At 63.0% G+C, this 55,337-nt stretch carries 61 protein-coding genes, 1 tRNA gene, 1 pseudogene and 1 riboswitch (2 of these 64 only partly in view); of the genes and pseudogenes, 32 read left to right on the forward strand and 31 right to left on the reverse strand.

Translation table 11 applies throughout. The annotated features are described in order from the left end of the window. From tpiA to DEM27_RS33920, 4 genes are all read right to left on the reverse strand, one after another. Positions 1-94 carry the 5' end (the start) of a triose-phosphate isomerase gene (gene tpiA, locus DEM27_RS08725; RefSeq protein WP_109458191.1) on the reverse strand. 677 nt of this gene lie to the left of the window's left edge, so 94 of the gene's 771 nt are visible here — the first part of the coding sequence; it begins with the start codon at positions 92-94; the stop codon falls past the left edge of the window. Positions 95-300: 206 nt separating this feature from the next. Next, positions 301-1,524 (reverse strand): FAD-binding oxidoreductase, encoded by a 1,224-nt coding sequence (locus DEM27_RS08730; RefSeq protein WP_109457840.1) that lies wholly within the window; start codon positions 1,522-1,524, stop codon positions 301-303. Between the two features lie 5 nt (positions 1,525-1,529). Further along, the gene (locus tag DEM27_RS08735; RefSeq protein ID WP_109457841.1) at positions 1,530-2,420 is read right to left on the reverse strand and encodes a phospholipase; all 891 of its coding nucleotides are present in this window, start codon (positions 2,418-2,420) and stop codon (positions 1,530-1,532) included. Continuing rightward, positions 2,375-2,671, reverse strand: a complete 297-nt coding sequence (locus DEM27_RS33920) for a hypothetical protein (protein ID WP_165823370.1) — start codon at positions 2,669-2,671, stop codon at positions 2,375-2,377. Before DEM27_RS33920 ends, DEM27_RS08735 begins: the two co-directional genes overlap by 46 nt. Between DEM27_RS33920 and parE the strand changes: the two genes are divergently transcribed. The 3 genes from parE to DEM27_RS08750 all read left to right on the forward strand — a co-directional run bounded on the left by parE (position 2,661) and on the right by DEM27_RS08750 (position 6,983). After that, entirely contained in the window at positions 2,661-4,703 is a 2,043-nt protein-coding gene (gene parE / locus DEM27_RS08740; protein WP_109457842.1) for a DNA topoisomerase IV subunit B, read from the forward strand. The genes DEM27_RS33920 and parE overlap by 11 nt on opposite strands. 193 nt (positions 4,704-4,896) lie before the next feature. After that, entirely contained in the window at positions 4,897-6,114 is a 1,218-nt protein-coding gene (locus DEM27_RS08745) for an AI-2E family transporter (RefSeq protein WP_109457843.1), read from the forward strand. A gap of 101 nt (positions 6,115-6,215) precedes the next feature. Then, entirely contained in the window at positions 6,216-6,983 is a 768-nt protein-coding gene (locus DEM27_RS08750) for a carbonic anhydrase (RefSeq protein ID WP_205908885.1), read from the forward strand. 29 nt (positions 6,984-7,012) lie between these two features. On the opposite strand, the gene DEM27_RS08755 is transcribed toward DEM27_RS08750, so the two are convergent. Then, complete coding sequence (locus DEM27_RS08755) at positions 7,013-8,140, reverse strand: DUF2336 domain-containing protein (RefSeq protein WP_245445743.1); 1,128 nt, start codon at positions 8,138-8,140, stop codon at positions 7,013-7,015. A 219-nt stretch (positions 8,141-8,359) separates the two neighbouring features. Here DEM27_RS08755 and DEM27_RS08760 point away from each other — a divergent pair, with 219 nt between their 5' ends. Next, positions 8,360-9,241 carry an HpcH/HpaI aldolase/citrate lyase family protein gene (locus DEM27_RS08760; RefSeq protein WP_109457845.1) on the forward strand — a complete coding sequence of 294 codons (882 nt, stop codon included), beginning with the start codon at positions 8,360-8,362 and terminating at the stop codon, positions 9,239-9,241. Here DEM27_RS08760 and DEM27_RS08765 read toward each other — a convergent pair whose 3' ends face one another. Continuing rightward, positions 9,242-9,847, reverse strand: coding sequence for a flavin reductase family protein (locus tag DEM27_RS08765; RefSeq protein WP_109457846.1), 606 nt, complete (start codon positions 9,845-9,847; stop codon positions 9,242-9,244). It lies immediately after the preceding gene. After that, positions 9,847-10,434: a nitroreductase family protein gene (locus DEM27_RS08770; RefSeq protein WP_109457847.1), complete on the reverse strand. Its 588-nt coding sequence runs from the start codon at positions 10,432-10,434 to the stop codon at positions 9,847-9,849. Before DEM27_RS08770 ends, DEM27_RS08765 begins: the two co-directional genes overlap by 1 nt. 106 nt (positions 10,435-10,540) lie before the next feature. Here DEM27_RS08770 and DEM27_RS08775 point away from each other — a divergent pair, with 106 nt between their 5' ends. Then, positions 10,541-11,515 (forward strand): hypothetical protein, encoded by a 975-nt coding sequence (locus tag DEM27_RS08775; protein WP_245445745.1) that lies wholly within the window; start codon positions 10,541-10,543, stop codon positions 11,513-11,515. A gap of 10 nt (positions 11,516-11,525) precedes the next feature. Here the strand turns inward: DEM27_RS08775 and DEM27_RS08780 are convergent. The 4 genes and pseudogenes from DEM27_RS08780 to DEM27_RS08795 form a co-directional block, all read right to left on the reverse strand. Next, positions 11,526-12,256, reverse strand: a pseudogene (locus tag DEM27_RS08780) (lysophospholipid acyltransferase family protein). 205 nt (positions 12,257-12,461) lie between these two features. After that, positions 12,462-14,462, reverse strand: a complete 2,001-nt coding sequence (gene thrS, locus DEM27_RS08785) for a threonine--tRNA ligase (RefSeq protein ID WP_109457848.1) — start codon at positions 14,460-14,462, stop codon at positions 12,462-12,464. Between the two features lie 234 nt (positions 14,463-14,696). Continuing rightward, positions 14,697-15,110: a membrane protein insertion efficiency factor YidD gene (yidD, locus tag DEM27_RS08790; RefSeq protein ID WP_109457849.1), complete on the reverse strand. Its 414-nt coding sequence runs from the start codon at positions 15,108-15,110 to the stop codon at positions 14,697-14,699. A 10-nt stretch (positions 15,111-15,120) separates the two neighbouring features. Then, positions 15,121-15,567, reverse strand: a complete 447-nt coding sequence (locus tag DEM27_RS08795; RefSeq protein ID WP_109457850.1) for an iron-sulfur cluster assembly scaffold protein — start codon at positions 15,565-15,567, stop codon at positions 15,121-15,123. Positions 15,568-15,886: 319 nt separating this feature from the next. On the opposite strand from DEM27_RS08795, the gene folE reads away from it, so the two are divergent. The 3 genes from folE (at position 15,887) to DEM27_RS08810 (ending at position 18,156) form a co-directional block, all read left to right on the forward strand. After that, positions 15,887-16,501, forward strand: a complete 615-nt coding sequence (gene folE / locus DEM27_RS08800) for a GTP cyclohydrolase I FolE (protein WP_109457851.1) — start codon at positions 15,887-15,889, stop codon at positions 16,499-16,501. 29 nt (positions 16,502-16,530) lie between these two features. Then, entirely contained in the window at positions 16,531-16,992 is a 462-nt protein-coding gene (gene hisI, locus DEM27_RS08805; protein WP_109457852.1) for a phosphoribosyl-AMP cyclohydrolase, read from the forward strand. Positions 16,993-17,202: 210 nt separating this feature from the next. Beyond that, on the forward strand, positions 17,203-18,156 hold the full coding sequence (locus tag DEM27_RS08810) for a patatin-like phospholipase family protein (RefSeq protein WP_109457853.1): 954 nt from the start codon (positions 17,203-17,205) through the stop codon (positions 18,154-18,156). 45 nt (positions 18,157-18,201) lie between these two features. Here the strand turns inward: DEM27_RS08810 and DEM27_RS08815 are convergent, their stop codons facing one another. After that, entirely contained in the window at positions 18,202-18,636 is a 435-nt protein-coding gene (locus DEM27_RS08815; RefSeq protein WP_109457854.1) for a CBS domain-containing protein, read from the reverse strand. A gap of 133 nt (positions 18,637-18,769) precedes the next feature. Then, entirely contained in the window at positions 18,770-19,492 is a 723-nt protein-coding gene (locus DEM27_RS08820; RefSeq protein ID WP_109457855.1) for a rhomboid family intramembrane serine protease, read from the reverse strand. Between the two features lie 255 nt (positions 19,493-19,747). Between DEM27_RS08820 and DEM27_RS08825 the strand changes: the two genes are divergently transcribed. The 7 genes from DEM27_RS08825 (at position 19,748) to DEM27_RS08855 (ending at position 25,691) form a co-directional block, all read left to right on the forward strand. Then, positions 19,748-20,371, forward strand: a complete 624-nt coding sequence (locus DEM27_RS08825; protein ID WP_109457856.1) for a PAS domain-containing protein — start codon at positions 19,748-19,750, stop codon at positions 20,369-20,371. A gap of 102 nt (positions 20,372-20,473) precedes the next feature. Next, on the forward strand, positions 20,474-21,088 hold the full coding sequence (locus DEM27_RS08830; RefSeq protein ID WP_109457857.1) for a PilZ domain-containing protein: 615 nt from the start codon (positions 20,474-20,476) through the stop codon (positions 21,086-21,088). Positions 21,089-21,601: 513 nt separating this feature from the next. Next, positions 21,602-22,210 (forward strand): transglutaminase-like cysteine peptidase, encoded by a 609-nt coding sequence (locus DEM27_RS08835; protein WP_109457858.1) that lies wholly within the window; start codon positions 21,602-21,604, stop codon positions 22,208-22,210. Between the two features lie 224 nt (positions 22,211-22,434). After that, positions 22,435-23,178: a hypothetical protein gene (locus tag DEM27_RS08840; RefSeq protein WP_109457859.1), complete on the forward strand. Its 744-nt coding sequence runs from the start codon at positions 22,435-22,437 to the stop codon at positions 23,176-23,178. A gap of 210 nt (positions 23,179-23,388) precedes the next feature. Beyond that, complete coding sequence (locus tag DEM27_RS08845; protein ID WP_109458193.1) at positions 23,389-24,807, forward strand: D-alanyl-D-alanine carboxypeptidase; 1,419 nt, start codon at positions 23,389-23,391, stop codon at positions 24,805-24,807. A gap of 86 nt (positions 24,808-24,893) precedes the next feature. Beyond that, the gene (locus DEM27_RS08850; RefSeq protein ID WP_109457860.1) at positions 24,894-25,163 is read left to right on the forward strand and encodes a hypothetical protein; all 270 of its coding nucleotides are present in this window, start codon (positions 24,894-24,896) and stop codon (positions 25,161-25,163) included. A gap of 111 nt (positions 25,164-25,274) precedes the next feature. Next, positions 25,275-25,691 carry a hypothetical protein gene (locus tag DEM27_RS08855; protein WP_109457861.1) on the forward strand — a complete coding sequence of 139 codons (417 nt, stop codon included), beginning with the start codon at positions 25,275-25,277 and terminating at the stop codon, positions 25,689-25,691. A 40-nt stretch (positions 25,692-25,731) separates the two neighbouring features. Here DEM27_RS08855 and DEM27_RS08860 read toward each other — a convergent pair whose 3' ends face one another. Both DEM27_RS08860 and DEM27_RS08865 read right to left on the reverse strand, forming a co-directional pair. Next, entirely contained in the window at positions 25,732-26,166 is a 435-nt protein-coding gene (locus tag DEM27_RS08860; RefSeq protein WP_109457862.1) for a DUF1489 family protein, read from the reverse strand. A gap of 58 nt (positions 26,167-26,224) precedes the next feature. Then, positions 26,225-27,625, reverse strand: coding sequence for an L-serine ammonia-lyase (locus DEM27_RS08865; protein ID WP_109457863.1), 1,401 nt, complete (start codon positions 27,623-27,625; stop codon positions 26,225-26,227). Between the two features lie 224 nt (positions 27,626-27,849). Here DEM27_RS08865 and DEM27_RS08870 point away from each other — a divergent pair, with 224 nt between their 5' ends. The 3 genes from DEM27_RS08870 (at position 27,850) to DEM27_RS08880 (ending at position 30,042) form a co-directional block, all read left to right on the forward strand. After that, positions 27,850-28,539 (forward strand): DUF599 domain-containing protein, encoded by a 690-nt coding sequence (locus DEM27_RS08870; RefSeq protein ID WP_109457864.1) that lies wholly within the window; start codon positions 27,850-27,852, stop codon positions 28,537-28,539. A gap of 62 nt (positions 28,540-28,601) precedes the next feature. After that, positions 28,602-29,564 (forward strand): heparan-alpha-glucosaminide N-acetyltransferase, encoded by a 963-nt coding sequence (locus tag DEM27_RS08875; RefSeq protein ID WP_109457865.1) that lies wholly within the window; start codon positions 28,602-28,604, stop codon positions 29,562-29,564. A gap of 13 nt (positions 29,565-29,577) precedes the next feature. Next, a complete protein-coding gene (locus DEM27_RS08880) occupies positions 29,578-30,042 on the forward strand; it encodes a methyltransferase family protein (RefSeq protein WP_109457866.1) in 465 nt (154 codons plus the stop codon). 68 nt (positions 30,043-30,110) lie between these two features. Here DEM27_RS08880 and DEM27_RS08885 read toward each other — a convergent pair whose 3' ends face one another. The 4 genes from DEM27_RS08885 to mgtE all read right to left on the reverse strand — a co-directional run bounded on the left by DEM27_RS08885 (position 30,111) and on the right by mgtE (position 33,498). Next, positions 30,111-31,010: an SRPBCC family protein gene (locus tag DEM27_RS08885; protein WP_109457867.1), complete on the reverse strand. Its 900-nt coding sequence runs from the start codon at positions 31,008-31,010 to the stop codon at positions 30,111-30,113. Then, complete coding sequence (locus tag DEM27_RS08890; protein WP_109457868.1) at positions 31,007-31,348, reverse strand: ArsR/SmtB family transcription factor; 342 nt, start codon at positions 31,346-31,348, stop codon at positions 31,007-31,009. Before DEM27_RS08890 ends, DEM27_RS08885 begins: the two co-directional genes overlap by 4 nt. Positions 31,349-31,617: 269 nt before the next feature. Further along, positions 31,618-32,004 carry a MerR family transcriptional regulator gene (locus DEM27_RS08895; RefSeq protein ID WP_109457869.1) on the reverse strand — a complete coding sequence of 129 codons (387 nt, stop codon included), beginning with the start codon at positions 32,002-32,004 and terminating at the stop codon, positions 31,618-31,620. A 75-nt stretch (positions 32,005-32,079) separates the two neighbouring features. After that, a complete protein-coding gene (gene mgtE, locus DEM27_RS08900; protein ID WP_109457870.1) occupies positions 32,080-33,498 on the reverse strand; it encodes a magnesium transporter in 1,419 nt (472 codons plus the stop codon). Between the two features lie 340 nt (positions 33,499-33,838). Between mgtE and DEM27_RS08905 the strand changes: the two genes are divergently transcribed. Then, positions 33,839-34,333, forward strand: coding sequence for a peptide deformylase (locus tag DEM27_RS08905; RefSeq protein ID WP_109457871.1), 495 nt, complete (start codon positions 33,839-33,841; stop codon positions 34,331-34,333). Between the two features lie 86 nt (positions 34,334-34,419). Further along, a complete protein-coding gene (locus DEM27_RS08910) occupies positions 34,420-34,923 on the forward strand; it encodes a BON domain-containing protein (protein ID WP_109457872.1) in 504 nt (167 codons plus the stop codon). A 35-nt stretch (positions 34,924-34,958) separates the two neighbouring features. Here the strand turns inward: DEM27_RS08910 and DEM27_RS08915 are convergent, their stop codons facing one another. Further along, a complete protein-coding gene (locus DEM27_RS08915) occupies positions 34,959-35,381 on the reverse strand; it encodes an OsmC family protein (RefSeq protein ID WP_109457873.1) in 423 nt (140 codons plus the stop codon). Then, complete coding sequence (lipB, locus tag DEM27_RS08920) at positions 35,378-36,118, reverse strand: lipoyl(octanoyl) transferase LipB (protein ID WP_109457874.1); 741 nt, start codon at positions 36,116-36,118, stop codon at positions 35,378-35,380. The genes DEM27_RS08915 and lipB overlap by 4 nt, the downstream gene beginning before the upstream one ends. Positions 36,119-36,306: 188 nt before the next feature. Between lipB and DEM27_RS08925 the strand changes: the two genes are divergently transcribed. Beyond that, positions 36,307-36,391: transfer RNA gene (locus DEM27_RS08925), tRNA-Leu, on the forward strand. 246 nt (positions 36,392-36,637) lie between these two features. On the opposite strand, the gene DEM27_RS08930 is transcribed toward DEM27_RS08925, so the two are convergent. Then, positions 36,638-37,144 carry a helix-turn-helix domain-containing protein gene (locus DEM27_RS08930; protein WP_109457875.1) on the reverse strand — a complete coding sequence of 169 codons (507 nt, stop codon included), beginning with the start codon at positions 37,142-37,144 and terminating at the stop codon, positions 36,638-36,640. Between the two features lie 72 nt (positions 37,145-37,216). Here DEM27_RS08930 and DEM27_RS08935 point away from each other — a divergent pair, with 72 nt between their 5' ends. The 7 genes from DEM27_RS08935 to DEM27_RS08965 all read left to right on the forward strand — a co-directional run bounded on the left by DEM27_RS08935 (position 37,217) and on the right by DEM27_RS08965 (position 43,455). Next, the gene (locus DEM27_RS08935; protein ID WP_245445777.1) at positions 37,217-38,116 is read left to right on the forward strand and encodes a DMT family transporter; all 900 of its coding nucleotides are present in this window, start codon (positions 37,217-37,219) and stop codon (positions 38,114-38,116) included. 80 nt (positions 38,117-38,196) lie between these two features. After that, positions 38,197-39,459, forward strand: a complete 1,263-nt coding sequence (locus tag DEM27_RS08940; protein WP_109457877.1) for a hypothetical protein — start codon at positions 38,197-38,199, stop codon at positions 39,457-39,459. Between the two features lie 64 nt (positions 39,460-39,523). Continuing rightward, positions 39,524-40,150: a GNAT family N-acetyltransferase gene (locus tag DEM27_RS08945; protein WP_109457878.1), complete on the forward strand. Its 627-nt coding sequence runs from the start codon at positions 39,524-39,526 to the stop codon at positions 40,148-40,150. A gap of 153 nt (positions 40,151-40,303) precedes the next feature. Further along, positions 40,304-41,431, forward strand: coding sequence for an S-(hydroxymethyl)glutathione dehydrogenase/class III alcohol dehydrogenase (locus DEM27_RS08950; RefSeq protein WP_109457879.1), 1,128 nt, complete (start codon positions 40,304-40,306; stop codon positions 41,429-41,431). A gap of 202 nt (positions 41,432-41,633) precedes the next feature. Next, positions 41,634-42,080, forward strand: a complete 447-nt coding sequence (locus tag DEM27_RS08955; RefSeq protein ID WP_109457880.1) for a YaiI/YqxD family protein — start codon at positions 41,634-41,636, stop codon at positions 42,078-42,080. Between the two features lie 44 nt (positions 42,081-42,124). Continuing rightward, positions 42,125-42,958 (forward strand): S-formylglutathione hydrolase, encoded by an 834-nt coding sequence (fghA, locus tag DEM27_RS08960; RefSeq protein WP_109457881.1) that lies wholly within the window; start codon positions 42,125-42,127, stop codon positions 42,956-42,958. A 182-nt stretch (positions 42,959-43,140) separates the two neighbouring features. Next, positions 43,141-43,455 (forward strand): DMT family transporter, encoded by a 315-nt coding sequence (locus DEM27_RS08965; RefSeq protein ID WP_109457882.1) that lies wholly within the window; start codon positions 43,141-43,143, stop codon positions 43,453-43,455. Between the two features lie 171 nt (positions 43,456-43,626). Here DEM27_RS08965 and DEM27_RS08970 read toward each other — a convergent pair whose 3' ends face one another. The 4 genes from DEM27_RS08970 to DEM27_RS08985 all read right to left on the reverse strand — a co-directional run bounded on the left by DEM27_RS08970 (position 43,627) and on the right by DEM27_RS08985 (position 46,916). Beyond that, on the reverse strand, positions 43,627-44,403 hold the full coding sequence (locus tag DEM27_RS08970) for a hypothetical protein (protein WP_109457883.1): 777 nt from the start codon (positions 44,401-44,403) through the stop codon (positions 43,627-43,629). Between the two features lie 69 nt (positions 44,404-44,472). Further along, complete coding sequence (locus DEM27_RS08975; RefSeq protein ID WP_109457884.1) at positions 44,473-45,258, reverse strand: ATP12 family chaperone protein; 786 nt, start codon at positions 45,256-45,258, stop codon at positions 44,473-44,475. A 9-nt stretch (positions 45,259-45,267) separates the two neighbouring features. Then, a complete protein-coding gene (locus DEM27_RS08980; RefSeq protein ID WP_109457885.1) occupies positions 45,268-45,921 on the reverse strand; it encodes an HAD-IA family hydrolase in 654 nt (217 codons plus the stop codon). Further along, a complete protein-coding gene (locus DEM27_RS08985) occupies positions 45,921-46,916 on the reverse strand; it encodes an RluA family pseudouridine synthase (RefSeq protein WP_109457886.1) in 996 nt (331 codons plus the stop codon). Before DEM27_RS08985 ends, DEM27_RS08980 begins: the two co-directional genes overlap by 1 nt. A gap of 384 nt (positions 46,917-47,300) precedes the next feature. Here DEM27_RS08985 and DEM27_RS08990 point away from each other — a divergent pair, with 384 nt between their 5' ends. The 4 genes from DEM27_RS08990 to gcvP all read left to right on the forward strand — a co-directional run bounded on the left by DEM27_RS08990 (position 47,301) and on the right by gcvP (position 52,428). Beyond that, complete coding sequence (locus DEM27_RS08990; RefSeq protein ID WP_109457887.1) at positions 47,301-47,570, forward strand: hypothetical protein; 270 nt, start codon at positions 47,301-47,303, stop codon at positions 47,568-47,570. 192 nt (positions 47,571-47,762) lie between these two features. Next, positions 47,763-47,850: riboswitch (glycine riboswitch) on the forward strand. A 157-nt stretch (positions 47,851-48,007) separates the two neighbouring features. Beyond that, positions 48,008-49,147, forward strand: a complete 1,140-nt coding sequence (gene gcvT, locus DEM27_RS08995; RefSeq protein ID WP_109457888.1) for a glycine cleavage system aminomethyltransferase GcvT — start codon at positions 48,008-48,010, stop codon at positions 49,145-49,147. A 42-nt stretch (positions 49,148-49,189) separates the two neighbouring features. After that, on the forward strand, positions 49,190-49,552 hold the full coding sequence (gcvH, locus tag DEM27_RS09000) for a glycine cleavage system protein GcvH (protein ID WP_109457889.1): 363 nt from the start codon (positions 49,190-49,192) through the stop codon (positions 49,550-49,552). After that, positions 49,552-52,428, forward strand: a complete 2,877-nt coding sequence (gcvP, locus tag DEM27_RS09005) for an aminomethyl-transferring glycine dehydrogenase (protein WP_109457890.1) — start codon at positions 49,552-49,554, stop codon at positions 52,426-52,428. The genes gcvH and gcvP overlap by 1 nt, the downstream gene beginning before the upstream one ends. Before the next feature lie 55 nt (positions 52,429-52,483). Here gcvP and DEM27_RS09010 read toward each other — a convergent pair whose 3' ends face one another. The 5 genes from DEM27_RS09010 to DEM27_RS09035 form a co-directional block, all read right to left on the reverse strand. Next, entirely contained in the window at positions 52,484-52,948 is a 465-nt protein-coding gene (locus DEM27_RS09010) for a GNAT family N-acetyltransferase (protein WP_109457891.1), read from the reverse strand. A gap of 42 nt (positions 52,949-52,990) precedes the next feature. Further along, positions 52,991-54,043, reverse strand: coding sequence for a glycoside hydrolase family 25 protein (locus tag DEM27_RS09015; RefSeq protein WP_109457892.1), 1,053 nt, complete (start codon positions 54,041-54,043; stop codon positions 52,991-52,993). Between the two features lie 364 nt (positions 54,044-54,407). Next, positions 54,408-54,800 (reverse strand): Fe-S cluster assembly scaffold SufA, encoded by a 393-nt coding sequence (gene sufA, locus DEM27_RS09025; RefSeq protein WP_109457894.1) that lies wholly within the window; start codon positions 54,798-54,800, stop codon positions 54,408-54,410. Beyond that, the gene (locus DEM27_RS35190; protein WP_420028811.1) at positions 54,785-55,105 is read right to left on the reverse strand and encodes a type II toxin-antitoxin system RelE/ParE family toxin; all 321 of its coding nucleotides are present in this window, start codon (positions 55,103-55,105) and stop codon (positions 54,785-54,787) included. The genes sufA and DEM27_RS35190 overlap by 16 nt, the downstream gene beginning before the upstream one ends. A 152-nt stretch (positions 55,106-55,257) precedes the next feature. Beyond that, a protein-coding gene (locus DEM27_RS09035) for an SUF system Fe-S cluster assembly protein (RefSeq protein WP_109457896.1) crosses the window boundary here: on the reverse strand, positions 55,258-55,337 show its 3' portion. Its footprint extends 301 nt past the window's final position; the window shows 80 of its 381 coding nt (coding positions 302-381); the start codon falls outside the window, past its right edge — the gene reads right to left on this strand; the stop codon is at positions 55,258-55,260.

Raw genomic sequence — 55,337 nt, forward strand, 5'->3', positions numbered from 1 at the left:
CGCCCTCGGCCATCGCCTTGATCTGGTCGAGCGAGGCACGCGTGCCGTTCATTTTCCAGTTTCCCGCGACAAGCGGGCGAACATCCGGGGTCATCAGACGATCCATTCTTGGTTGGCGAGAATTGAATGCCGGAGAAAGGCTGACGTAACGAAAGCTCCCCTTGGGACAGCCCTTGAACGAAAGCCCCGCGCCGTCACCGTTTCCCCTGCGACTGATCCCCTTCATAGTCACAATGGGCGGGGAATCAACGAAATCCGGCAAAATTTTACCGGAAAGCGAAAGTTTTCGGGCAGGCACAGTTAATTTTCGCCGGCCGCCCAGAGATCGGCGGCAAAGCGCGGGTCCCGCCAGTCTTCCAGCGATGCCGGCGGGGGCCATGCCTCCTCCCCGGCAAGATCGATATCGACCGGCAGGCGCCGGCCGTCATACGTCCGGGCGATCGCCGCAAGCTGGCCGATGAGCGCCGTCGTCGCCCGCCCGTCCTCGGGGAAAACGAAGAGGAAACCGTCGCGATCGCTGCCCGGCCGGAACTCCGTCAGCACAGGCGTCCTGCCGGCTCTCCGCAGCGCCGCCCGGCACGCCTCCAAAAATCCCGCCGAGCCCGCCGGCGGCACGTCCACGGCAAAACGGCGGAAGGCCGCCAGCAGCCGCGCTCCGCCGGTCCACGGCCATGCCTCCAACGGCCAGAAGAAATCCCACCACGCCACCGTCTTCGCCGCGTCCCCGCCCCCGGTCGCGTGCCAGGCAATCCTGCCCGCGACCTGGACGATGCGCGGTTGAAAAAACCATGGCTGCAGCGGCACGGTCAAAGGCAGGCGGCGGCGTTTCGGCATGTCGGGCAGTTCCGAGCCGGCATCGGCGTGATCGGCGGCGATGACCACACCCCGTCCGGCCCTATCCAGCCAGGCCCAGGCATATTCATGGATTTCCGCCCGCTCCCGGGCAAGCGCCAGCCCGTCCTCCGGCGTTGAAAACCGCAAGGTGTGGCGCTGCACATGCGCCGATGGTACCTTCATCAACTGCAATTCGACGGAGAGGATCAGCCCGGTCAGGCCATATCCGCCCAGCGTCGCGGCAAACAATTCGGCATTGTCCCGGCGCGAACAGGTCAGCACCTCGCCCGAACTTCTCATCAGCCGCAACGACCGCACATGTTCCGAAAAACACCCGCGTTGCATCCGGTTTCGCCCGGCAGGATCGGTCGCGGTCATGCCGCCAATGCTCGCCGCAGCGCTGCCTGCCGTAACGGGAAGAAAGAACCGTTGCGCCACCGCCCTGCCGACGACGGCCCGCAACGTCACCCCGGCTTCGCAGTCGATGACGCCGGTGCCGGGATCGAAGGACAGGATGCGGTTGCGCGGCCGCATGTCAATCAGCCTGCCGCCGTTGCGGACGAGCGCGCCGCCCGACAGCCGCCCGCCGACGCCAAGAAACGGCCCGTTAAGATCGGCCGCCTCGTTTTCAAAACGATCGGCGGAAAGGGTTTGCCTGTCCGGCAGGTTTTGATCGTCCGGTGCCGCCATGCCCGTCAACGGCCCGCAAGCAGCCAGTTCAACACCGCGCGCCAATCGACCATGCGGATCGGCGTGCCGTGCGAGCCCGTCTCGAACAGGGTGAAGCGGGCGGGATAACCGGCCTTGTGCAGCCGGTCGTAGAAGGCGATCTGGTCCGTTGCGGCATAAACGCTGTCCTCGCTTCCGTGAAAGAATGCGATCGGCAGCTTCGCCTTGTGGAAAACGCTCTGCGTAAAATCGGGATCGGTCGTACCGCCGAGGATCACCATGCTAGACAGCAGGCTTGCCTCCGTCTCGCGTGTCACGCCCCAGCAGATGAAGCTGCCCATCGAGGCGCAGGTCAAAATCACCGGCCGTCCCGGCGATTGCGTCACGGCATAACGGATCAGCCCGGCAACGTCGGAAACGCCGGCGGCGTCGAAGCTGCGCACGCTCGGCGCATAATAGACGCCGCCATTTTTGACGGCCAGGTTCTTCAGCCGGTTGAAATTGCCGCCGAACCGGTAGTCGTTGGCGCCCAGCCGCCGGTCGCCGCCGCGTCCGTGGATGAAGATCACCGTAAAGGCAGCGTTTCGGGCCGCTCCGGCGCGAAAGAGATCGAGCTTCCGCCCGCCAAGCCCCAGCGTTTCGTTCGCCTGGTATTTCTTGATGCCGAGATCGACAAAACGCCGCTTCACCCGCTGTTCGGGGATCTGGTCGCGCTCGTAGATGTCGCGCATCTTCTGATAGTCGATGCGCTGGAAATCGCCGTCGTCGCGGCTTTCCAGCACCGTCTGGCCGGAAAACAGGTCGTCCTTGAAAGGCTGCAGCGTCTCCGCGCCCGCCACGGCCGGCGACAGAAACCCGGCGAAAAGTGCCGTCAAAGCAAGAATTCGAGCCAGAATCCGAAAATGAGTTGTGGACATGTGCCGCACCGTTCCTTTGCACTGCGGTTCTGCCTTGCCATCCCCGGCTTCGCAAAGCAATCCTGATGCCAAAGTTTGCCGCTGATTTGCCGGGCATCGCGCTTTTGCAGGGATTCCGTCATAATTCCGGCGATTCGCGACCTGACGAACAAAGCAGGTACAAATACGGTGGCCGTGCGAGCGCCGCGTTCTCCCAGCGCCGGCCCGATCGGCCTTGAAGGATAAGATCTGAAGAATTCGATGGATAACAACGATCTCTTTTCCGCAGTCCCGGCGCAGCCGCAGCCGGAACCGCAGGCCATGGCGCCCGCCGCCAAGCCTGCAACACGCAGCCCGGCGCCCCCGCCGACGTCGAGCGACACCTACGACGCTTCGGCCATTCGTGTCCTTGAAGGGCTGGAGCCGGTGCGCATGCGTCCCGGCATGTATATCGGCGGCACCGACGAGAAAGCGCTGCACCACCTTTTTGCCGAAGTCATCGACAACTCGATGGACGAGGCGGTCGCCGGCCATGCCAACTTCATCGAAGTGCACATGGACACGCAAGGCTTCCTGACCGTCACCGACAACGGTCGCGGCATTCCGGTGGAAAACCACCCGCAGGTGCCCGGCAAGTCGACGCTCGAAGTGATCATGACCAAGCTGCATGCCGGCGGCAAGTTCGACGGCAAGGCCTACGAGACCTCGGGCGGCCTGCACGGCGTCGGCGTGTCCGTCGTCAACGCGCTCTCCGATCTGCTCGAAGTCGAAGTGGCGCGGAACCGCAAGCTCTATCGCCAGCGTTTTTCCCGCGGCCTGCCGCAGGGCGGGCTGGAGGAACTGGGCGACGTCCACAATCGCCGCGGCACCCGCGTGCGCTTCCACCCCGATCCGCAGATTTTTGGCGATCACGTCCGCTTCGATCCGGGCCGCATCTTCCGCATGGCGCGGTCGAAGGCCTATCTGTTCGGCGGCGTCGAAATCCGCTGGAGCTGCGATCCCGGCGTGCTGCCGGAAGGTTCTGAGTTTCCGGAAAAGGCCGTCTTCCATTTCCCCGGCGGCCTCAAGGATTACCTGCAGGCGACGCTCGGCAAGGAATTCACCGTCACCCGCGAGATCTTTTCCGGCCGCACGGAAAAGACCGGCGGCCATGGCGCGATGGAATGGGCAGTCACCTGGTATGGCGGCGATCAGCAGATCCATTCCTACTGCAACACCATCCCGACGCCCGAAGGCGGCACCCACGAGGCCGGCCTGCGCATCGCGCTGACAAAGGGCCTGAAGAACTACGCGGAACTGACGCAGAACAAGCGCGCCGCCATCGTCACCACCGACGACGTGATGATTTCGGCCGTCGGCATGCTCTCCGTATTCATTCGCGAACCGGAATTCGTCGGCCAGACCAAGGACAAGCTCGCCACCGTGGAGGCCCAGCGGATCGTCGAAAACGCCCTGCGCGACCCCTTCGACCACTACCTCGCCGACAATCCGGCCGAAGCGGCAAAACTGCTCGAATGGGTGATCGAGCGTGCCGACGAGCGGGTGCGCCGCCGCAAGGAAAAGGAAGTCAACCGCAAGACGGCCGTTCGCAAGCTGCGCCTGCCCGGCAAGCTTGCCGATTGCTCGCAAAACACCGCCGAAGGCGCCGAACTGTTCATTGTCGAGGGCGATTCGGCCGGCGGCTCCGCCAAGCAGGCGCGCAACCGCGCCAACCAGGCGATCCTGCCGCTGCGCGGCAAGATCCTCAACGTCGCCAGCGCCGGCCGTGACAAATTGTCCGCCAACCAGCAGATCGCCGATCTCATCCAGGCGCTCGGCTGCGGCACGCGCACGAAATATCGCGAAGAAGACCTGCGCTACGAACGCATCATCATTATGACCGATGCCGATGTCGACGGCGCCCACATCGCCTCGCTGCTGATCACCCTGTTCTACCAGGAAATGCCGGAGCTCGTGCGCGGCGGCCACCTGTTCCTCGCCGTGCCGCCGCTCTACCGCATGACCCAGGGCGGCAAGACGCTGTATGCCCGCGACGACGCGCATCGGCAGGAACTGATGGAAACTACCTTCAAGGGCAAGAAGGTGGAAATCGGCCGCTTCAAGGGCCTTGGCGAGATGATGCCGGCACAGCTCAAGGAAACCACCATGGACCCGTCGAAACGCACGCTGCTGCGCGTCGCCATCGACGAGGTGGATTTCGAAGGCACCCGCGACGCGGTCGACGCGCTGATGGGAACCAAGCCGGACGCCCGCTTCCGTTTCATCCAGGAGCGCGCGGCTTTCGCGGAAAACCTCGACATCTGACCGGACAAGCGGATATGGCCGCATCCCGGTGCAGCAATCGATAAACCCTGCCCTGCCATAATGTTTTAGAGATTGGCTGCTAGTATCCTCGCGGGGTGGAGGAAACGGCAGCCGCACTTGCGGACGGAAGCTTGAAACGCCGGCTTCGATCACCCATAGTCTGTGGCAAACGCGAACCTGTAAAGAAGTTGTCTTGACCGTCCCTGATCCCACACGAAGCCGCGGCGAACCGCGATGGCTCGGTCCCTCGACCCCGCTGCGCGCCGCCCTGATCCCGCCGCTCTCGGCCGCCCGCTGGCTTCTGGTGCTGGTTTTTTTCGCCGGTATCTACTTCTTCCACGGTTTCCTGGTGCCGGTTCTGGCCGCCCTGGTCATCGGTTTTGCCAGCTGGCCGATCTATTCGAAGCTGCAGCGCAATGTCGGCGGCAACAGCACCATCGCCGCGACGATCGCCATCACGCTGATCCTCGCCTTCCTCGTGGTGCCGATCACCATCGCGGTGTTCTACACCATCGATGAAGTGCGGCAGTGGTTTACCTGGATCGTCGAAGCCAATCGCGACGGTGCTCCCGTTCCGGAATGGATGGTCGCACTTCCAGGCGTCGGCCCCTGGATCGGCGAGCAGTGGACAAAACATATCTCCACCCCCGGCTCCATCGGCGCGCTGATGCAGGTGGCGAGCGGCGCCAATATCGGCAACATCTACAGGGCGGTTCTGGCGGCCGGCGGCGGCGCCTTCCATCTGTTTTTGACCCTGCTTTTCATGATGATTGCGCTGTTCTTCGTCTATCGCAACGGCGAAGCCTTCGCAAAGCAGGTCGATCTTCTCGGCGAGCGCATCCTGCCGACCCGCTGGGAGCGCATTTCCCGCGTCGTGCCGGCCACCATCAGTTCCACCGTCACCGGCATGACGCTGATCGCCATCGGTGAAGGCATCGTGCTCGGCATCGCCTATTGGATCGCCGGCGTCCCCTCGCCCGTGACCCTCGGCGTCCTGACCGGCGTCATGGCGTTGATACCGGGCGGTGCCCCCCTGTCATTCACGCTCATTTCGATCTACCTCGTCGCCAGCGGCGCGCCCATTGCCGGTATCGGCCTGTTCGTCTGGGGTTCGGTGGAGCTGTTCATCGTCGACAAGACGCTCAGGCCCCGGCTTGTCGGTGGCCCGATCAAGCTGCCGTTCCTGCCGACATTCTTCGGCCTGATCGGCGGCGTCAAGACGATGGGTTTCCTCGGCCTGTTCATCGGCCCGGTGCTGATGGCGCTTCTGGTGGCCATCTGGCGCGAATGGCTGCGCGAGGCGGAAATCTCCGCAGAGGACCCGCAGACGCAGCCCCTGGCGCAGGCGACGGTCACGGCGAAACCAGCCTCCCCGCCCCTCGTCAAGCAGGAAGAGGAATCGGCGGCCTGACGTATGTCCGGCCGCTTTCCCATGACGACTTGCGGCGCGTCGGCGCGATAACGGAAGATTCATAGCCCCTCCGCTATTCTCGGCTCCAACCCGAGCTCTTGATGCGGATCATCGCCATGCACCGCCTGCTGACCCTTTCGCTTTTCGCCGCGCTTTCCGCCTCGACCGCCTGGGCGGTCGATTCCCACGATATCCACTGGACTTACGACGGCCCGCAAGGGCCGGATCACTGGGCGGTCCTCAACGAAGGTTTTCACGCCTGCGAACTCGGCCAGGTGCAGTCGCCGATCGATATCCTGTCCACCAGCACCGCCGACCTGCCGGCGATCCGCTTCCGTTACGGAACCATCCCGACCGAGATCGTCAACAACGGCCACACGATCCAGGTCAACGTTCCCGCGGGCCACAGCATCGTCACCGACGGTGAAGAATACCAGCTGGTGCAGTTCCATTTCCACACGCCGAGCGAATACCATATCGAGGGCAAGGAATATCCGCTGGAACTGCATCTCGTTCACAAGAACGCCAAGGGGGGGCTTGCCGTGGTCGGCGTGATGATCGAGGAAGGCCCGGTCAATACCGAACTCGAGGATATCTTCTGGAATGCCCCGGAAAAATCCGGCACCACCGCCAAGCTGGAGACGATCGAAACCGACCTGTCGAAATTCCTGCCGAAGCAGGATACCTACTTCAAATTTATGGGGTCGCTGACCACGCCGCCCTGCAGCGAAGGGGTGAGCTGGCACATGATGACGACGCCGATCACCGCCTCCATGGCGCAGATCGCCAAGTTCAAGGAACGGTTCCAGATGAATGCCCGGCCGTTGCAGCCGATGAACGGCCGCCTCGTGGTGCGTGACATAAATTAAGCGATGGACCGGCGGATGCGGCGAGCCGCTCAGGCGGCCAGCGTCGCACAGTCGCGCGCCATCTGACGCTGCTCGGCGATGTTCAGCTTCTCGACCATATCCAGCAATTCGCCCTCGGCAGTCGCATCGAGTCTCTCGCTGCGGAACCTGTCGAGCAATTGCGTCGAAACCGATTGCAGCAGCGTGCCGATCGGCAAGGTCGCGGCCCGGCGCCACAACAGCGTCGCCTCGACGAAAACGGCGCTGACATCCCGCGGCAGGCCTGTCGCCTCGTAGAGCGCCCGCAGCGCATGCATCCGGCCCGTCGACAGGATCGAGCGAACGCGCCGGTCGTCGAGCCCTGAGAGATTGACGAGGGCAGCGGCAATAAAGTCCACCTTGCCGCTGCACAGCGCATGCATCAGGAACGCCGGCGTCAGCCGCCCGTCGATCCGCAGGTGCTCGACAAGTGCCGGCAGTTCCGCCACGGCGGTCGATCCGGCGAGCGACACCGTGCCGGCATCCCTCGCCTCGGCCGTGATCCGCCGGGCGCGTTCATTGCCGACGGCAACGCGCACCAGGTCGAGACCGGCCAGCGCCTCGCTCACCCGCAGCATCAGCAGATGCCTGGCATCCGCCGGCAATTCGTCGCGCTGCAGCAGCAGGCTGCGGATGTCGCCGTCTGCGCCATGGCGTTCCGCCAGCCGCTTCAGCGTGGTCCGCGATATCTCGGCGCCGGAGTTTTCGAGCAGCGTCAAAACCTCCGCCCACTCGCCCACCTCGGCGATCGCCGCCGAAACCGCGCGGGAAAGGCTCGCTCGCGATGCCACGAGTGCCCGCGTCATCGTGCTGCCGCGCCCGACGAGGTCGACCAGATCGGCATCCGTCAGCGCCGGCGAACGCAGGATGATCGCCGAGGCAATGTCCGGCTGGTCTTCGGCAAGAGACATCACCACCGCGCGCGGCGCCTTCGGCGTATCGGCCAGAACTTCGGCCAGCGCCAGGCGGACACGCGGCGACGGATCATCGAGCAGGTAGGTCATCGCCATCGCTGCCGCCGCCCGTTCCCGCGGGGTGATACGCGCCATCAGGAAGGCTCGCCCCAGGGCTGCAGCAGCGCGCGCCCGGTCGGCGGTCTTTGCTTTTTCGGCCCAGCGAAGGAATGCCTCTACAATCACGTTAACCTCGGGACTTGGCGCATGACGAACTCATGTCGTGAAAGCTAGCGGCAAAAAGTTTAAGATTGGTTCACCATGTTTGTTAACGTCGGCGGAAGCCGTTGAAACTGCTGGCGGCAGCTTCTATTCAAGGGCAACCGACGGATCGGACGAGGCAAAAAGCAGGAGAGGCTTCCAGATGCAGCGCCAGGCGCGAACCCCTGCAGGACGGCGGCGCTGATGCGCTCGTGGCTTCTCGTTCCCGGCCTCGATTCGCCGACGCTGACCGACAGCCTGCGCTCCGGCGCCGATGCTGTCGTCATCGATCTTCCCGCCAGCCTGCCCGAGCGTAAGGACGAAGCCCGGGGGATCACAGCCGATTTCCTCAAGGCGCGGAAAACCAGGACCTCTGGACAAGCTGCATGTTTCGTGCAGATCCACGGCTTCTCCTCCAATTTGGCGGAACGCGATCTCGACGCCGTGATGGCGGGAGCGCCCGACGGCATCGTTCTCTCCGCGACACGCTCCGCGGCCGATATCCAGCGGCTGGACGTGATGATCTCCGTGAGGGAAGCGATGCACGGGCTGCCGGAGGGCGAGACCGGTATCGTCGCCATGCTCGGCGATACGGCGGAGGGAATAATCGCCGCCGCCTCCGGCCGGGCCTTCGATTCGCCGCGCCTGCTGGGGCTCGCCTGGTCGATGCCGGGGCTTGCCGCCGATCTCGGCGCCGAACGGCTTCACGATGCGGAGGGTCGCATGACCGATGCCCTGCGGTTTGGCCGCACGGCGATGCATATGGCGGCTGCGGCTGCCGGCATCGCCGCCATCGATTCGCCGTCGGGATTGCTGCAGCCGGACCGCCTGCAACGCGACTGCCGGGAGGCCAAGGCAGACGGCTTCGAAGGCAAATTCGCGCTTCACCCCGCGCAGCTGCCCATCATCAACGCCCTGTTTTCGCCGACGATGGAAGAAATCGACACGGCCCGGAAAATCGTCGGCCGTTTTTCCGCACCGCCCTCAGGCCCGCTTTTTGCCGCAGACGGTTCGGTCCTGGCGCAAAAAGATCTCGCCCGGGCACGCCGCTTCCTGCAATACGCGCCCGGCCGAAACGATCGCTGATCAGGGCCTCGGCGGCCGGATCATCTCGAACACGTCGCTGCCTTCGGTATAATCCATGTAGCCCATGCGGGCGACGGGCCGCGCCACCGCCATGTCCAGCCGTCCGTCGCGAATGATCGTTTCGTCGATGTGGATGCCCACCACCTGGCCGAAAACCAGCACGTCGTCGGTGGGCTTGCCCGAAAGATCCAGCGGATTGCGGACCTCGGTCACCCGGCATTCCAGCACCGCCAAGGCTTCGGCGACATAAGGCGCATCGACGAGTTCGCCCTGTCTGGCGGCAAGCCCGGCGATCTCGAATTCATCGACACCGTAGGGCACGGCCACGGAACTGGCATTCATCTTCTCGACCAGATGGCGGCTGACGAAATTGGTGGTGAACACGCCGGTTTCTTCGGCGTTGCGGGCGCTGTGCTTGCGGCCGCCGGAGGAAAACATCACCAGTTTCGGCGAATCACCGATAGCATTGAAGAACGAATAGGGCGAGAGGTTGCGCGACCCGTCCAGCCCCCGCGTCCCGATCCAGCCGATCGGCCGCGGCGCCACGATCGCCTTGAAGGGATCGTGGCGCAGGCCGTGGCGGTTCTCGTCGGCGGTGTAAAACATCAGTCGTCGCTGCCGCCGACCCAGGAGACGATCTCCGCCAGGTCCGGACGCGGCCGTTCCACCGGCGGGAAATCCGACGAGCCGATATGAATGAAACCGGCCACCTTCTCTTCCGGCTTGACGCCGAGCAGCGGATAGGCGCGGGTGTCGAAGGCAAACCATTCCGTCAGCCAGTTGGACACGTAACCATGTGCATTGGCAGCCATCAGCACGTTGAGGCACAGGGCGCCCGCCGACATCAGCTGCTCCCATTCCGGGATCTTGAAGTGCGGCGCAGCCGTGCTGACCACCGCAACGACCGTCGGCGCGCGGGTGAAGCGGGTGCGCTCCACCTCGATCAGCTCGTCGGACAGGTTGGGCTCGGCCGCAAGGCGCAGCTTCAGCAGTTCCTCGCCGATCCTTGCCCGCTCCTCGCCGCGATAGACGATGAAGCGCCAGGGCGCCAGCTTGCCGTGATCGGGAACGCGGGACGCCAGGCGCAGGATCTCTTCCAACTCGCCTTTCGACGGTCCGGGGTCGCGCATCTGGAAGGCGGGGATCGAGCGGCGGACGGCGAGATAGTCGAGGAGGTGTGCGTCTTTCTGCATATCGGTTCGCTTTCATGTCTGCGGATGCGGTTACGGCCTTGAAATTGCCGCCCGGTTGGTTTGAAGTGCCGCCACCTGCAACAGAAGTCAACCGGCCCCGGAAAAGATGTCATCCCTTTCATTTGCCGCACGCGCCGGCTTTGCAATCACGCTGTTTTTCACCGCCTGCAGCCCGCTTCTCGCCCAAGACGCCTTCCAGAGCTTCCGCCAGCTCGACAGCACCTCGAAGATGCCGAAGCTCAATGCGTTTTCCGCCACGCCGGGCGTGGTGCCGTCGGCAGAAAGCGCGCTCAAGGACGTGGCGATGGAGGCCCGCCTGACCCCCGAGGGCGAGGCGATGCAGGAAGGCCTGTCATGGCGGGTGTTCAGCCCGATCCCCGGCGTCGACGGCAAGCTGCCGCTGGTCGCCTCGTCGGAAGGCGGTTCTGCCTCGTTCCAGCTGGTGCCGGGCGACTATTTCGTCAACGTCGCCTTCGGCCGCGCCGGCGCCACCAAGAAGCTGCAGGTGCCCTATACCGGCACGGCCGACAAGCAGGTGCTCGTCCTCGATGCCGGCGGCATCCTCCTGAATGCCGTCTCCGGCTCTGACGTGCGCATTCCGCCGAAGGAACTGAGCTTTTCGGTCTATTCCGCCGAAGTGCGGGAAGACGGCGAACGCGGCCTCGTGATGGCCGATGTCGCCCCCAACACCGTCATCCGCCTGAATGCCGGCACCTATCACGTCGTTTCCGAATATGGCGACGTCAATGCCGCCATCCGCGCCGACATCCAGGTCGAAGCCGGCAAGCTGACGGAAGCGACGATCCAGCACCGCGCCGCAAAAATCACCCTGAAACTGGTGGCCGACGAGGGCGGCGAAGCGATCGCCGACACGGCCTGGTCGATCCTGGCAAGTTCGGGCGACATCGTCGCCGAAAGCGTCAGCGCCTTCCCGACCATGGTGCTCGCCGAAGGCCAGTACACGGCCGTCGCCCGCAACAAGGACAAGATCTACCAGCGCGATTTTACCGTGGAAGCCGGCCGCAACACCGACGTCGAAGTCCTGCTCGCCGAGCCGAAGGTGGCTGAAAGCGTCGAATAAGTTTCTGCCGTCAAGCCGCCCGGTTTGCCCGTTTCAAGAACCGCTTCGGCGGCGGCGCCAGCGAGAACACCGCATCGTAAAGCCGCGTGGTGAGGTTCTTGCGGTCGGTGGTGTTCAGCTCTTCCCAGGAGATCAGGTTGCCGATGCGCGACGAGATGGTCGAGCCCGAGAGCCGGCGGAACTCGCGGATGAGCAGCGAAATGCGCAGCGTCATCGAAATCTTGCTGGCAAGGTGGAAGAGCCGGCCGTTCTGGCCCTCGAAATAGATCGGGATGACGCTGGCATGCGCCGACTGGATCAATTTTGCCGGGAACATCTTCCACGGCAGGTCCTCGGCGCGGCCAAACCCCTTCTTCGCCGTGGCAACCCCGCCGGCCGGGAACACCACCACCGTGGTGCCTTCCTTCAGCAGCCGCACGGCCTCGTGGCGGGTCTTCATGTTCAGCGCCAGCGCTTCCTTGGTCTCCTCGAAGGATACCGGCAGGGAATAAGGCGCAAGTTCGTTGACTTTCAGCAGGTCGTTGTGGATCAGCACCTTGAAAGGCCGGCCGAGCTGCTCGGCCAGCGCCAGAAGGGCGATGCCGTCGCCACCCGGTCGCTTTTGCCGACGATGTCGCGAGACCATGTCTCATAGACGCGGACGTAGCGGTCGCGCCCCGAAAGCCCTTCGATCGAACGGATGAACCAACGCTTGATCCGCGGATCGTTTTCGTTGGCATAAGACAGCTTCTGGAACTGCAAGTGGTTCGCCGGGTTTCCCCGCCCCTCGGCACCGATCCGGAAGCCGCCTTCGGCTTCCATCCAGGATGATGCCAGCATTTCATGATGGATCGCCGCCTTTCGCCGACTGGACTGCGGCTCGCAACGACCTCCCCCGCACTATAACACGCAGATGACAAAATTCTGACAGCGCCTGTACGATCACAGGCGCTGCCACCAATAATGGTCAGACGGCGCGCCGGGCGGCGGCCTTGCGCTTGACGTCCGGCGGGGTTGCTTCGTCCACCAGGGCCGCAAGCGCATCGGCAAGCGCCATCGGCGTCTGCGCCTGCGAGCCGAGCCGGCGGATATTGACCGAGCGCTCTTCCGCTTCCTTCTTGCCGCAGACGACGATCACCGGAACCTTGGTCACCGAGTGTTCGCGGACCTTGTAGTTGATCTTCTCGTTGCGGAAGTCGGTCTCGACGATCAAGCCGGCGTCACGTAGCACTTCGGCCACTTCGGCGCCATAAGCATCGGCTTCCGACGTGATCGTCGCGACGACGACCTGCACCGGCGCTACCCAGAGCGGCATGTGACCGGCGAAGTTCTCGATGAGGATGCCGAGGAAGCGTTCCATCGAGCCGCAGATGGCGCGATGGATCATCACCGGCTGCGTCTTCTCCGAGTTCTGGTCGATATAGAAGGCGCCGAAACGTTCCGGCAGGTTGAAGTCCACCTGCGTCGTGCCGCACTGCCATTCGCGGCCGATGGCATCCTTCAGCGTATATTCGAACTTCGGCCCGTAGAAAGCGCCCTCGCCCGGCAGGATGCCGGTCTTGATGCGCCCGCCCGACTGCTCCTCGATGGTCTTGAGAACATCGGTCATGACCGCTTCGGCGCGATCCCACAAGGCATCGGAACCGACGCGCTTTTCCGGACGGGTGGAAAGCTTCACCACCACTTCCTTGAAGCCGAAATCCTCGTAGACGGAGAGGATCAGGTCGTTGATCTTCAGGCATTCCGCCGCCATCTGCTCGTCGGTGCAGAAGATATGCGCGTCGTCCTGCGTGAAGCCGCGCACGCGCATCAGCCCGTGCAATGCGCCCGAAGGCTCATACCGATGCACATTGCCGAATTCGGCGAGGCGGATCGGCAGTTCGCGATAGGATTTCAGGCCGTGCTTGAAGATCTGGATATGGCCGGGGCAATTCATCGGCTTCAGGGCGAAGACGCGGTTGTCGGCCTCCTTGTCCTCCGGGTGCGTCAGCGCATGCGCCGATTTCACCGCGAACATGTTTTCCTGATACCAGCCCCAGTGACCGGAGGTTTCCCACAGCGCGGTGTCGAGCACCTGCGGCGCGTTGACCTCCTGGTAGTCGGCAGCCAGCCGCCGGCGCATGTAGGACACCAGAGTCTGGAAGATCCGCCAACCCTTGCCATGCCAGAACACCACGCCCGGACCTTCTTCCTGGAAATGGAACAGGTCCATTTCCCGGCCGAGACGGCGGTGGTCGCGCTTCTCGGCTTCGGCGAGCACGTGCAGGTAGTTGTCGAGTTCCGCCTGCTCTGCCCAGGCCGTGCCGTAGATGCGGGTCAGCATCGGGTTGTTGCTGTCGCCACGCCAATAGGCGCCGGCCACCTTCATCAGCTTGAAGGCGGTGCCGACCTGGCCGGTGGAGGCCATGTGCGGGCCGCGACACAGGTCGAACCATTCGCCCTGATTGTAGATCTTCAGGTCCTGGCCTTCCGGGATCGCATCGACGAGCTCGACCTTGTATTTCTCGCCCTTGGCGGCGAAGACGTCCTTGGCCTTGTCGCGCGACCAGATCTCTTTGGTGAACGGTGCGTTGCGGGCGATGATCTCCTTCATCTTCTTCTCGATGACCGGCAGGTCGTCGGGCGTGAAGGGTTCGTCACGGGCAAAATCGTAATAGAAGCCGTTCTCGATGACCGGGCCGATCGTCACCTGCGTGCCGGGCCACAGTTCCTGCACGGCCTCGGCCATGACGTGGGCGGCATCGTGGCGGATCAGTTCCAGGGCGCGCGGATCGCTGCGGGTGATGATCTCGATCCTGCCGTCGGTGACGGCATCGGACAGGTCGCGCACCGTCCCGTCGATCGCGATGGCGACAGCCTTCTTGACGAGCGACTTGGAAATGGATTCGGCGACGTCGCGGCCCGTGGTGCCGGCGTCGAAGGTACGGACATTGCCGTCAGGAAAAGTCAGGGAAACAGCTGCGGACATGAATGGTCTCCTTGTGTCCAGTCCCGCCAACGAATGCGGGTGGTGATTTTCGGGCCGGAACGCCCGGCGCATGAACGTGCGCGATATAGAAGGAAAAGCGCGAAATTGGAAGGGCGAACCCGAAACGAACGCTTAAATGCGATCTTTCGTCAACGACCTGGAAGCGCTACGGTCTCGCTGCATTTTTCCTTCACGAATACCGCGATGAAATCGCCCTGAGCGCAGTCGGGCCGCTCAACCCCGGCTACGCCTACCCAGGGACCAGTAAACCCAGGGCTTGAACCCCGCCCCCGCTTCGATCGCTTCCGGAACCGGATCGAAACCACTGGTCCCGCCCGGCCCGCAGCGACCGACACGAAACAGCGTCAGCCAGCCGCCGCTCCAAAGCCCGTGCCGTGCGATGGCTTCGTAGCCGTATTCGGAACAGGTCGGCAGATGCCGGCAGGAATTCCCGATCAGGCTGGAAAGCGTCAGCTGGTAAAGCCGGATCAGCGCCATGCCGATGAGCCGGCCCGGCGTCCTGCGAAACGATCCGCGATAGTTCCGCGACCGTGCCGGCGGATCGGATCCGTCGCGACGCTCCTTGGCGGCTGGCTTTTCAGCCCCCGCTTCATCGTCGCGATCACGGATGAAACAGAATTCACACATGCCGCCGGACCTAGGCCACGGCCGTTTCGGCGCGTTTCGCCTCGATCTGCCCGACGGCATCGACCACCGCATCGAAGGTCAGCATCGTCGAGGCGTGGCGCGCCTTGTAGTCCTTCACCGGCCGCAAGGCACGCATGTCCTCGAACCGCCCGGAAGGACCTTCGCCGTCCGCTTTCAGCATGGCCAGCATGTCTTCACGTGCCTGCCGCAGTTCCGAGGCAGTGGCGCCGACGACATGGCGGGCCATGATCGAGGACGATGCCTGGCCGAGCGCGCAGGCTTTGACGTCATGGGAAAAGTCGGTGACGGTATCGCCGTCCATCTTCAGGAAGACCTTCACCTTCGAGCCGCAGAGCTTGGAATGCGCCTGCGCACTGGCATCGGCGTCATCCATCATGCCGATCCGCGGGATATTGCCGGCGAATTCGAGAATCCTGCTGTTATATATGTCGTCCATCGTCGAAAGTTCTTCTCAACAACCGTTATCGGGCCACCGCATTCGCCTCAGTGAATCGTTTCAAAAGAAAAAACACACTGTGTCGTAATCCGGCTCTTTGCGTCGCCCTTGACCATATTATATGTTATGTCGTGCCAAGGTCATGAAAAAACAACGGCCTTGATCATAAGTTGATCGGACCCCACATCATTCGCGGTGTTTGGCACGCTGGGCCAGGAACACGGGCCGGGTGAAGTTGGTTCACGCTGAAATGCGTGAATCCGGGGCCGGTCTTTCTACGTCACGATCCCTTGAAAAAGGATCAGGAGGCAGCAGTCATATGGATGCCATTGTAAAGAATTTCCCGCGTACCGGCCAGGAATCCGGCCGTCCGACCCAGCAGGAGGCAGAAGACGCAGTCCGCGTGCTGTTGCGCTGGGCGGGTGACGATCCGCTGCGGGAAGGCTTGCTCGATACGCCGATGCGGGTGGCCAAGGCCTACCGTGAACTTTTCTCCGGTTACGAGCAGTCGCCGGAAGACGTGCTCGGCCGGACATTCGAGGAGGTTGCCGGTTACGACGACATGGTCCTCGTGCGCGACATCCCGTTCTTCTCCCACTGCGAACACCACGTCGTGCCGATCATCGGCAAGGCCCATGTCGCCTATCTGCCGGAAGGGCGCGTTCTCGGCCTGTCCAAGATCGCCCGCGTCGTGGAAATCTACGGCCGCCGCCTGCAGACCCAGGAAAGCATGACGGCGCAGATCGCCCGAGCCATCGACGAAACGCTCGCCCCCCGCGGCGTCGCCGTGATGATCGAGGCCGAGCACATGTGCATGGCGATGCGCGGCGTGCAGAAGCAAGGCTCGACGACGCTGACCACCACCTTCACCGGCGCCTTCAAGACCGATGCCGCCGAGCAGGTCCGTTTCATGACCATGGTGCGGAGCCGCTAGCCGGCTCCCTTCTTCCCGCAGACAAAGACATGACCCTTACCTTCCAGGCGCCCCCCACCGAGAAGACCACCCTTGAGGCGGGGTCGGATTTTACGCCGAAGTTCGACGAAAAAGGCTTGCTCACCGCCGTGGTCACCGACGTACGCGACGGCGAATTGCTGATGGTCGCGCATATGAATGCCGAGGCCCTTTCCCTGACGCTTGAGACCGGCATCGCGCATTATTACAGTCGGTCGCGCAAATCGATTTGGAAAAAGGGCGAGACCTCGGGCAATCTGCAAACCGTCAGGGAACTGCGCACAGATTGCGACCAGGATGCCGTCTGGCTGAAGGTCTCCGTGGCAGGCCACGACGCGACATGCCACACGGGACGCCGCTCCTGTTTCTACCGCAGCGCATCAATCGAAGAAGGTAAGCCGACACTAACTATAAACGACGATCACAAACATTTCGATCCGCAGGAAATTTATGCCGATCCGCTGAACAAATAACAGGCATGGCGCATTATTTTTGGACAGGTCGATCGAAACTAACCAATTTGAAATACAAATGACAGTTTAATGACTTAAAGCATGTCTCCCGAAAGTGGTTTCCGGTTTTGGGACAAGAGATGCGGCAAAAGTAAGAAACTAAAGCGCGTGCGCGAATCAGAATGATCGCGATGCATTTTAGGGGAATGTTCAGCCGAAAGGACCGCTGTGATGCTGAACTGGAGTTTGATCCGTCATACCGCGCCGAATTCCATCGATTCGAGTGCTCCGCCCGTTCCTGACATCAACCTTCCCGCACCACAGCCCAAGAGAAGCAAGATCGCGCTGGCGCTGGGCGGCGGCGCCGCCCGCGGCTGGGCGCATATCGGCGTCCTGCGGGCACTCGACGAGGCCGGCATCGAAGTCGGCATGATCGCCGGCACATCCATCGGCGCCCTCGTCGGCGGCTGTTATCTCGCCGGCAAGCTCGACGAACTCGAAGCCTTCGCCCGCTCGCTCACCATGCGCCGCATCGCCGGCCTGCTCGATTTCACCATCGGCGGCGGCGGCCTCTTCGGCGGCATGCGGCTGACCAAGCGCATGCAGGAGCACCTGCAGGGACTGTCGATCGAGGATCTCGACCGCCCGTTCATCTCCGTCGCCACGGAAGTCAACACCGGCCATGAAGTCTGGATCACCAGCGGCTCACTGATCACGGCGTTGCGCGCGTCCTACGCCCTGCCCGGCATTTTCGAGCCGGTCCGCTGCAACAACCGCACGCTGATCGACGGCGCCCTGGTCAATCCGGTGCCTGTCTCGGTCTGCCGCGCCTACGAGCAGCCGCTCGTCGTCGCCGTCAACCTGCATTACGACGTCTACGGCCGTTCCGCGGTCGTCAAGCACAGCGCCAGCGTCCAGGCCAATCCCGAAAGCCAGCGCACCGCCACCAAGGAAGACCGTATCGGCCTGACGGCGGTCATGGTGCAGGCGTTCAACATCATCCAGGACCGTATCTCGCGCGCCAGGCTTGCCGGCGACCCGCCGGACCTGGCATTGCACCCGCGCCTCAGCGATATCGGACTTTCGGAATTCCATCGCGCCGGGGAAGCGATCGAGCGCGGCTACGAGGAAGCGAAGCTGCGGCTCCCCGAACTCAAGCGCCTGCAGGAAACGTTTGCGCGCTGACCATCGAGCGGCCCGGCCCCTGCCGCACCGCCCGATGAACAACAATCACCCGGCGATATAGGCCTTGATTTCTTCCGCCTCCTGTTCGACCTGGCGGATGCGCGATTTCACCACGTCACCGATCGAAATGATGCCGGCGAGCTTGCCGTCGGTTTCCACCGGCACGTGCCGGAAGCGCCGGGCGGTCATCACTTCCATCAATTCGCCGATCATCGTGCTTTCGTGGCAGCGATGCACATTGGAGGTCATGACGGAGGAGACCGGCTGTTCGAGGGCGCTTGCCCCCGACCGGGCGATGGCATGCACCAGGTCGCGTTCTGTGAAGATGCCGGCGATGCGGCCCTCCATGCCGACAATCACCACGGCACCGATTCTTTTTTCGTTCAGCGTGCCGGCGGCTTCGGCAAGCGTGGCGCTCGGAGCAAGCGTCACGACATCACGACCTTTTTCTTCGAGGATGGTTTTGACAGAGACAGACATGGTATTCCTCCTGTTCAAACGCAGCTTTCATGCTTCGGGATCCGTCGACCCATGCAAATCCTCCGGCCACAGTTCCCCCCACAGGTCGAATGGTGCCCTTCATCCGCAAAGATTGCAATATGCTTGAACGGTGTCAGCGCGGCTTCGGGTCGAACAGCGCAAACAAGAGGAAGCCGAACAGGAAGCCGCCGATATGCGCCTCCCAGGCGACATTGCCGATATCGCCCAGCAAAGGGATGCCCAGCGCGAAAATGACGTTGCCGATGAACCACACCAGCATGAACATCGCCACGGTACGGCTGCGCAAGGAATCGGCGATCGACAGCCGCGGATAAAGATGCACCTGGCGGGCGCTCCGCCGCTGATCCGGCGGGAAGGCGAATCGGCACGCCGCACCCATCAGCGCCGAGATGACGCCGGAGGCGCCGATCAGCAGCGAGGCCTCGTTCCAGTGCAGGCCGAGGTAAAGCGCCGCGGAGGCGACCGAAGAAACCGCCCAGAACACGATGAAACGGGCTGTGCCGATCCGGCGCACGACGGGTGCCCCGAAGGCGGCGAGCCAGAGCGCGTTGAAGCCCAGATGTTCGACACCGCCATGCAGAAAGGAATAGGTGACCGGCGTCCAGAGCCATTCGAGCCCCTGCTCCGCCAGCGGGTAGGTGTAACGCGCCGGGATGAAGCCGCCATAAAAGAACATCGCGTCGCGCGCATCGGCCGAGAGCACGTAGGCGCCGAGCACATAGACGACAAGGATGATCACGATGGACGCCGTGACCGCCGCAGGAAGGTTGAGGGCCGGCGGATTCGATCCCTGCCCGTTGCTTCCACGCTCAGGCAGATCGGACGCATCGCTCATGAAATTCCCTCTTCGGATGACTGCACCGCCCTCTGTTACAGGAGACGCGGCGAAAACGAAAGCGGTGCCCCCTTATGGCGTTGCGCGTCTTCCAAGACACGCTGAGGACGCCGTAGCACTTTAAGATGCCGTCCGTTCCGGCCGATCTCTGGGATTAACAATCGGCTAACCCTGCCGCCCTTGCGATGGCACGCTATTCGCTCCGTGGAGCGTACAGGCCGCAAACCGGCTGAAACCTGCACCGAACTGAGACAGATGGCGGATATGCATACCAGGACGAGCACGGAACTATTCACCTATTGGAACACCATCCGCGGTGCCGAGGCCGGGCCGCTGCGCAGCGCCATCGAACCGGGCGAGATCCGCCACGTTCTGCCGGATATCTTCATCCTGGAGGCCGCCGAAGAGAATCCGGTCTTCCGGCTGGCCGGAACGCGTGTCTGCAGCCTCTTCGATCGCGAGCTGCGCGGCTTGCCGTTCTCGGCGCTCTGGCCGCCGGGAAATCGGGACGAACCTGTCTCGATCGCATCCGGCGTCATGCGCTACAGCGTGCCCACGCTTCTTAACCTGACCGGCTTCGTCCGCGATGGCCGAACCCTGCGCATGGAAATGCTGCTGCTGCCGGTCCGCTCGTCCGGCCGCACCTATGATCGCCTGCTGGGATCGCTTTCGCCGGACATGCCGGCCAACGAGGTCTGCGACAAACCGCTGTGTAGCATCCGTTTCGAACGGAGCCGGATCATCGGCCTGCCCGCACGCAGCGGCGTACCGGGACAGATCGCGTCCGGCGAACCGCACCTGGCGGCTGACGACGGTGACAGGGCCAGCCGCCAGCGCTCGACCATCGCCGCTTTGCTGAAACGGGCAAAGGTCTTCTGACCGCCGGCGGCCGGGAACTCAAATCTTCCGCTTTCGCACAACCTTATATTAACGGCTGCGCTGTAAGAATTTAACCATTGTATCAGCAATTATAGCGAAACCATGTATTCATTTCAGCCGGCAGGAGCAGCAGTACGGGCAAAGCAGGGCAGCGAACAGCGCTCGTTTCAGCGCGTGTCCGTCAATCTGCAGGGCCGACTGATGCTCGCCAACTATGATGAGTTCGATTGCATCGCCGTGGACATGTCGCCCGGCGACGTCAGCCTGAACTGCACCGGTCGCCCCCTGACGGGCGAACGCATCGTCGCCTATATCGATCACCTCGGCCGTATCGAAGGCAAGGTGCTGAAAGTCGGCGACCGCGGCTTTACCATGACGATCAACGCCACCGACCGCAAACGCGAAAAGCTTGCGGCCCAGTTGACCTGGATCGCCAACAAGCATGAACTCGGCCTGCCGGAAGATCGTCGCCACGACCGCCTGACGCCGCGCAACACCGTCACGCAGATCACCATGCCGGATGGCACCCTCCTGCCCTGTCGCCTCATGGACCTTTCGCTCTCCGGCGCCGCCGTCGATTCCGAAGTCCGCCCGCCGATCGGCACGGCCGTCCGCCTCGGCAACATGCAGGGGCGTATCGTTCGCCACTTCATGGAAGGCGTGGCAATCGAGTTCAATTCGGTGCAGTCCCGCGAAACCCTGACCGAATTCCTTTAAATCAAGGGCGCCCAACGCCGGTTTACGATCGCCTGCGGCATGGGCCGCGGGTGATTTCGCGTGTCCTACCCGCGTTTCCCGGCACATTTTAACGGTTCATTCGCCATGAACATCGGTAAAAAGCCGCTTTTCGGCACAAAATAACAACGTTTTCCAGCGCCAATCCCGACCTGAAACAGGGTTGTATCAAAACGATATGGCGCGAACCTTGACGCAACGCGCCGTCTTCGAGGCCGCGACGGCCCCGTTTTCCACCTGGCCACTCTACCCGTCTTCTGCCTGTTTCGCAGGAAAACAAGGGCTTACCGGCCGAATGCTCGAATACGCGACGTGTTTTCGATTAATTTTAAGAAAAAAAGGTTCAAACAAGATGCGTGTTTGAGCCGGATTTTATACGTGTTCGATGCGTATTCTAATTGCATTTAATTCTATTAAGCCATTATTTTTATTGTCTAATTTTGCGACCGATAAAAAGCTTTGCGGCATTGTCTCTTCATCACGGGGAGACAAGAAATGGCAACAACAAAAACGATCAAGAACAGCATTCTGGCCGCCGTCATCACTTTGGGCGCCACCGCTTCAGTCAACGCATCGCCTGCGGCCATGACGATCGCAGGCAAGGCCAATCCGCCGATCGGACATTATGAATTCTGCCAGACCTATCGGGATGAATGCCGCCCGAACGGCGGCGACGCCGGCCCATCCATCTTGACCGAAAAAGCCTGGAAAACGATCCTGCGCGTCAATTACGACGTCAACTCGTCGATCCAGCCGATGACCGACCAGGAAATCTACGGCGTGGAAGAACGCTGGGCCTATCCGCGGACGGTCGGCGATTGCGAGGATTTCGTCCTGCTGAAACGCAAGCTTCTGATGAAGGAAGGGTTTTCGGCCTCCCAGCTGCTGATCACCGTCGTGTTGCAGCCGAATGGCGAGGGTCACGCGGTGTTGACCGTGCGCACCGACCACGGCGATTTCGTGCTCGACAACATGCGCAACAAGGTCCTGTTGTGGTCGGATACCGAATATACATACCTCAAGCGCCAGTCCGCCGCCGATCCGGGCCGCTGGGTCAAGCTTCAGGATGGCCGCGCCGTCGCCGTCGGCAGCGTCAGCAACTGATAAAGCTCGGAAACCCGCAGGCTGCGGTTCGGCCTCGCCTGCGGATTTCCCCTCCTGTGCCCCGGTCTGTCCCCGCATCCCCGTCTAAGACCGGCGCCCGAGCCGATCCCGCTGTCCCCGGGATCGGCTCCCCCTCATGGGATGCATAAAGAACCAATCGAAATTTACGCTTTGTTAACCATGATTGACGAGTCTGTCGGGCAGGAACCGACCGGAGAGTCCCCATGGCCGCCCATCATCATTCCGCCCCGCAGGGCTCGGGCGAACTGCCGCTGATCTCCAATGCATTTCTCTACAAGCTGACCGGCACGATCGCCGCCCTTGCGCTGTTGACCGCCGGCATCAGCGTTTCCGGCCGCTTCTTCGGCGAGCGGATCGCGCTTGCCGGCCATACGGACAGCAAGGAAACCATCAGCCTCACCATCGGCGAGGACAGGCTGACGCTACCGGCCAATGTCATCCGCTTCGCCCGGCAGCGCCAGAACGGCCCGGCCGAACGCGTCGATCTCTACCTGACCTGGCCCGACCTCACCGGCTACGAAGCAGATCGCCGTAACCTGTTCAACGACGTCAAGCTGTCGGATTCGCTGATCTTTCTGCAGATTTCGCAGAGCACCATGTCCCGCGACATGTCAGGCCGGCTGGAGCCGATCTACAGCTACCTGTTCGATAACCAGTCCCGTCCGGCGGCCGATGGGCTCACCATGCACCGGATGAAACCGGAGGCGGGCTATGGCGACGAAGTCTTCTTCACCGCGCCACGGTCCGGCGCTGCCGATTACGTGGTGCGCTGCATCCTGCCGGCCACGCCGGAGGAGGCGACGAGCGGCGATTGCCAGCGCGATATCCACATCGGAAACGATCTTTCTGTGATGTATCGCTTCTCAAGCCGCCATCTGCCGGACTGGCAACACATTGATGCCGAAATTCAGTCGTTTGTCGTCAGTCACCTGGCGAACCCCGCCTGAAGCCTTCAAGCCACAGATCGATAAAATCCGCTCGAAATATGAAACTTCATATTCATCGTAAACAGATTGGTAACGCCTCCACGGGTAATCTTCCGTTCAACGGTCGTTTGTGGAGGCGGCGTCCGGAACCGATCATCAGAACCGCAAGTGAAGAGTAAGCTAGTGTCTCAATCAGCATTGACCGCAAAATTCAAGAATTCCGGAAGATCCCTGATCAAGATATGCCTTAGTCTGACAGCTGCTGCCGTCTTGACGTTTTCAGCTCCTGTGGCTTCGGAGGCAGCCGACGGGCCAAAATATGCGGGCATCGTCGTCGACGCGAAAACCGGAAATATTCTCTACAGCGAAAACGCCGACAGCCTGCGCTATCCCGCATCGCTGACGAAGATGATGACGCTTTATCTCGTCTTCGAAGCCCTGGAAGCCGGCAAGATCCGCCTCGACACCAAGGTTCCGGTGTCGGAAAATGCGGCGAAAGAGCCGCCGTCCAAGCTTGGCCTGAAGGTCGGCGGTTCCTTTACCGTCGAACAGGGCATCCTGGCGCTGGTGACCCGCTCGGCCAACGACGCTTCGACCGCTCTCGGCGAATTCATCGGCGGTTCCGAATCCCGTTTCGCGCAGATGATGACCAACAAGGCGCGCCAGCTCGGCATGACCCGGACCACCTACCGCAACGCCAACGGCCTTCCCAATACGGCACAGATGACCACCGCCCGCGACCAGGCTCGCCTGGGCATCGCGCTGCGTCAGCATTTCCCGCAATATTACGGTTACTTCTCCACTCGCAGCTTCAAGTACGGCAAGCAGGTCATCGGCAACCACAACCGCCTTCTCGGCGCCGTGCGTGGTGTTGACGGCATCAAGACCGGCTTTACCCGCGCTGCCGGCTTCAACCTCGTGACCTCGGCCCAGGCTGACGGCCGCTCGGTCGTCGGCGTCGTCCTCGGCGGCACGTCGGGCGGCGCCCGCGATGCACAGATGCGCAAGCTGATCGGCGCCTACCTGCCGAAGGCGTCCCGCCGCGGCAAGGGCACGATGATCGAGGAACCGGGTGTCGCGGAAGTCGCCGAATCCGAAATCCGGCCCGTCGTCGCCATGAAGCCGGTCACGGCAGCCACGACGACCACCGCAAGCGGCGACCTGCCGGTCAATGGTCCGCTGCCGGGCGCACGGTACGAAGAAAGCGCCGTTGAAACAGCTTTTGCGGCCCCGACCAAGAAGTCCGCGGCGATTGCCGCAGCGGAAGGCACGCTCGACGCCCAGGCTGAAAAGCTCGGCGCCGTCGCCATCCCGCGGCCGGCCCCGGAATACATGCCGGAGACCGAGACGGCGAGCGCGACGACGATCGTCGACGACGTCACCACCGCTTCCACCGGCGGCAAGCCCGGCTGGGTCATCCAGATCGGCGTTTCCCCGACCAAACAGATGGCAATGGATCTGCTGCAGAGCGCGCAGGTGAAAGGCGGCAAGGTATTGCGTTCCGCCACCCCCTTCGCGATCGCCATCAACAACGGCGGAGCCCAGGTCTACCGCGCACGCTTCGGCGGTTTCGACAACCAGAAGCTTGCCATCAATGCCTGCAACCAGTTGAAGAAAAAGGGCATGAACTGCTGGGCCAGCCTTCAGTAAGGCTTGCCTGCCCTGCGCACCGCGGCCGGCCCTGCCGGCCGTTCCAGAGCCAGCCCTCGAAGTGTAGTGAGTACGAGGACCTGACAATGAGCATCAATGAATCCGGTTCCGGCATGACAGGCCCGGCCGGCAGAAAGAACAAGGCGAACGGCCCTTCGCTGCATCCGCTGCACGAAGCGGCGATGCGGATTGCCGATCTCAGTCTGGGGCGAGGCCGCAGCCGCACCCGTGATATCGTCGGTGCCCTGCTGACCCACGGCGCACGCGCCTGGCGCTCGTCTCAGCCGCCGATGCGCATCCACCTTCACGTCACCTCGCAGTCCGGCCAGAGACCGATCTACCTGCGTCTTCGCTGAGACGGCCTCGCCACCGGAATGCCTTTCGGCCGTCATCATTCGGCGGCAATCCTGTCGTCAAAGGACATCGGTCGCCGACGATGCGACCGGTCGAACCGCCGGAGGTAACACATGCAGACCGCGCTGATCTTGATGACAATTCTCGGCTGCGACGACGCCGTCACCCAGTGCAACTACATCGCCACCGCTTCGCCGCGCTATACCACGGTGGCGCTCTGCGACGCGGCGTCGGCAGGCCAGCTTGCCCGTTTCACCGATGCCGGTTACCCCTCTGTCGTTGCCGTCTGCCAGAAGCCGGCCGAGACCGATCCGCAGCAGACCGCGAGCGTCGAAAAGCCGCAATCCCTGCCCGAAACCGTGCCACAAGTCACCGCAGAGCCGGAGACGCAGCCGGGCATCGCCGCCCGGGCCGTGACGCTGATCAGCGACGCCCTGCCGACACTGGACGGCATCAGGACGGCAATCGGCAAGCCCAGCCACTACGCCAGCGCTTCATATTCCTGGCTCGCGCGCAAGATCACCGATTGAGAATAAGCCGCCGAGCGCTTCGCCGGCAGCAGCATAAAAATTAGAGCAGCCCGAGTTCGGCCAGTTCCCGCTTCAGTTCCGGCGGCAGGTCGTTGCCGCCGCCGAGCGCGGCGAGATCGGCCGGCGCTTCTTCCGGCTTGAGATAACGCCAGCCCTGGAACGCCCGGCGCGGCTGCAGCGCCGTCTCGACCACCTCCGGCCCGAGGATGAGGTTGCAACGCGTGATGCCGTCGTTGCCGGTGAAGGGCCTGATGTCGATGATTTTCTGCCGCGCCTGCACCTGCCCCTTGATCACCCAGTAGAGAGAGCCGCCGTCGACGATCTCCTCGATGCGCTTCGGCACCATGCGGGTCGTATGGACGGAATGCGGCTCCAGGCCGGCGGCGATCGCCATCATCGACCGTTCCGCCACCCATTCGCGGAGGTCGTCGATGGAATCGGCGCCGACGCACAATTTCAGGATATGCAAAGCCATCGGATGGTTGAATGCGCTTTACCGCTGTTCGTCAAGCGGCAAGCGCCTCCTTCCACAATCAACATTCGACCACATTGACGGCCAGGCCGCCCGTCGAGGTTTCCTTGTATTTCTCGCTCATGTCGTTGCCGGTCTGGCGCATCGTCTCGATGCAGGCGTCGAGCGGCACGAAATGTTTGCCGTCGCCCTTCAGCGCCAGCGAGGCCGCCGTCACCGCCTTGACCGCGCCGAGCGCGTTACGCTCGATGCACGGCACCTGCACAAGTCCGGCGACCGGATCGCAGGTCATGCCGAGGTGATGTTCGAGGGCGATTTCCGCCGCATTCTCCACCTGCTCCGGCGAGCCGCCCATGACGGCCGCAAGTCCGGCCGCCGCCATCGCCGCAGCAGACCCCACCTCGCCCTGACAGCCGACTTCGGCGCCGGAGATCGAGGCATTGTGCTTGATGATGCCACCGACAGCCGCCGCCGTCAGCAGGTAGTCGCGAATGCCGTGCTGGTCCCAGTCTTCATGGAAATGCTGATAATAGCGGATCGTCGCCGGCACGACGCCGGCAGCGCCGTTGGTCGGCGCCGTCACGACGCGACCGCCGGCGGCATTCTCCTCATTGACCGCCATGGCATAGACGGAGAGCCAGTCGTTGGCGAGCAGCGGGTTGATGCGGTTGCTGCGCCATTCTTCCTGCAGCTTGTCATGGATGGCGCGCGCCCGGCGGCGGACGTTGAGCCCGCCCGGCATGATGCCGTCGACCTTGAGGCCGCGGTCGATGCAGCTGCGCATCGCATCCCAGATGCGGTCGAGGCCGGCATCCAGCTCCTCGCGGCCCATCACCGCTTCCTCGTTGGCGCGCTTCATCTGGGCGATGGTCAGGCCGGAGCGATCCGCCATGTCGAGCATCTGCTGCGCCGAGGCAAAGGGATAAGGCACCTTGGCGCCGCCTGCCGCCTTCTTCGATTTGCGCATCGCCTCCAGCTCGGTATCGGTGACGACGAAACCGCCGCCGATCGAATAATAGACGCGCTTGAGCAGCAGCCGGCCGTCACGGTCGAACGCCGAAAAGCTCATGCCGTTGGCATGGCCGGGCAGCGGGTTCTTCTTGTCGAAGACAAGGTCGGTCTTCGGCTGGAACTGATAGGCGGGATGGCCGGGCGGCGTCACGCGGCCGCTGCGCTCGACGCCGTCGATGATCGCGTCCATGCGGTCTGGATCGACCATGTCCGGCCGCTCGCCCATCAGCCCGAGGATCACCGCCCGGCCCGTGCCATGGCCGATACCGGTATGGGCCAGCGATCCGTGCAGGCTGACCTTGAGGGAGGCAACCGACGCTCCGGAAGGCCGCGGCCATTCGTCGGAATTGATCAGGTCGAGAAAGCGCACGGCCGCCGACATCGGCCCCATCGTATGGGAACTCGACGGCCCAACCCCGATCTTGAAGACATCGAATACCGAAAGAAACATAAAACGCCTCGCGAAGCATGGCAGGAAACTGTTCAAAGGCTACGTCACCGGAAGCATCCGCCAATGCGGGCTACCGACATCGGCTTTCATCGAAGCGACATGCCGCGCATGATCGGCTCCCGGTCTTATCAACAGAGCACAAAGCGCGCCGTCCAGCAAACCGCTTGCCGTTCGCCGCAAAGTGACGCATATCATCCGGCGATAGAAGCATTTACGGTCCCGCCATGACGATCGCCGATTACATCGCCCTCGCCGTCTTTGCCGTGTTGTGGAGCGGTTATGCCTGGATCGTCGGACGAGCCCGCCTCTTCGATCGCACCAGCCTGACGCAGGCGATGACGGAGCACCGGCGCCACTGGATATATAATTCGCTCGGCCGCGACCTCAAGATGATCGACACGCAGATCATGGCCGGCCTGCAGAACGGCACCGCCTTTTTCGCCTCGGCCTCGATGTTTGCCATCGGCAGCTGCTTCGCCCTGCTCGGCGCCACCGACAAGATCGACGCCATCTTCCGCGACGTGCCCTATGCCTTCCACGGCAGCCGGGAGGCCTTCGAGCTCAAGGTCGGCGGGCTCGCCGCGCTGTTCGGGTATGCCTTCTTCAAGTTCGGCTGGGCCTACCGGCTGTTCAACTACTGCACCATTCTTTTCGGCGGCCTGCCGATGGTGCGCGAGACGGAGGCCGACAGGCTGGCGGCCGAGGTCGCCGCCGAACAGGTGATCCGCATGAACGTCATCGCCGCCAAGAATTTCAATGCCGGCCTCAGGGCGATCTTCCTGTCGATCGGTTATCTCGGCTGGTTCGTCAACGCCTACGTCTTCATGGCCGTCACCCTGCTCGTCGTCGTCATCCTCACGCGCCGGCAGTTCTTTTCCGACGCCCGGCTCGCGCTTATGGACAGGCTGCCATGAAAAGGCCGCGCTTGTCGCCTTCACGGCAGGTCTGAAACCATCCCCGAAAGGAACCGTTCCGCATGGCAGCCGTCCCGGAGGCCCCGTCCGCCTCCCCACGCCGATCGCGCATCGGCTTCCTGGATACCGCACGCGGCATCGCGCTGGTCGCCATGGCGACCTATCATCTCGGCTGGGACCTGGAGTTCTTCGGTTATCTCGATCCCGGCACCACCGGCCACGGCCTGTGGAAAATCTATGCCCGCGGCATCGCCGGCAGCTTTCTTTTCCTCGCCGGCATGAGCCTGGTGCTCGGCCATACGCCGGCCGTCCGCTGGCAGCCTTTCTGGCGCCGCTTCCTGATGATCGCCGCCGCCGCCGGCCTCATCACCGCCGCCACCGCCTATGCCATGCCGCAGGGCATGATCTTCTTCGGCATCCTGCACGGCATCGCCGCCGCCAGCCTGGTCGGCCTGGCCTTCCTGCATCTGCCGGCAGCCGTCAGCATCATCGTCGCGCTAGCAGCGCTTGCCGCCCCCTGGTACCTGCGCTCGCCGGTCTTCGATACGCCCTGGCTCTGGTGGGTCGGCCTCTCCGAGACGCTGCCGCGTTCCAACGACTATGTGCCGCTGTTGCCCTGGCTCGGCCCCTTCCTGCTCGGCATGGCCACGATGCGCCTCGCCATCGGCCAAAAGTGGATGGAGCGGCTGGCGACCGGCCCGTCCTCCAACCTGCTGGCCCGTGCCGGGCGCCACAGCCTCGCCGTCTACCTCATCCACCAGCCGGTGCTGATCGCCGTCGTCTATTGCCTGTCTCTCGTCCTGCCGCCGCCGCCGCCCGACCCGGTGGCCGACTATCGGCGCAGCTGCAACCAGGCCTGCGTGCAGAACCAGGATGCGGCGATGTGCACCCGCTTCTGCGATTGCACCCTCGACAAACTCATGGAACAAGAGCTTTTCACGCCGCTCCAGTCTGGCGCAATCCGGGCAGATCAAGATGGGCGCATCCAAGCGATTGCTCAACAGTGCACCGTAGCCGCGCAATGACAGGACGTTGCCGATGAATGCCTATCGTTTAAAGCCGATGAATTTTCCGTGGCCGCCGTTTCTCTACGGAACGGCCATTCTTGTCGCCTTCGCCATCCATCGCGTCGCCGGCCTGCCGACGCCGCACGTCAATGCCACGATCGGCTGGTGCGTGGGGATCTTGCTGATTGCCGCCTCCGGCTGGCTTTATATCTGGGCGATAGCGACGCGCACGAAAATCCGCATGCCGCGACGGGCAGCAAAACACCTCGTCACTCACGGCCCATACCGCTACAGCCGTAACCCGATCTATCTCAGCTACACGCTTTTGACGATGGGAATCGGCCTTCTGACCAGCAATGCCTGGTTCTTCGTGATGGCGACGCTGGCGGCGATCGTCACCACGATGATCGTCATCCGCCGGGAAGAGATGCACCTGCTCGCCCGCTTCGGCGTCGAGTTCGAGAAATATTGCAAGCGCACGCGGCGCTGGATCTGATTGCCTGAAACAACGACGCCGCAGCAGATGCGCCACACCTGCATCAAGGCCAGCGTGCAGGCCCGGCGTCAGCGGGATGCGACGAAGCGTTCCAGCTTGCCCAGGGTTTGCATTCCGAGCTCGATCGCACCAAAACCCTTGGCGTCCTGGAACTCGGCAGCCGTGCTGAACACCATGCCCAGCGTCACTTTCGTGGCCCCGTCCTGTTCCTCGAACGAGGCCCAGGCGTCGGCATGCTTTGGCCCGTTTTCGCCCCAGAGAAGCGTATAGCCGATCCTTTCTTCGGCCCGGACTTCGCCATAACGATGATGGTTGGGGAAGACCGTGCCATCCGGCGCGATCATGTCGAAAACCCACTCGCCGCCCGCCCGCAGGTCTATCCGGGTCGTCCGGCAGGAAAAACCGTCCGGCCCCCACCACTGCGGCAGCGTCTCCGGGTTCATCCATGCGCCCCAGACCAGCGATCGCGGCGCCCGGATCACCTTTTCCAGCACCATGGTCCGCTCGGCCGTTGCCGCGAGATTTTTCAAGCCGGCATCAAAACCCTGCCTGTATCCGGCCGCCATGTTCTCGGCCAGCGAGGAAAGCTGCACCGTCACGGTCAACCGGCTGAGCTCGCCCGCGCCCGACAGATCTGCCGTCACCAGCGCGGCCGATTGCGTCACGCCCGCCGATGAAACCACCTCGTAGTTCACGCTGCGCAGCGCCGGCTGCATGTCCAGCCAGCCGACCTCGCAGCGGATATCCGGTTGGCCTTCCACCTTGCAGAGCGAAACCTCACGTCCGCCCACCCTGCCGTCGGCCTCGACAAACTCCACGGTGACCGAGGATGTGGGCGCCGCCCAGACCATCCGCGCGGCGGGGGCCGTCCAGACCTGCCACAGCACCGATAACGGCGCGGCGATATCCCGTTCGAAGGTCAGCATCGCAAAACGATCCGTGTCTGCCGAAGACGGATTCCGTGTCATTCTTTTCGCTCCTTCATCATCGTCATCACAAATGCATCCAGCCTATCCAGCCGTGCTTCCCAGATGAACCGCTGCTCCTCCAGCCATGTCCGCATGGGATCGAGGGCCTCCGGCACGACGGCGCAGGTTCGTACGCGCCCGTCCTTGGAACTGGAGATCAATCCAGCCTCCTCCAGCACGGACAGGTGCCGCATGACCGTTGGCAAAGCCAGGCCGGTGGGACCGGCCAGATCCGTGACCCGCGCCGGCCCCTCGGCAAGCCGCGTCAGAATCGACCGGCGAGTCGAATCCGCCAGCGCATGGAAGAGAAGCGAGAGATCGGGATCATGCTTAGTCATATTGCTAACTATTGCGATTTCTCATAGCGACGCAACAGAAAACTTCGCAATCTTGCTAAGTTTTTTTCGAAGGCACCATGGCCGCCGGCAATGGAACAGTGTTTTGCCGTACACCATCATTCAAATTCTCAAGCAATTCGGAAGGCGAACCGCTTCACGGTCCGCCTCCCAAATTGTGGGGAATCAAGAAGTTGGAATGGATTCACGAAACGAAAGCCGGCGGAATCGCTCCGGATACCGCCGACACATCAACCGGAAAGGGTCATGTCTCAGGTCCCGACGCCGATTTCCGCCAGGCGGGTCAGGCAGGCTTCCTCGACATTGTCGAGTTCCGCCAGCGTATCCTCGATATCCTTGCGCTTCTGGCGCAGTTCCTCGCGTTTTTCGCCGACCCGCTTCAGCACCAGGTTCAACTGGCCGACCTCGCCCGGCGGTTCCTTGTAGACCTGGATGATTTCGCCGATCTCCGCCAGCGTCAGTCCGATCCGCCGGCCGCGCAAAATCTCCTGCAGCAGATGCCGGTCCGCAGGCCGGTAGAGCCGCGTGCGACCGCGCCGCTCGGGATGGATCAGCCCCTCATCCTCATAGAAGCGCAGCGTCCGGGTCGACACTCCGAATTCGCGGGTCAGTTCGGTGATGGTATAATACTTTTCCAAGCAGACACTCGTGGCTGGAGAGGAAACCGGCCTGCTCATTTAATTGACTTTTACGTAAGATTCAATTCGCCGCGGTCAATGAATGCCGAACCACCACGTAGCGATGCCGAGAAAGGCGAAGAAGCCGGTACAGTCCGTCACCGTCGTCACGAACACCGAGGAGGCGATGGCGGGATCGGCCCCCAGCTTGTCGAGCAGCAGCGGCAGCAGGATGCCGGCCAGCGCCGCGGCGATCAGGTTGATGATCATCGCCGCGCCGATCACCATGCCCAGCTGATAATTCTGGAACCACAGGCCGGCGATAAGGCCGAGCAATGTCGCAAACATCAGGCCGTTGATGATGCCGACACTCGCCTCCCTGCGGATGATGCGGCCGGCGTTGTAGATGTCGAGGTCGCGAGTGGCGAGCGCGCGCACCGTCACCGTCATCGTCTGCGTCCCGGCATTGCCGCCCATCGAGGCGACGATCGGCATCAGCACGGCAAGCGCGATCATCTTCTCGATCGACGCATCGAACAGGCCGATGACGCTGGCTGAAATCATCGCCGTCCCGAGGTTGATGAACAGCCAGGCGAACCGCGACCGCACCGTCGACACGACATTGTCCGACAGTTCTTCGTCGCCGACGCCGCCGAGGCGCTTGATATCCTCGTCCGCTTCCTCGTGGATGACGTCGACGACGTCGTCGATGGTCAGGACGCCGACCAGCCGATCATTGTCGTCGACGACGGCGGCGGAAAGAAGGTCGTATTGCTCGAAAAGCTGCGCCGCCTCTTCCTGGTCCATGACGGCGGGGATAGGATGGTTGGTCTCGCGCATGATCGCCTCGATCTTCACCTGCCGCTTGGTGCGCAGGATGCGGTCGAGATCGACGACGCCGAGCAGCTTGAAAGTGGGGTCGATGACGAAGATCTGCGTAAAACTTTCCGGCAGTTCTTCCTCGTCGCGCATGTAGTCGATCGTCTGCCCCACCGTCCAGAACGGCGGCACGGCGACGAATTCCGTCTGCATGCGCCGGCCGGCCGAGCTTTCCGGATAATCGAGGGCGCGCCGCAGGCGTACCCGCTCGGTAAACGGCAGTTTTGCGAGGATTTCTTCCTGGTCCTCCTGGTCGAGGTCCTCGAGAATGTAGACGGCGTCGTCCGAATCCAGTTCGCCAATGGCCGCCGCGATCTGTTCGTTGGTCAGCTGGTCGACGATTTCGAGGCGGATCGCCTCGTCCACCTCGGTCAGCGCCGTCATGTCGAATTCGTCGCCGAGCAGGCGGATCAGCGCCAGGCGCTGGTCCGGCATGATCGATTCGAGCAGGTCGCCGATTTCCGATTCGTGCAGCCGCGTGACGTTCTGGCGCAGGAAAATGATGTCGCGGTCGGCAATCGCCGCACCGACGAGCGCCAGGAAATCCGGCCGGATCGAGCCGTCTTCGGTATAGATATCGTTATCTTCGTCGCTGGGATTGCTGCGGTTGCGATCGTCTTCGCCGGAATATGTCATTCACGCGCCCTCGCCCGCTCTGATGCTCCCCGGCCGCACCGTTTCGTTTCCCGGCAACGACGAAAAACACATGTTTCAACAATCGGATAGCAGCAGCCTGGCGATGACGGCCGGATGGCGGCGGCAAAACTCTGCTAACCCAATAAACCGCCGAGGTCCAGCCAAATGACGGCGATGGCCACGGCAAGGACAGCGCCCCGCAAGGCTCGCGAAAACGTCCGGCCGGCACGACGTCGCAATCCCACCGGCCGTCGTCGCCGGCGCGGCAAGATCGGCGCTGCAGCCATCGGCTTTTCCTGATAAGGCGAACACGATCTCTCCAGATAGGAACACGACAGACATGGCGATCAGACCGCTGCTCCGCTACCCGGACCCTGCCCTTTCGCTCGCCTGCCTGCCCGTCGAGCATTTCGACGAGGCCCTGCGCACGCTTTGCGCCGATCTGCTGCAGACCATGCGCGCCGCACCCGGCGTCGGCATCACCGCCGCCCATATCGGCGTTCTCCTGCGCATCGTGGTGCTTGAACTCGACCCGAAACTCGGCCCCCGCACCTTCGTCAATCCCGAGATTGGCTGGTTTTCGGAGGAAACGGAAAAACACACCGAAGGCAGCGTCTGCATGCCCGGCGCGACGGAAGAGATCGTCCGCCCCACCGCCATCCGTTTCACCTACCGGGATCTGGACGGCATCCGCCACGAGGAAGAGATGCGCGGTTTTCCGGCCATCTGCATGCAGCACGAGATCGACCAGCTCGACGGCATTTTCTGGGTCCAGCGCCTCTCCCGGCTGAAACGCGAACGGCTCGTCAAGAAATGGCTGAAGACCGCCACCTGACCCAGGGAACGGAAAACAGGACAGACGCACCGAACCAAATCGCCGCGGCCACGTTTCCTCCTCGATTCCATAGAGGAGACGAAGTCATGACCGCGACCTTCAAGAATTCCCGCCTTCCCTCCCGCGAGGAGGATTACGGCGACTACGAGACCCGCGACGTCGATGCCGGCTGGCCCTACAAGGACGGGCCGGAACCGGGCGTCGTCCCGGTCGGAGAAAATCCGGATTACGGCAACGATCCCGCCCCCGCCGACGACGACCCCAACACCGGCTACCGCCTTTCCGGCACCGACGACGACGGCAGGCAAAAACCGTTGCGCGACGCGATCCTGCCATCGACCGATGGTCGCGAAAGCGAGGACGACCTGGAAGAGCGGGTTACGGAAAGCATCGCCACGCTGGACGATGTCGCCACCCAGGCGATCGATGTCCATGCGGAAGGACACACGGTTACACTGGAAGGCGATGTCGACGACATCTACCAGGCCCGGCGGGTGGAACTGGCCGCCATGAGCGTCGACGGCGTCCACCAGGTGCGCAACAACCTCAATCTCCTCGGCGTCGATGCCACGATGCCCGAAGACGATTGACGGCAAGACAGCTGCGCACGTCTGCCGGATTGACGTCAACGGATATCGAGGCGAATCTCCGGCGGTGTATGCAGCGTGTTGCTGATGGTGCAGATGTCTTCCGCCTTGCGGCCGATTGCCTGGCGGGTGTCTTCATCAAAATCGCCGGTGATTTCGAGAACGACGGTGATGGCGGCGATTCGGATCGTTTCATCCTCCGCCTTTTCTCCGCTCGCCCGGGCAACGGCAGCGGAAAATTGATCGAGCACACCGAGCTGGCTCGCTGCGATCCGCGCACTCAGCACCATGCAGGCCGACAGCGAGGCATACAGCAGATCGACCGGATTGAAACCAGGCTGTGAACCGGCCGCCACCAGATCGAGGTTGCCGCCCGTCGCGGAAACGACCGTCGGCGCGCCGTGCCGCCCCACTTGCGCCTCCGCCCCCGTCGGCCGGGCCTTGACGCGAACGCCGCTCATGCCTGTTTGGCAAGCATGTCGCCCGCCTCTCCGCTCGTCGCGCCAAACACCGTTTCGAAGGCCTCGCGCAGCCGCATGTCTACATCGCTCATCATCAAGGGCAACCCCAGATCGACAAGGCTTGTCACCCCGTAGGCGGTGATGCCGCAGGGCACGATGCCGGAAAAATGCTCCAGATCCGGATCGACGTTCAACGACAATCCGTGAAAACTCACCCAGCGCCGCAAGCGGATGCCGAGCGCCGCAACCTTGTCCTCCGCCATCGAGCCGTCCGGCAGCAACGGCTTTTCCGGCCGCCGCACCCAGACGCCGACGCGGTCCTCGCGCCGCTCGCCGCGGACATTCATCGAACAGAGCGTCCGGATGATCACTTCTTCAAGGGCCGCCACATAGGCGCGCACGTCCTGGCGTCGCCGCTTGAGGTCGAGCATCACATAAGCAACCCGCTGGCCTGGACCGTGATAGGTGTATTCGCCGCCACGGCCTGTGGAAAACACCGGAAACCGCTCCGGCGCAATGAGATCGGCGGAATCGGCGCTGGTGCCCGCCGTATAAAGCGGCGGATGCTCCAGCAGCCAGACGAGTTCGTCCGCCTGCCCGTCGGCAATCGCCGCCACCTCCGCCTCCATGACCGCCACGGCGTCCTCGTAGGGAACCAGCCCCTCACTGATACGCCAGCGCACCGGCGGATTTCCCGGCGCGGCAAACATCGTGGTGTCTATATCGGTGCGCAGCATTGTTTTTCCTCGGTTTCCGTCTTTTCGCAAAATCGCCCCGCCGCGGCAAGCAGCCCGGCAGCCGGTTTTCCCGCACCTTTTACATAGGAATGCTCATAGCCGAAAAAAATCTGTCATGATGGCCTTGCACCCCCCGAATGCTTTTGCTAAACGCTCCCTCGCCGGCACAAACCGGCACCTACCACGATGCGGTCGTGGCGGAATTGGTAGACGCGCAGCGTTGAGGTCGCTGTGGGGCAACCCGTGGAAGTTCGAGTCTTCTCGACCGCACCAAATCAACCCGGCTTCGGCCGGGTTTTTTGTTTTTATTCAACAGTTTGAATTTCCTGGGTGTCCCACGCTGAAGCAAGCCCGGGACACATTCACGCGTCCGACGCGCCGGCGCCAGTTTCACTCCTCCTATGCAATCGCTCGTTTTTGCCACCGGACAGCCAATGATTGCCGCAGGCGCGCAATGGCTAAAGGCGAGGTCTGCCGTCAGTCCGGCGAGACACCTTCGGATTCCCTGGGCCGTCGATTCTATCGCTGACTTTTCGCCGCCAGCATTTCACGCTCGCCGTCCTCGTCGACCGGTCCTTCGCCGATCCCGGTCATCAGCCACATGGGAGAGACGCGCAAAAACGCGGCCAGCAGGAAAATCTGCCGGGTCGAGGGTTCCGCCCGGTCGCTTTCCCAGGCCCGCACCCGCTGGCGTTTGACGCCGAGGCATGCGGCAAGCGATTCGAGACTTGCGCCAGCGAGATCATGTGCCAGGGACAAACGCCCGCCAAACGTATCCCTGGCGTCTTCGGACATGCTGTCGCGATAGAAATCGAGACTGGGCATGGTCTTGCCCCCTTTTCCTTGCCGATGGATCGCTCGGGCCTTTTTTGGTGCCCGGCCCGTCCAGATCCGGCTCGCGGCAATAAAGATAGGACAGTTTTTTGCGAGCGGCACCCCGAAAGGCGACGAAAAATGCCGGCATAGGCCCATCGAGGCCTGCTGAGCGGCCATGCGGCTTGCCGCCATCGTCGCGGTATGGTTCATGGCCCTTTCCACCAGCAGGAAAAGACCGTCGTGCCATCCCAGCCAACCACTCCCCAGAATCCGCTGCAGGGCATGACGCTCATGGCGGCGGCCATGCTTGTCCTGCCGGTCATGGATGCGATCGCCAAGGTCATGGCGAATTTCGAAAACATGTCTCCGGGACAGGTGACCTTCTACCGCTTCTTCTTCCAACTGGCCTGTACGCTGCCGCTGCTGGCCTTCGGCGCCGCCGGCGCCTTCCGGGCCAAGCGCCCGTGGCTCAACCTGCTGCGCGGCGTCCTGCACGGCACGGCGAGCCTGCTGTTCTTCCTGGCGGTCAAATACATGCCGCTCGCCGATGTCTTCGCCATCTATTTCGTCGAGCCCTTCATGCTGACGGCTATGTCGGCGCTTTTCCTCAAGGAACGGGTCGGCATCCGGCGCTGGCTGGCGATCGCCGTCGGCTTCGGCGGCGCCATTATCGTCATTCAACCGAGTTACGCGATCTTCGGCTGGACGGCCCTGCTTCCCGTCGCCTGCGCCTTTATCTTCTCGCTGTACCTGTTCCTCAACCGCGCCATCGGCGAGGCCGATTCGCCGCTCACCATGCAGACGCTGGCCGCCGTCGGCGGTGCCGCCGTCATAGGGGCGGTGCTTGTCGCCGGCCACGGCGCCGGCGCCGCCGACTTCCAGATGTCGCTGCCGCATTCGGCCCTCGGGCTGGTTTTGCTTATCGTGCTCGGCTCCATCTCCGGATATGCCCACCTCGTTGTCGTGCGCGCCTTCCGCATGGCGCCGTTGTCGCTGCTGGCGCCGTTCCAGTATTTCGAGATCATTTCCGCGACGATCCTCGGTTATGCGATCTTCGGCGACTTCCCGACCGCCTCGAAATGGCTCGGCATCGCCATCATTGTCGCCTCCGGCCTGTTCATCATCTGGCGCGAACGTGTCCGGGCGGCACAGGAGGCCAGCGGTAATATCGCCGATCGCTAAAATTGCGCGGACTGCAAGAACAGAATTATCAACATCGGCAATGTAGCCTCCACGGATGTTTCGCTCATTGGAGAGAGCGCATGTCCGTCCTCGTGCTTCTCGGCGTCAACCTCGGCCTGTTGTGGCTTCTGATGGCCGCGCCGCTGGGGCGAAGGACCGTTACCGTCCGGTGCCGGGTGAATGCCGAGCCACAACGCTTGCGGCATGCGCTCGACCCCAGAAACGATGCCGAGTGGAACCCGGCCATCGCCACCAGCAGCGCAATCGCCGGTTCCCCGCTGATGATCCGCCGTTCCTTCAACCATCCCGACAGGAGGGGCCGGCCGATCACCCGGACCGTCGAGATCGCCGAAAGCATCGAGACTGCGACGGGAAACCCTGCCTACGACCTTCGCATCGTCGACGACAGCGCTCTGGATGCCGGTTTCTGGGCAGATTTCCACGAGCACCGCGCCCTGTCGCCATCGGCTGACGGGAACGAACTGGTCATTACCCAGACCGACCACTATCGTGGTCTCGCCTTCCTCGCCTTCCGCTATTTTTCGCTCAGGCGTGAGATCGCCGCCCTGCAGGCTTATCTCGAGAGGCGGCGAGCATGCAGCACAGGCTTCCTCGAAAGTCCGGCAACGCAGGCGGCGCTGGCGCTGCTGTCGACGCTGATGCTCTGGCCGTTTTTCGGCCTGACGGTCAACGGCCTCATCCTGTCGACGCTGCTGACCATCGTCATCGTGCTGCACGAACTCGGCCATATGGTCGCCTACCGGGCGTTCGGCCATGAAAGAGTGCGGATGATCTTCGTGCCGCTGCTCGGCGGCATCGCCATCGGCGGTCGTCCCTACAACAGTCATTTCGAGGTGGCCACCTGCGCCCTCATGGGTGCCGGCCTCTCCGCCTTCTTCGTGCCGATCGTGATGCTGCTGCAGGATTTCGGCAGCAGCGGTGTGCTGCCTGCCGTCGTCGGCGACGTTTCGGTCGTGGCACTGCTGATCCTCGGTGCCTTCAACCTGCTCAACCTCCTGCCCATGGATCGCTTCGACGGTGGACAGGTGCTGCGCCAGATCTTTCCAGGTCGGATGCGCGCCGCCGGCAGTTTCTGCATCACCCTCGTCATCCTCTGGATCGGCTGGCGGATCGGCCTGCCGGCAAACGCACTGATCGCCGCGCTCGCCGTCTTCACCCTGATGAGCCTGATGAGCGCCGGTTTCGGCGGACGCGCCAAGCCGCGCGAAGCACTCGACGAGATGAAGCCGGCCGAACGCCTGATGGCCGGCTTCGGCCTTTACGCCGCCGTCGCCATCCATGGTTTTGCGATCGTCAAGGCCTGCGATATTCTCTTCCGGTAGTGCCGCCGGCGGGAAAACCGTGGAGCATGTTGACTTCCGCCGGAAGACAGGCTGAAACGGCAGGATGAGCACCACGTCCAATCCCCCGCTGCCGTTCGGCTATTCGCCGATCCCCGCCGGCAAGATCGTCAATGCCGTCACCTGCCTGGAGATGCTGGCTCCGCCGCCCGCGCGGCCGGACCCCGCCTCGGCCGCCTCGCTGCGTCTCGACCGCTGGCACAAGCCCGCAAGCGACAAATACCGGGCGCTGTATCGCCGTGTCGGCGAAGACTGGATGTGGTTTTCCCGGCTCATCATGCCGGAAGACAAGCTGCGCGCCATCCTCGACGATCCGAAAGTCGAAGTCTCGGTGCTGCGCGACGCAGACAAGGATCTCGGCCTTCTTGAACTCGATTTTCGCGACGACGGCCAGTGCGAGCTCGCCTTCTTCGGCCTGGTGCCCGAAGCGATCGGCAACGGTGCCGGTCGCTTCATGATGAACCGGGCGCTGGCTTCGGCCTGGAGCCGGCCGATCACTCGCTTCTGGGTCCACACCTGCCATTTCGATCATCCCGGAGCACCGGTTTTCTACCAACGCTCGGGCTTCCGCCCCTATACGATGATGGTGGAGGTATGCGACGATCCGCGTCTGTCCGGCATCATCCCGCGCACCGCCTCGCCGCATGTGCCGCTGATCGAAAGCAACGCCTGAGACGCCAGGCAGCGAATGGCGACACTTTGCGGCAGCCGATGTCGCAAAGTGCGCGATCGCCTTGAGAAAGCTTGAAAAACGCCTTTGGCCCCTTGAGGCGCCGGACATCATCATGCAAAAGTCCGGCAAACAAATCACAAGGGAGACCGCATCATGGACGTTCGCGCCGCCGTTGCCGTTCAGGCAGGAAAACCGCTGGAAATCATGACCGTGCAGCTCGATGGCCCGCGGGCCGGCGAGGTTCTGATCGAGGTCAAGGCGACCGGCATCTGCCACACCGACGACTTCACGCTTTCCGGCGCCGATCCGGAAGGTCTTTTCCCGGCCATCCTCGGCCATGAAGGCGCCGGTATCGTCGTCGACGTCGGCCCCGGCGTCACCTCGGTGAAGAAGGGCGACCACGTCATTCCGCTCTACACGCCGGAATGCCGCGAATGTTATTCCTGCCTGTCGCGCAAGACCAACCTCTGCACCTCGATCCGCGCCACGCAAGGGCAAGGCCTGATGCCGGACGGCACCTCGCGCTTCTCGATCGGCAAGGACAAGATCCATCACTACATGGGCTGCTCCACCTTCGCCAACTACACGGTGTTGCCGGAGATCGCGCTGGCCAAGGTCAACCCGGACGCCCCCTTTGACAAGATCTGCTACATCGGCTGCGGCGTCACCACCGGCATCGGCGCGGTCATCAATACCGCCAAGGTGGAGATCGGCTCGACGGCGATCGTCTTCGGTCTCGGCGGTATCGGCCTCAACGTGCTGCAGGGCCTGCGCCTTGCCGGTGCCGACATGATCATCGGCGTCGACATCAACAACGACCGCAAGGCCTGGGGCGAACAGTTCGGCATGACGCACTTCGTCAACCCGAAGGAAGTCGGCGACGACATCGTTCCTTACCTCGTCAACATGACCAAGCGCAATGGCGACACCATCGGCGGCGCCGACTACACGTTCGACTGCACCGGCAACACCAAGGTGATGCGCCAGGCGCTCGAAGCCTCGCATCGCGGCTGGGGCAAGTCGGTGATCATCGGCGTTGCCGGCGCCGGCCAGGAAATCTCCACCCGTCCCTTCCAGCTGGTCACCGGCCGCAACTGGATGGGCACCGCTTTCGGCGGCGCGCGCGGCCGCACCGACGTGCCGAAGATCGTCGAATGGTACATGGAAGGCAAGATCCAGATCGACCCGATGATCACCCACACCATGCCGCTCGACGACATCAACAAGGGTTTCGAGTTGATGCACAATGGCGAGAGCATCCGCTCGGTGGTCCTGTACTGAGGCCGGCAAGCCAAAAGCGCCCTGCGACCAGAAGAGTTGCGGGGCGCGCACGCCACATCCTGCACCGTCTTCAAGGTACGGCCGTGCCAGGCTTGCGTCCGCGAAAACGCCGGAAAGCGTCGAGCGAAGCCGCTTCAGCGCTTCCCTGCCGGTTTGAACCGCTTTATAGCCATCGGCATCGAAAACGGGAACACCAGCCCCAGTGATCTATGTCGACGCCGATGCCTGCCCGGTCAAGCCGGAAATCCTGAAGGTTGCCGAACGCCACGGCATCGAGGTGACGCTCGTCGCCAATTCCGGGCTCAGGCCCTCGCGTGACCCGATGGTGAAAAACATCATCGTCTCCAGCGCCTTCGACGCCGCCGACAACTGGATCGCCGAACACGTCGGCGAAGGTGATATCGTCGTCACCGCCGACGTGCCGCTTGCCGGGCGCTGCGTCGCCGCCGGCGCCCTCGTCACCGGGCCGACCGGTCGCGTGTTCGACCAGGCCAATATCGGCATGGCGACCGCCATGCGCGATCTCGGCCAGCACCTGCGCGAAACCGGCGAAAGCAAGGGCTACAACGCCGCCTTCTCGCCGCGCGACCGCTCGAAATTCCTCGAAACGCTGGACCGGCTCTGCCGCCGGGCCAAGTCCACAAGCTAAGTCCACACGCCAAGCCACGACCAGCCGCAAGGAAGACTGATCCCATGAAAATCCTGTCGCAGAACACCGCCTTCGGCGGCATGCAGGGCGTCTTCGCCCACCAGTCGGACGCCTGCAATTGCGAGATGACCTTTGCCGTCTTCGTGCCGCCGCAGGCGATCGAACGGCCCTGCCCGGTCCTCTGGTATCTCTCCGGCCTCACCTGCACCCATGCCAACGTCATGGAAAAGGGCGAATACCGCCGCCTGGCCGCCGAACTCGGCCTGATCATCGTCTGCCCCGACACCAGCCCGCGCGGCAACGACGTGGCCGACGAACTGACCAACTGGCAGATGGGCAAGGGTGCCGGCTTCTATCTCGATGCGACGGAAAAACCCTGGTCGGATCATTTCAAGATGTACACCTACATCACCGAGGAACTTCCGGCCCTCGTCAGCCAGCATTTCCGCGTCGACATGGACCGCCAGGGCATTTTTGGCCACTCCATGGGCGGCCATGGCGCCATGACCATCGCGCTCAAGCACCCGGACCGCTTCAAGAGCTGCTCGGCCTTCGCGCCGATCGTCGAGCCGTCCACCGCCCACTGGTCGGTCGACGCCTTCGAAAAATACCTCGGCGCCGACAAGGCCGCCTGGCGCCCCTACGACGCCTGCGCGCTGGTCGCCGATGGCGCCCGCTTCCCGGAATTCCTGATCGACCAGGGCAAGGCCGACAGTTTCCTCGACAACGGCCTGCGCCCCTGGCTGTTCGAGGAGGCGGTCAAGGACACCGGCATCGCATTGACGCTGCGCATGCACGAGCGCTACGACCACTCCTACTACTTCATCTCCACCTTCATGGACGACCACCTTCGCTGGCACGCGGAGCGGCTGGCCTGAGCAAACCCGGACCCGGTATCGGGTGGCAGGGCAGCCATGCCATTTCATAACTTGAAAGCCGTGGCCGCCCAATGCATATAGAGATCATCGCAGACGACTGCGGCGCTCCGCCCGAAACGTAAACGGGCGGAAGCGCAAATGTCGCGGGGACGGCCTCGCTCTTTGCAACAAGGAGAGAGACCATGGCATGGTTCCTGCTTTTCCTCGCCGGCGTTCTTGAAATCGGTTGGGCCATCGGCCTGAAATACACCGACGGTTTTACGCGCCCCATCCCGACCGCCCTGACAGCCGCCTCGATGGTAGCCAGCGTCGTGCTTCTCGGCATTGCCGTCAGGACGTTGCCGCTCGGCACCGCCTATGCCATCTGGACCGGCATCGGCACCGTTGGCACGGTCATACTCGGCATAGTGCTGTTTTCCGAACCGGCAACGGCCGTGCGGCTGGCCTGCATCGCCCTGATCATCGCCGGCATCGCCGGCCTGAAGGCAACGGCCTGAAACCCGGCCTATAGCACATGGAATGAGACGGTGCCGTCTGCCTCCTTCTTTCCGCCGGGGTAGAGGGGGAAGGAGGCGAGGTCATGCCATATGCGATAGCCCCGGTCTGAAACCGAAAAGGGGCGGCTGCCCGACAGGCACCGCCCCATTTCATCCTTGCCACAATGCCGCTTAGGGCGTCACGGGCTTGGCTCCAGTCGAGGTCGTCCCGGCCGGGACCACCTCGTCCGTCGTGGTGGACGTAGCCGGCTTGATGGAAATCTTGCCGACGGCACCATCTTCGAGATCCTCGCCGACGGCCGGACCGGAGACGATGACCGGTTTCGTCACCACCTCTTCCACGGCCTCGGCCTTTTCGGGCATGTTGACGGCCTCCATGGCCGGCGTGTCGTCGCTCTGCCGTTTCGCCGCCTGCTCGGCTTCGTATTCGGCCTTGGCGGTCGCAGCCCAGGCGGCCGGGCGTGTCATCACCACCTCACGCGCGCGCGGAAGTGGCGGCGTCATCAGGTCGAAGGCCGAGCGGATGCGCGCGGCGATCTCTTCGGCCAGCCCCAGCTCGGCAGTATCCGCCGAAGTCGAATAGCTGATTGCCTTGAACATGCCATTGGCGAGCAGCGCACCGTTGTCGACGGCAAAGACGTCGACGCTGAACGTCGCCTCGTTGCGGTCGCGGCTCTCGCCGATGCCCTTCACCACCCTGTCGATCTTGACCGACAACACCACCCGCGGCAGCGGCTGCGTGCGGATCGTTGCCGAAATCGCATGCGACACACGCGAATCGACGCCGCGGATCAGCGCCGGCGAAACCCTGCCGTTGGCAAGCACCGCCACTTCCCGCACGTCGTAGCGCGGCAGGCGTTCATCCTGGTATCGCTTAACGGCGGCACAGCCCGTGATGAGAAAACCGACGAGCAGCAAGGTGAAAAGGCGGACGAAGGAGCGGGCCATGAGCGAATCCGGAAAGCCGATTGGTATCGGCTCCAGATTTCGCTTTTATGGTTAATGAACGACTAAGGTTCAGCCGTGCAGGGCGGAAAATGTTCGCGCCGCCGCATCGATTTCCTGGAAACGGGCCGCCCGGCGGGCCTCGGCCTCCTCGTCGGTGCCCCAATGCTCGATCGTCCAGTCCTCGTCGAGATGGGCCAGAGCCCACATCTCGTCGAGCGTCAGCCGGCCTTCGGCAAAGGCCAGCGCCAGGATCGCCGAGCCCGACAGCGTCGTCATCGTGTGCAGGCAGGCAAGGTCCGTAGCGTTATCATACTGACGCAGCGTCACCGCAAAGGCGGCAATCGCCTCACGCGGCTGTTCCTGGTGGATCACCCCTTCGATGAGGATGAAGCGCGCGCCCAGTTCATTGGCCGCCCAGTCGATCAGCGGATCCCAACGTTCTGCCTGCCGTGCCACAAGCTCCACCGGTTCGCCTGCCCGGTAGCAGAGAAGATCGTTGGAGCCGTAGCGGAGAATATCCTCGAACACCGCCTGCGGATCGTCGGCGATACCGTCGATGGCGGTATTCACAAGCCGTGTCACGGGCATCGTCGCCGGATCGATCACCTCGGCCTGCGCTTCCCATTCCGCCTTCAGCAACCCCGCCAATGCGGCGCTGCCGGCAGCAAGTGCCCGCTTCGCCGGTGTCTTGACGCCGCGCCCGTCGAGATGGATGTGGTAGGCACCCTCCACCTCGGCCACGCTGACGTCCGTGTAGAAACGCTTCGGCAGCGGGCGCTTCATCTGCACCTGCGCGCGGCGGATCGGATCGGGATGGCTCAGGCCTTCGGACAGGTCGTTCAGCAGGTCACGCATCGTTCTATCTCACTGAATATGCTGCAGCAGTTCGCGGGGATGGTGGACGATGACGTCCGCGCCGGCCTGCAGCAGTTCCTCGACGGCGGCATAGCCCCAGGAAACGCCGATCGCCCGCGCGCCTGCCGCCTTTGCCATCAGCATATCGTACACCGCATCGCCGATGACAATGGTGTCGGCAGCATTCATGCCGGTTTCATCGCAGCATTCGCTCACCATCGCCGGATGCGGCTTGGAAGGACAGTCGTCGGCAGTGCGCGACACCACGAAATGTTTGCGGAAATCATGCGTATCGAGAATCTGGTCCAACCCGCGCCGCGATTTGCCAGTGACGGCGCCGATCAGGATGTGCTCGCGTCTGCCGATTTCGTCGATCAACGACCGGATGCCGTCGAACAGCGGTTCCTCGAATCCCGCCTCGGCGCGCACGCCGGCGAAGATGGACTTGTAATGGACCATCATCGCATTGGCCTCGCCGTCGGCATGGACCTTGCCCTGCAGCCGGGCGATGGCGATGTCGAGCGTCAGCCCGATGACGGCCTTGGTGTCGGCAAGCGCCGGCGGCACATGGCCGAAATGGCGAAAGGTCCGCGCCATCACCTCATGGATGAGGCCGGCGCTGTCCACCAGCGTGCCGTCGCAATCGAAAAGCACCAGTTGCATCAGTCGTCACTCTCGGTGGCGCTGTCGAGGTCGAGGCCGAGCAGGTTCCAGGTCTGCACCATGTGCGGCGGCAAGGGCGCGGTGACCTTCAGCCGGCCGCCGTTCGGATGCGGAATATCGATCTTGCGCGCATGCAGGTGCAGGCGCCGCTGCACGCCGCCGGGGAAATCCCAGTTCGGGTCGTCGATGAAATATTTCGGATCGCCGATGATCGGATGGCCGATATGCAGGGCATGGACGCGAAGCTGGTGGGTGCGGCCCGTATAGGGCTCCATCTCCAGCCAGGCGAGGCTCTGCGCCGCCGTCTCGATGACGCGGTAGTAAGAGATGGCGTGATCGGCGCCGTCCTCGCCATGCTTGGCGATGCGCATCCGGTCGCCATCGGGCGTCTGTTCCTTGACCAGCCAGGTGGAAATCCGGTCCTCGTGCTTGCGCGGCACGCCCTTGACCAGCGACCAGTAGGTCTTCTTGGTATCGCGCTCGCGAAACGCCGCCGTCAGCTTCTGCGCCGCGCCGCGGGTGCGGGCGATGACCAGCACGCCAGACGTATCGCGGTCGAGGCGGTGCACCAGCCGCGGCTTCTCGCCCCTCTTGTTGGTCCAGGCCTCCAGCATCTTGTCGATGTTGCGGTTGACCCCGGACCCGCCCTGAACCGCCAGCCCCGCAGGCTTGTTGAGCACGAATACCTTGTCGTCCTCATGCAGCAGCATGCGGGCCAGAAGTTCGCCGTCGTCGGAGTGCTTCAGATCCTTGGAAGCGATCGGCCCGCTCTTGGTGCTCTTCAGGTCGACGTCGAGCGGCGGCACGCGCACCACCTGTCCCGGCTGCACCCTCGCATCAGTCTTCACCCGCCCGCCATCGACGCGCACCTGACCGGATCGCAGGAGTTTTTGCAACTGGCCGAAACCCAGCCCGGGAAAATGCACCTTGAACCAGCGGTCGAGCCGCATGCCCGCTTCGTCCGCTTCCACGGTGATATGCTCGATGCCTGCCATTCTGGTCCCTTGAACGTACTTTCGTGCCGATAAACCGGCTTTGACGCAGGCTTTAGAGCATTTTCGGCGAAAGCAAAACCGGAATTGCGGAAATTCGGGTTTTTGACCGATTCGTACGCCGGCGCCAGCGCCCCGCCAAGAGAGATCAAGCAAAAACACGCACAACATATCCAGGCCTTCAAAACAGAAACACCATGACCACTTGCTCAGAAGCGGGTCGAACGACGGTATTACTCATTGCCCGCAAGTCGCGTTTGACAGGGTTACTGAACCTTCCCGGGGAGACACGAAAGAACGTATATTCCGTTAAAATTTAACCTTCTTGTTTAATCGCCAGGGAAGGCATTGCGCGTATCATGCCCTCAAAGGAGAGTAGTAGATACGATGACACAGGTGGTCACAGTTTCCGCGAATACCGCGGCCTATGCGATGGAAGCCCTCAAGCCGGCGCAGCGGGTTGCGCGAAAGCAATATGTGCAGGAAGCAGTCCGTACTTTCGAAGCCACGGCAAACGAAGGCGTCGACGAAACCGATTCCATTCCCGACGTCATCCGTACCGCCTCCGCCGAACTGTCGATGATGAATTTCGGCGACAATCAGCCCCAGGCTTCCGTCCAGGAAGCGATCGACGCCTACAGGCGCGCCGGCGGCTGACGCCGACAGGCATTCCTCCCGCCGAAACCGCCGGAGAACCACAAGGTTCTCCGGCGGTTTCGTTTCCACGATCCGGCGGACTAAAAAGACGGGACGTGCGGCCGGCCTGAGAACGACGTTCGGCGCGACAAAAATTTGTTCTCATACGACATTTGCCCCTTGCCAAGCCGGCCGCGAAACCGATAATTGCCCTCACCCCCGTTGGGAGAAACCGCTTCGATGCGGTGCCGAAGGAGCAACCGCCCCGGAAACTCTCAGGCAAAAGGACCAGCGAGGCCGACAGGAACTCTGGAGAGAAACATCCCTGCGAAGGGAGGTTCGCCGAAGGGATAACAATCTCAGGCAAACGGACAGAGGGGGCTCGTCACCGCGGCGCGTTGCGCCGTAACGTATCGAGCCGCCGCTTTTTTCAAAGCGCGACACCTGGAGGCGTTCGTTTGAACGATCAGACCGCACTCAAGACCACCCCGCTGCACGCGCTGCATCTGTCGCTCGGCGCCCGCATGGTGCCGTTCGCCGGTTACGACATGCCGGTGCAATATCCCCTCGGCGTGCTCAAGGAACACCTGCACACCCGTGCCGCCGCCGGCCTGTTCGACGTCTCGCACATGGGCCAGTTGATCGTCCGCGCCCGTTCGGGGCGTTATGAAGACGCGGCACTCGCCATGGAGAGCCTCGTCCCCGTCGATATCCTCGGCCTCGCCGACGGCCGCCAGCGCTACGGTTTCCTCACCGATGCCAACGGCGGCATCCTCGACGACCTGATGCTGACGCGACGCGACGACCATCTGTTCGTCGTCGTCAACGCCGGCTGCAAGGCCGCCGACATCGCCCACATCGAGCGCCATATCGGCGATCGCTGCGAGATCGAGGTGCTGGAAGACCGCGCCCTCATCGCCCTCCAGGGTCCCCGCGCCGTCGAGGCGCTCGCCGAACTCTGGGCCGACGTCGCCGCCATGAAATTCATGGACGTGCGCCACTGCCGCCTGCACGACGTCTCCTGTCTGGTCTCCCGCTCCGGCTATTCCGGCGAGGACGGCTACGAGATTTCCATCCCGGCCAGCTACGCCGTCGACATCGCCCAGCGCCTGCTGGAACACCCGGACGTCCAGCCGATCGGTCTCGGCGCCCGCGATTCTTTGCGCCTCGAAGCCGGCCTCTGCCTCTACGGCAACGACATCGACACCACCACCTCGCCGATCGAGGCCGGCCTCGAATGGGCGATCCAGAAGGCCCGTCGTGCAGGCGGCGCCCGCGAAGGCGGCTTTCCGGGGACCTCCCGCATTCTCGCCGAGTTGGAAAACGGCACGGCTCGCCGCCGCGTCGGCTTGAAACCGGAGGGCAAGGCCCCCGTCCGCCCGCCGGCAAGACTCTATGCGGATGCAGAGGGCAGCGCCGAAATCGGTCACGTCACCTCGGGCGGCTTCGGCCCCTCCGCCGAAAGCCCCGTCGCCATGGGCTATGTCACCACCAGCCACGCCGCTCCCGGCACCCGGATCTTCACCGAGATCCGCGGCAAATTCCTACCCCTTACCGTCACCCCGCTGCCGTTCATCAAGCCCACCTACAAGCGCTGAAGCGCCCGCCATCCCATAAAGCTTCCGGAGAGGAACCACCCCATGCTGAAATTCACCGCTGAACACGAATGGCTGCAGATCGACGGCGACGTCGCCACCGTCGGCATCACGGCCCACGCCGCCGAACAGCTCGGCGACCTCGTTTTCGTCGAACTCCCCGATGTCGGCTCAAGATTCGACAAGGGCGCAGATGCCGCGACCGTCGAGAGCGTCAAGGCAGCCTCGGAAGTCTATTGTCCGCTCGACGGCGAAATCACCGAAGTCAACGAGGCGATCGTGGCCGACCCGTCGCTGGTCAATTCCGATCCGCAGGGTGCCGGCTGGTTCTTCAAGCTGAAGCTGAAAAACCGTGCCGATGTCGATGGCCTGCTTGACGAATCTGCCTACAAGGAGCTGATCGCGTAATGTCGACGCCCACGGAATTTTCCTTCACCGACTACCAGCCCTACGATTTTGCCAACCGCCGACACATCGGCCCGTCGCCGGCCGAGATGCAAGAGATGCTGAAGGTCGTTGGCTACGGCAGCCTCGACGCGCTGATCGACGCCACCGTGCCGAAGGGCATCCGCCAGGACGCCCCGCTGATCTGGGGCGCGCCGATGACCGAGCGTGAAGCGCTCGACCGGCTGCGCGAGATCGCCAACAAGAACAGGACCCTCGTCTCGCTGATCGGCCAGGGTTATTACGGCACGATCACCCCGCCGGTGATCCAGCGCAACATTCTCGAAAACCCCGCCTGGTACACCGCCTATACGCCTTACCAGCCGGAAATCAGCCAGGGCCGCCTGGAAGCGCTGATCAATTACCAGACGATGGTCTGCGACCTGACCGGTCTCGACGTCGCCAACGCCTCGCTGCTTGACGAGGCGACCGCCGCCGCCGAAGCCATGGCCATGGCCGAACGCGTCGCCAAGTCGAAGGCAAAGACCTTCTTCGTCGACGAAAACTGCCACCCGCAGACCATCGCCCTGATCAAGACCCGCGCCGCGCCCCTCGGCTGGCAGGTGCTCGTCGGCAATCCCGACGAGCACCTGAAGGCGAACGAGGTCTTCGGCGCCCTTTTCCAGTATCCCGGCACCTACGGCCATGTGCGCGATTTCACCGCACTGATCGCAAAGCTGCATGAAAACGGCGCCATCGCAACCGTCGCCGCCGATCCCCTGGCGCTGGCGCTGTTGAAATCCCCCGGTGAAATGGGTGCCGACATCGCCATCGGCTCCACCCAGCGCTTTGGCGTGCCGGTCGGCTACGGCGGCCCGCATGCGGCCTACATGGCGGTCAAGGATGCCTACAAGCGCTCGATGCCCGGCCGCCTCGTCGGTGTCTCCGTCGATGCCCGCGGCAACCGCGCCTACCGCCTGTCGCTGCAGACCCGCGAGCAGCACATCCGCCGCGAAAAGGCGACGTCGAACATCTGCACCGCCCAGGTGCTGCTCGCCGTTATGGCCTCGATGTACGCCGTCTTCCACGGCCCCGAAGGCATCAAGGCGATCGCCCAGCAGGTGCACCGCAAGGCCGTGCTGATGGCCAAGGGCCTGGAAAAGCTCGGCTACACCGTCGAACCCGAAACCTTCTTCGACACGATCACCGTCGATGTCGGCCACATGCAGGGCCTGATCCTGCGCGCAGCCGTCGCCGAAGGCGTCAACCTGCGCAAGATCGATTCGACCAGGATCGGCATCAGCCTCGACGAACGCACGCGGCCGGCGGCGCTCGAAGCCGTCTGGCGCGCCTTCGGCGGCCATTTCCGTCTCGCCGATTTCGAGTCCAACTCCGGCTCCGATTGGCGCCTGCCGAAACCGCTGCTGCGCAAGAGCGCCTACCTCACCCACCCGATCTTCCACATGAACCGCGCCGAAAGCGAGATGACCCGCTACATCCGCCGCCTTTCGGACCGCGACCTGGCGCTCGACCGGGCAATGATCCCGCTCGGCTCCTGCACGATGAAGCTGAACGCAACGGCCGAAATGCTGCCGATCACCTGGCCGGAATTTTCCGATATCCACCCCTTCGTGCCCGCCGACCAGGCGCTCGGCTACAAGGAGATGTTGGACGATCTCGCCCAGAAACTCTGCGCCGTCACCGGTTACGACGCCTTCTCGATGCAGCCGAATTCCGGCGCGCAGGGCGAATATGCCGGCCTCTTGACGATCCGCAACTACCACATCGCCAGCGGCAACGCCCATCGCGACGTCTGCCTCATCCCCACCTCGGCGCATGGCACCAACCCGGCCTCGGCGCAGATGGTCGGCATGAAGGTGGTGGTGGTCAAGGTCACCGAGACCGGCGACATCGACATGGCCGATTTCCGCGCCAAGGCGCAAGAACACGCGGCAAACCTCTCCTGCTGCATGATCACCTATCCCTCCACCCACGGCGTCTTCGAGGAGACGGTGCGGGAAATCTGCGAGATCACCCATAGCCACGGCGGCCAGGTCTATCTCGACGGCGCCAACATGAACGCCATGGTCGGCCTCGCCCGCCCCGGCGACATCGGCTCGGATGTCTCCCACCTCAACCTGCATAAGACCTTCTGCATCCCGCATGGCGGCGGCGGCCCGGGCATGGGTCCGATCGGCGTCAAGGCCCACCTCGCCCCGCATCTGCCCGGCCATCCGGAGACAGACGGCCGTGAAGGCGCAGTCTCGGCCGCGCCCTACGGCTCCGCCTCGATCCTGCCGATCTCCTGGAGCTACTGCCTGATGATGGGCGGCGAAGGCCTGACGCAGGCGACGAAGGTGGCGATCCTCAACGCCAACTACATCGCCGCCCGACTCTCCGGCGCCTACGACGTGCTCTACACCGCCGAAAACGGCCGCGTCGCCCATGAATGCATCATCGACACCCGCCCGCTCTCCGACAGCGCCGGCGTTTCCGTCGACGACGTCGCCAAGCGCCTGATCGACTGCGGTTTCCACGCGCCGACCATGAGCTGGCCGGTGGCCGGCACGCTGATGATCGAGCCGACCGAAAGCGAGACCAAGGCCGAGATCGACCGTTTCTGCGAAGCGATGCTGGCCATCCGCGAGGAAGCCCGCGCCATCGAGGACGGTCGCATGGACCGGACGAACAACCCGCTGAAAAACGCCCCACACACGGTCGAAGACCTCGTCGGCGACTGGGACCGTCCATACTCCCGCGAACAAGCCTGCTACCCGCCGGGCGCCTTCCGGGTGGACAAATACTGGTCGCCGGTCAACCGGGTGGACAATGTCTATGGGGACAGGAACTTGATCTGCACGTGCCCGCCGGTGGAGAGTTATGCGGAGGCTGCGGAGTAAATAGAATGGGGCGGCTCCCGTCAGGGGGCCGCTTCCGGCCAGAGCGGACGGCAGATTAGGTCATGGTGGCGAAACGGTATATCAGTTCGTCTTCTCGCACGAGCCGCTCGATATCTGTCACTTCGACTGAGGTTATGGTTCGTTCCCAAAACTGCCTTGCGGCGTCATTGCCTGTCATGACGCCAAGCTCCCATATTCCGGGATGGCGCTTGAGGAGTCCGGCGAAAGCACCCTTGCCAATTCCCGCACCGCGAAAATCCGGCAGGACATAAAATTCGGCGATCACAAAATCCGTATCTTTTCCCGAAGGAGGCCATGTGTTTACGAGGATGAAGCCTACCGGTTTTTCGTCGTTTTCGATGAAGTAGGGCCAGCGATCATCATCGGTCCAGTAGCTGTCGAAGAACGGATAGTCGATTTCCACATCGCCGCACTGGTGCAACTCGGCAAGATAGGTGGAAAGCATGGCCCGGAGCTGGGCTTTTTCCTCTTTGCGCACCGCTCGTAACTTTGTCGACATCAGTGACCTCAGGGGACCCGACACCCATGCCATGGGCGTGTCTCAGCTCTGCCGCCCTTCCAGCCAGGCGTGCCATTCCTCGACGCTGCCATGGAAGACGTTCAGGTCGATCTTGCCCTCGACGCCATGCGACAGGCCGGAGCCGGAATATTGCCAGAACACCCACTTGCGACCCGGATAGACTTTGGACGGATGCTGGGCGACGGCGCGCAGCCAGAAGGGATAGTTGGTGAAGGCGCCGCGCAGATTGTCCTTGTAGAAATCCGGTGCCGTGTAGATCACCGGCCGCTTGCCGTAATGGCGCTCGAGCTTGTCCATGAAGACCTGCATTTTTTCACGCACGGTCTCCGGAGACGGACGGCGCTTGCAGCGCGACTCGCCGTTCCACTCGACGTCGATCACCGGCGGCAGCGCGTCGGGATCGCGCGGCACGTTGCGGATGAACCAGTCGGCCTGTTCGGCGCCGGTGCGGCACCAGTAGAAGAAGTGGTAAGCACCCCGCTTCAGCCCGGCTTCCTTCGCCTTGCGCCAGTTGGTGCGGAACATCGGGTCGAGGTGATCGCCGCCATCGGTGGATTTGATGTAGGCGAAGTTGGCGCCCTGCGTGCGCAGCTTCGCCCAGTCGATGTCGCCCTGCCAGCGCGAGACGTCGACGCCATGCACCGCCATCTTGCGCGGCGAGCGCGAGCCGAAATTGATCGGCTTGGCATCGCGGAAGCGGTGGCCATAGACCCGCGAGCGCTTGCCGGGCAGCGGATCGATCGCCGGCGTGATCATCGCGACCTGCTCGACCGGCTTTTCGCCCGGCACCGGCATGCTCAGAGACCGTTCCGGCACGAACACGTCGCTGCTCGGAACCTGACCGGCCCAGGCAAGCGCCTCCCGATTCTGTTCCGGCCTGGCCTCGGCAGTCGTCGTCTCGACGCCCCCGGTGCCGACATCGGCAACGGGAACCGGGGCAACGATGCCGGTTACGGAACTGGTCGTCTCCGGCGATGTCAGGCCGGCGGAAAGCGCATCCGGCCCAGAACTCGACGCGCAGGCCGAGAGCGACAGACATGTGAGAAAGAGAGCTGGCACAGTGGATAAACGCATAGGAACCCGCACGCAGAACAAACAGCCGGACAAAACACGCCGACCTTGGGAAACCCGGAGGAACAATGACTAATGGAAATTTACCAAGAAAGACTGAATCCAATCTTTACCGTCCCGGAACCGGACGCCGCCATTTACCGAAAACCGGCAAACAGCCGGGTTTTTCCACACGATTCCGCCGAACGGGCCAGGCCATCCGGAATCGGGAATTGCGTAAAATCAAAAGGCTGGAGCCGGTTTGGGCGTTTTCCGAAGAAGCTGCAGCGTTGCGAATTTTTTACGGCCTGGAAACGGTAAATGCCGGATCGGCAGGTCCCGTCCGGCATTTCTCCAATGCGTTCCGCGTCCCCGAAGGGAAAAATCGTCAGGCGCTGGCAGCCTCGGCCTGGCGCTGTTCGGCGAGTGCCGCAAGATCGGCAGGCTTCAGTTCGACCGACTCGCCGCAACCGCAGGCGGATGTCTGGTTCGGATTGGTGAAGGTGAAGCCGGACCGCAACGTCGTCGTCTCGAAGCCCATCTGGGTGCCGAGAAGATAAAGTACGGCAGAGGGCTCGACCCAGACCTTTGCGCCGTCGCGCTCGATCAGGTCGTCCTTGGCGTTGGGTTCCGTCACCAGGTCGATGGTATATTCCATCCCGGCGCAGCCGCCCTTCTTGATGCCGACACGAATGCCCTTCGCTTCCGGCCCGGAATTCTCGACAATCGCCTTCACCCGCGCCGCCGCCGTATCCGTCATGCTCATCACTGCAAAGCCCATCGGCCCAATCTCCTTCCACAACCGGGGTCGAGGTCCGGCGCTTCATGATTCAGAATGTAATTCCGCTTGGTAAAGGGTTCAATACCAACGTTTCGCCGAACCAGATTCGGCCAATGCCTTGCACCATGGACGACACGAACGATGATCGCATGCGCTCCATCCCGTCGGAACAAAATCAGATAACCACCCTTGGGAAAAGTTCGGATCCCCGGCCTGATATCATCCCGCTCCTGCCCGATCGCTGGCAAATCTCCGAGCATCCTGCAGGTATCGAGAATCTCCCGATACCAGTTCCGCGCGCGGATGCCACGACGTCACCTGCAGAAGAAAACTCCCCAGATCGGACGGCATCCCTCACCAGGGCGCTCAGTTTAGGTGTCAACTCCACATTCAGCCGTTCAATCTTGCCCATTTGCCGCTCGGCCTCCGTGCGCACAATCCTAGCTTGAAAAACGGTTCAATACCAGCCGATGGCGACCTGGGCTTCTTCCGACATGCGGTCCGGCGTCCACGGCGGATCGAAGGTCATCGAGACTT

The sequence above is a fragment of the Rhizobium album genome (assembly GCF_003122325.1).
In the GTDB taxonomy this organism is placed as follows: Bacteria; Pseudomonadota; Alphaproteobacteria; order Rhizobiales; family Rhizobiaceae; genus Metarhizobium; species Metarhizobium album.

Coding starts and splice junctions, on each gene's coding strand:
- DEM27_RS08730 (WP_109457840.1), bottom strand. CDS start 1,524: ATGGCGGCACCGGACGATCAAAACCTGCCGGACAGGCAAACCCTTTCC.
- DEM27_RS08735 (WP_109457841.1), bottom strand. CDS start 2,420: ATGTCCACAACTCATTTTCGGATTCTGGCTCGAATTCTTGCTTTGACG.
- parE (WP_109457842.1), top strand. CDS start 2,661: ATGGATAACAACGATCTCTTTTCCGCAGTCCCGGCGCAGCCGCAGCCG.
- DEM27_RS08750 (WP_205908885.1), top strand. CDS start 6,216: ATGCGGATCATCGCCATGCACCGCCTGCTGACCCTTTCGCTTTTCGCC.
- DEM27_RS08760 (WP_109457845.1), top strand. CDS start 8,360: ATGCGCTCGTGGCTTCTCGTTCCCGGCCTCGATTCGCCGACGCTGACC.
- DEM27_RS08765 (WP_109457846.1), bottom strand. CDS start 9,847: ATGTTTTACACCGCCGACGAGAACCGCCACGGCCTGCGCCACGATCCC.
- DEM27_RS08770 (WP_109457847.1), bottom strand. CDS start 10,434: ATGCAGAAAGACGCACACCTCCTCGACTATCTCGCCGTCCGCCGCTCG.
- DEM27_RS08775 (WP_245445745.1), top strand. CDS start 10,541: ATGTCATCCCTTTCATTTGCCGCACGCGCCGGCTTTGCAATCACGCTG.
- thrS (WP_109457848.1), bottom strand. CDS start 14,462: ATGTCCGCAGCTGTTTCCCTGACTTTTCCTGACGGCAATGTCCGTACC.
- yidD (WP_109457849.1), bottom strand. CDS start 15,110: ATGTGTGAATTCTGTTTCATCCGTGATCGCGACGATGAAGCGGGGGCT.
- DEM27_RS08795 (WP_109457850.1), bottom strand. CDS start 15,567: ATGGACGACATATATAACAGCAGGATTCTCGAATTCGCCGGCAATATC.
- folE (WP_109457851.1), top strand. CDS start 15,887: ATGGATGCCATTGTAAAGAATTTCCCGCGTACCGGCCAGGAATCCGGC.
- hisI (WP_109457852.1), top strand. CDS start 16,531: ATGACCCTTACCTTCCAGGCGCCCCCCACCGAGAAGACCACCCTTGAG.
- DEM27_RS08810 (WP_109457853.1), top strand. CDS start 17,203: ATGCTGAACTGGAGTTTGATCCGTCATACCGCGCCGAATTCCATCGAT.
- DEM27_RS08815 (WP_109457854.1), bottom strand. CDS start 18,636: ATGTCTGTCTCTGTCAAAACCATCCTCGAAGAAAAAGGTCGTGATGTC.
- DEM27_RS08820 (WP_109457855.1), bottom strand. CDS start 19,492: ATGAGCGATGCGTCCGATCTGCCTGAGCGTGGAAGCAACGGGCAGGGA.
- DEM27_RS08825 (WP_109457856.1), top strand. CDS start 19,748: ATGGCGGATATGCATACCAGGACGAGCACGGAACTATTCACCTATTGG.
- DEM27_RS08830 (WP_109457857.1), top strand. CDS start 20,474: ATGTATTCATTTCAGCCGGCAGGAGCAGCAGTACGGGCAAAGCAGGGC.
- DEM27_RS08835 (WP_109457858.1), top strand. CDS start 21,602: ATGGCAACAACAAAAACGATCAAGAACAGCATTCTGGCCGCCGTCATC.
- DEM27_RS08840 (WP_109457859.1), top strand. CDS start 22,435: ATGGCCGCCCATCATCATTCCGCCCCGCAGGGCTCGGGCGAACTGCCG.
- DEM27_RS08850 (WP_109457860.1), top strand. CDS start 24,894: ATGAGCATCAATGAATCCGGTTCCGGCATGACAGGCCCGGCCGGCAGA.
- DEM27_RS08855 (WP_109457861.1), top strand. CDS start 25,275: ATGCAGACCGCGCTGATCTTGATGACAATTCTCGGCTGCGACGACGCC.
- DEM27_RS08860 (WP_109457862.1), bottom strand. CDS start 26,166: ATGGCTTTGCATATCCTGAAATTGTGCGTCGGCGCCGATTCCATCGAC.
- DEM27_RS08865 (WP_109457863.1), bottom strand. CDS start 27,625: ATGTTTCTTTCGGTATTCGATGTCTTCAAGATCGGGGTTGGGCCGTCG.
- DEM27_RS08870 (WP_109457864.1), top strand. CDS start 27,850: ATGACGATCGCCGATTACATCGCCCTCGCCGTCTTTGCCGTGTTGTGG.
- DEM27_RS08875 (WP_109457865.1), top strand. CDS start 28,602: ATGGCAGCCGTCCCGGAGGCCCCGTCCGCCTCCCCACGCCGATCGCGC.
- DEM27_RS08880 (WP_109457866.1), top strand. CDS start 29,578: ATGAATGCCTATCGTTTAAAGCCGATGAATTTTCCGTGGCCGCCGTTT.
- DEM27_RS08885 (WP_109457867.1), bottom strand. CDS start 31,010: ATGACACGGAATCCGTCTTCGGCAGACACGGATCGTTTTGCGATGCTG.
- DEM27_RS08890 (WP_109457868.1), bottom strand. CDS start 31,348: ATGACTAAGCATGATCCCGATCTCTCGCTTCTCTTCCATGCGCTGGCG.
- mgtE (WP_109457870.1), bottom strand. CDS start 33,498: ATGACATATTCCGGCGAAGACGATCGCAACCGCAGCAATCCCAGCGAC.
- DEM27_RS08905 (WP_109457871.1), top strand. CDS start 33,839: ATGGCGATCAGACCGCTGCTCCGCTACCCGGACCCTGCCCTTTCGCTC.
- DEM27_RS08910 (WP_109457872.1), top strand. CDS start 34,420: ATGACCGCGACCTTCAAGAATTCCCGCCTTCCCTCCCGCGAGGAGGAT.
- DEM27_RS08915 (WP_109457873.1), bottom strand. CDS start 35,381: ATGAGCGGCGTTCGCGTCAAGGCCCGGCCGACGGGGGCGGAGGCGCAA.
- lipB (WP_109457874.1), bottom strand. CDS start 36,118: ATGCTGCGCACCGATATAGACACCACGATGTTTGCCGCGCCGGGAAAT.
- DEM27_RS08930 (WP_109457875.1), bottom strand. CDS start 37,144: ATGAACCATACCGCGACGATGGCGGCAAGCCGCATGGCCGCTCAGCAG.
- DEM27_RS08935 (WP_245445777.1), top strand. CDS start 37,217: ATGACGCTCATGGCGGCGGCCATGCTTGTCCTGCCGGTCATGGATGCG.
- DEM27_RS08940 (WP_109457877.1), top strand. CDS start 38,197: ATGTCCGTCCTCGTGCTTCTCGGCGTCAACCTCGGCCTGTTGTGGCTT.
- DEM27_RS08945 (WP_109457878.1), top strand. CDS start 39,524: ATGAGCACCACGTCCAATCCCCCGCTGCCGTTCGGCTATTCGCCGATC.
- DEM27_RS08950 (WP_109457879.1), top strand. CDS start 40,304: ATGGACGTTCGCGCCGCCGTTGCCGTTCAGGCAGGAAAACCGCTGGAA.
- fghA (WP_109457881.1), top strand. CDS start 42,125: ATGAAAATCCTGTCGCAGAACACCGCCTTCGGCGGCATGCAGGGCGTC.
- DEM27_RS08965 (WP_109457882.1), top strand. CDS start 43,141: ATGGCATGGTTCCTGCTTTTCCTCGCCGGCGTTCTTGAAATCGGTTGG.
- DEM27_RS08970 (WP_109457883.1), bottom strand. CDS start 44,403: ATGGCCCGCTCCTTCGTCCGCCTTTTCACCTTGCTGCTCGTCGGTTTT.
- DEM27_RS08975 (WP_109457884.1), bottom strand. CDS start 45,258: ATGCGTGACCTGCTGAACGACCTGTCCGAAGGCCTGAGCCATCCCGAT.
- DEM27_RS08980 (WP_109457885.1), bottom strand. CDS start 45,921: ATGCAACTGGTGCTTTTCGATTGCGACGGCACGCTGGTGGACAGCGCC.
- DEM27_RS08985 (WP_109457886.1), bottom strand. CDS start 46,916: ATGGCAGGCATCGAGCATATCACCGTGGAAGCGGACGAAGCGGGCATG.
- DEM27_RS08990 (WP_109457887.1), top strand. CDS start 47,301: ATGACACAGGTGGTCACAGTTTCCGCGAATACCGCGGCCTATGCGATG.
- gcvH (WP_109457889.1), top strand. CDS start 49,190: ATGCTGAAATTCACCGCTGAACACGAATGGCTGCAGATCGACGGCGAC.
- gcvP (WP_109457890.1), top strand. CDS start 49,552: ATGTCGACGCCCACGGAATTTTCCTTCACCGACTACCAGCCCTACGAT.
- DEM27_RS09010 (WP_109457891.1), bottom strand. CDS start 52,948: ATGTCGACAAAGTTACGAGCGGTGCGCAAAGAGGAAAAAGCCCAGCTC.
- DEM27_RS09015 (WP_109457892.1), bottom strand. CDS start 54,043: ATGCGTTTATCCACTGTGCCAGCTCTCTTTCTCACATGTCTGTCGCTC.
- sufA (WP_109457894.1), bottom strand. CDS start 54,800: ATGGGCTTTGCAGTGATGAGCATGACGGATACGGCGGCGGCGCGGGTG.